This is a genomic window from Curtobacterium sp. MCBA15_007, from assembly GCF_001864905.1.
In the GTDB taxonomy this organism is placed as follows: Bacteria; Actinomycetota; Actinomycetes; order Actinomycetales; family Microbacteriaceae; genus Curtobacterium; species Curtobacterium poinsettiae.
The window spans coordinates 10,412-57,520 of sequence record NZ_MJGM01000019.1 but is presented as its reverse complement, the minus strand read 5'-3'; the positions used below and the strand labels follow the sequence as shown (position 1 = coordinate 57,520).

Genomic DNA, 47,109 nt, shown 5'->3' with positions numbered 1-47,109 from the left:
TCCGGCCACGCACCCGCCGACGAAGTCCGCACCGTGCAACCCCGGCTCCGCGAATCCCGCACGGTGCCGGCCGCGCCACACCGTGCGGAGCTGGTGGCTCCGTGCGGCACCACAACCCCGCACCGAGCCTCCGGCCACGCACCCACCGACGAAGTCCGCACCGTGCGACCCCGGCTCCGCGAATCCCGCACGGTGCGAGCCGAGCGCGTCAGCGCCGCGCGGGCCGCGCGGGTGGGGGCGGCGGGACGGGCTTCGCGGCGACGACGTCGACGAGCCGGACCTCGACCGGGCCCCGGCGGGTCGAGATCGTCACGGCGTCGGACGTCCGGGTCACCAGGTCCCCGAGCGCGTCCTGCGCGCCGTCCCCGTGGTGTGCGCGGACCACCAGGCGGTCCCCGATGGCGGCGTCGCGGAGCACTCCGAGCGCACGGTCCCGCGCGATGGCCGCCTGTTCGTCCGCCTGCACCGCCCCAGGGTACGGGCCGCCTAGAGTGTCGGCATGGAGAAGGCCCGGGTCGACAGCTGGATCTGGGCCGTCCGGATCACGAAGACCCGGTCGGCCGCGACCGCCGCGTGCAAGGCCGGTCACGTCCGGGTGAACGGGGAACGCGCGAAGCCGGCGCAGCCGATCGGTCCCGGCGACGAGGTGCGGGTGCGGCAGAACGGCTTCGACCGGATCGTCATGGTGACGGGCATCATCCTGAAGCGCACGAGCGCCCCCGAGGCCGCGAAGCACTTCGAGGACAAGACCCCGCCGCGGCTGTCGAAGGAAGAGGCCGGGTTCGTCCCGATGCGGGAGCGCGGTGCCGGACGGCCGAGCAAGCGGGAGCGCCGCGACCTCGAGAAGCTCCGCGGCTACTGACGCTTCCCGGACCCGGGCACGTAGACATCGACCACGATCTCGAACGTGTCGGACTCGACCTCGATCCGTTCTCCGGTCCACGGAGCCTCGAGGTGCCCGTCGTCGTCCGGGTCCGATCCGCCCAGCGCACGACCGGACGGGACGCGGTGGACGGGGATGCGGGTGCCGTCCTCGGCGATGACGAACAGGTCGGCCACCCGGCCCCGGAACTCCGTGATGCCGAACGGGTCGTCGTGGTGCCGGGACTCGGCGAACCGCGGCGTCCTGCCGTACGCGGAGAAGGCCGCCGTGGTCTCCCGTTCGTACGCGGGCCCGCAGCAGTCGTGCTCCCACCCGCCGACCACGACGACGACCTCTTCGCGCATGCCGTGATCGTACGACGCGTCGGACGGTGACGGTCGGAACCCGGGGTCCGGGCCAGCGGTCGGGGGTCAGACGAAGCGGACGGTCTGCTGCAGACGGTCGCGGATCTCGAACACGTCGACCGAACCGGCCGGCGACCAGACGCCGTTCAGCACCTGGGGCAGCGCGCTCCGGCGGACGACGAGCGCCGTGGGCTTCTTCGGGGAGCCGACGAGCTGCACGTCCTCGGTGACGGCGGTGTCCGGCACGACGAGCAGCCGGCCGGAGAACCGCACCCGGGTCTGCTTCTGCACGGCACGGGCGGCGCGGACGAGTTCCTTGACGGGTCGCTCCCCCGGTGCGAGCGTCTCGCCGACGATCTCGCCGTGCTCGACGTGGACCGGCGCACCCCAGTCGATGGACTCGACGGCCCAGAGTCCGCTCGGGGTCAGGACGGCGTGGTCGAGCTTGCCCTCGGCCCCGGCGTCGAGGTCGTGCCACACCGTGACGCCGATCCCCATGTCGGAGACGATCAAGGCGGTCGCCTCTTCGGCCAGGGCCTCGGCGAGCAGCCGCCGGATGTGGCGGGGCGCGGAGCGGATGAGGGTGGGGTCGTAGGGGTCCTCGATGGGGTCGCCGAGGCCGACCCACTCGCGCTCGGCCTGCAGGAAGACCTCGCGTGACCGACCGCCGGGGTGTCCGTGGGACCGGGCCCGGGGGCGTGTGTCGCGACGCGCTGCCGGGGGCGCGTAGGCGTCGCGACCGGTGTCACCCCTGCCGGCGGTCGCCCCGGACGGACCGGACGCGCCGTACGCGCGGGACCCGATGTCGTACGCGCGCCGGGCTGCCGGCGTGCCGATGCGCTCCCATGCGAGCTGGACCTGGCGGAAGCGCTGGGCGTCGCCGCCGAGGTCGGGGTGCGTCTCGCGGGCAGCCCGTCGGTAGGCGCGGCGGAGCGCTTCGTCGTCAGCCGTCGCGGGGACGCCGAGGACTTCGTAGGGGGTGGCGTCGGCCGGGCTGTCCGTCATGGCCCTGCGACATTACCGGAGGCAGTGTCGGAGTCCGCCGCATGGTTGCTGGGTACGGTCTGCGCCCGTGCCGCTGGTCCTGCACCAACTCGATAGCTGCGGATCGGCCGTGCCGGTGGTCACGCGACGGCGGCGGTGATGGCTGCTGCGTGCTGCTCCAGGTAGGCGACGTCGGCGCGGTACAGGTCGGCGTGGCCGTGCTGCAGGTCGCTGACGAACTTCGGGTTGCCGGCCGCGGCTTCGTGCTCGATCGTCGTGACGAGGGCGACCAGGGAAGCGATCATCGTCTCGGCGAGGACTCCGCGGGAGCGGTCGTCGAGGGCGTAGGCGCGGCAGAACTCCGCGGCCCGAGCGAGCCGCTCGGCGAGGTCGGGGGTGGTCGAGCCCTCGACCGCACCGGTGGTGAACGGTGCGAACCGGTAGACGGCACTCGCGACGTCCCAGACGCGGGGGCCGGGGTGCGCGGTGTCGAAGTCGATCAGGCCGACGGCGGCGATGCCGTCGTAGACGCAGTTGTACGGGGCGAAGTCGCCGTGCACGATCGTCTCGACCGGGGCCCGGTCGGCTTGGGACCAGAGGTCGTCCTCGGCGCTGCGCGGGAAGCTGGCGGCGGCGTCGTGGAACTGGCGGAGCAGGCGGGCGCTGGTCACGAGGGCGGCCTCGCTGGCGATGTCTTCCGTCCAGGGGTACTCCCCCGCGACGCCGGGGACGAACGAGACCGTCTCGAGGGTGTCACCGAGGGCGATCGGTTCCGGCGCGGCGACGAACCCCTGCTCGTGCAGGTGGGCGAGCAGCCGGTGCACCGTGGGTGTCCACAGCCCTGCGGGGCGGTGGACTCGGTCGTCGGCCCTGGTGATGCGCTCCAAGGGGAACCTCCTGCTGTTGCGTCTCCGTTGACGGAGGGCCAGCGTACCGGCAAGCGAGCGACGGGCGCTCCGTCGACATCCGGAACACGGCGCGTCGGTCCCCGCGGCCGAGCTGGCCTCAGAGCTGGTCGCGCAACCAGGACGGCCCGTGGACGGTCGCGCCGAGGGCCTCGACGCGGTCACGGAGCTCGCGGTCGGCCGTCACGACGACGACCGGCCCGTCACCGGCCCGGACCGCTGCCCGGGCGGACTCGACGATTGCGTCGTCGCCGGAGGCAGGGGCACGGACGACGTCGACAGCACCGGTGGCGGCGCCGGTGCTGGTGGCCGTGCCAAGGCCGGTGGCAGTGCCGGTGCCAGTGCCAGTGCCGTGGTCTGGGTCCGCGGGCTCCGCGGAGCCAGCGGCACGGGCCTCGCCCTCGAGCACCACGGTCCACCGGGGCCACCACCGTGCGAACGGCAGGTCGAGCAAGGTCGCGGACACCCCGCCCGCGGCGAGCGCCGACACCTGTGCCAGCAGCCGTGACGCGGCACCGGCTCGGTCCTTCCACCACCCGTCGGGCACGCTGCCGACGACGTTCGCCGCGTCGACGACGACGTGCGGGGTGGTCGCGACCGTGGCGCGGAGCGCCGGCCACGACCTGCCGAACCCGGGGTGCAGGGGCAGGTCGTCGACCTGGTCGATCGGGATCCACGACAGCGCGAGGCTCTCGCGGTCGGCGATGACGGGTTCGAAGGGTCGGGAGGCGCGCCCCACGACGGTCGTGTAGGTCCAGAACCCCAGGTCGAGCAGCGCCGTGTGGCGCAGGGCGATCGCGTCGTCGGGGACGCCGGCTTCTTCGGCGGACTCGCGGAGGGCGGCGGTCACGGCTGCTTCGCCCTGGTGCCGTGCGCCGCCGGGGATGCCCCAGGTGCCGCCGTGGTGGCTCCACTCGACGCGGTGCTGCAGGAGCACGCGGCCGGCGCCGTCGTCGACGAGCAGGCCGGCGGCGCCGAAGCGTCCCCACGCCTTGGTGCCGTCGGGGCCGACCGCCCAGGCGTCACCGGGGTCGCGGGGGCCGGGTGGGGGCCCGGGAGGCGTTGCGTCTGGCACGGGTCCAACCCTGGCACACGGTGCCCGGAGCGGGCCTCGAAGTGGTCACCGGGCGTCGTGTACGGTGTCGCTCGAGACACGGGGTGCCGCATCCAGCGGCTGAGATCACACCCGTCGAACCTGCTCGAGCTCGTACTCGCGAAGGGATCGTCCATGGAAACCGCTGCGCCCTCCCCTGCCTGGGCCCACCGAACCGCCGAACTGCTCGAGGCCGTGCGTGCCCGGGCCCCGCTGGTGCAGTGCATCACGAACACCGTCGTGCAGAACGTCACGGCGAACGTGCTGCTCGCACTCGGGGCCTCGCCCGCGATGGTCGACGTGGCGACCGAGGCGGGGCCGTTCGCCCGGGTCGCGGACGCCCTGCTGGTGAACACCGGCACTCCGCACGCCGAACCGCGGGTCGCCGCGCTCGAGGCCGTGCACGCCGCCCGGGACGCGGGCACTCCGTGGGTCCTCGACCCGGTGGCGGTCGGCTCGCTGCCGGTGCGCACCGCCCTGGCGCGGGACCTGCTCGCGTTGCACCCGACGGTGCTGCGGGGCAACGCCTCCGAGGTGCTCGCCCTGCTCGGCGACTCGGCCGGTGGCCGCGGGGTCGACAGCACCGTGGGCACGGAGGACGCCCGGGTCGCGTCCGTCACTGCTTCGGACGGGAGGCTCGTGGCCGCGGTGGCCGTGTCGGGGGCGGTCGACCTGCTGGTCGCGCCGGGCATCGGTGTGGTCCGGGTGGCGAACGGGACCGACCTGCTCACGCGGATCACCGGTGGCGGGTGTGCGCTCGGCGCGGTCGTCGCCGCGTTCACGTCGGTCGCGCCGGAGGACGCGGGTGCCGCTGCCGTCGCTGCCACCGCCGTGCACACGATCGCCGCGGAGCTCGCGGCACGGGACGCCGGTGGGCCGGGGACCTTCCAGCCGCTGTTCCTCGACCGGTTGGCGTCGCTGACCCCGGAGGATGTCGTCCGCGAGGCCCGGATCACGGTCGAGACGGCTCCTGCGGTCGACACCCGGGCGGTGTCGGCATGAGCGGGCTGCAGTCCGCCGGGTTCGGCGTCTACCTGGTGACCGACGGCGCCCTGGCCGACCGGCACGGCATCGGGGTGCTCGGGGTCGTCCGCGCCGCCGTGCACGCCGGGGTCCGGATCGTGCAGGTGCGGGACAAGGACGCCTCGGCGCGTGACCTGTTGGCGCTCACCGCCGCGGTCGCAGACGCCGTCGGGGACCGTGCGACCGTGGTCGTCGACGACCGGCTCGACGTGGCCCTCGCCGCTCGGCACGCCGGACACCGGGTCGCGGGCGTGCACCTCGGCCAGTCCGACGTCCCCGTGGCCGTCGCCCGCGCCCTGCTCGGAGCGGACGCCCACGTGGGCCTCACGGCGAACACGCTCGCGCACCTGGCCGTCGTCGAGCGGCTCCCCCGCGGCACCGTCGACCTGCTCGGTGTCGGGGTCGTGCACCCCACGGCGACGAAGGCCGACCACCCGCCGGCCCTCGGCCACGACGGGTTCGCCCGGCTGGCCGCCGCGACCGACGTGCCGTGCGTGGCGATCGGTGGGGTGACCCTCGACGACGTCGTGCCGCTCCGGGCAGCCGGTGCCGCGGGCGTCGCGATCGTGTCGGGCATCTGCGCCGCGGCCGACCCGGGGTCCGCGGCGGCGGCGTACGTGGCCGCCTGGGGCCCTGGAACCGGCCACGGGGCGGAGGCGGGGCGGCTCGCAGAAGGTGTACCGGTCCTCCCGGTCTTCACGCGGCGCGGGGCGGACGCATGAGCGTCCCGCGGGTGCTGAGCATCGCCGGGACCGACCCGACGGGCGGGGCCGGGATGCAGGCGGACCTCAAGGCGATCGCCGCACACGACGGGTACGGCATGGGCGTCGTGACGGCGCTCGTCGCGCAGAACACGCACGGGGTGCGGTCGGTGCACGTGCCGGACGTCGGGTTCCTGCGGGAGCAGCTCGACGCGGTGTCGGACGACGTGGTGGTCGACGCGGTGAAGATCGGGATGCTCGGCACCGTCGACGTCGTGCGGGTCGTGACGGACTGGCTGCGGGAGCACCGGCCGCCGGTGGTCGTCGTCGACCCGGTGATGGTGGCGACGAGCGGGGACCGGCTGCTCGACGAGGACGCGGCCGCAGCCATGGGGGCGCTGTTCGCGCTCGCCGACCTGGTGACCCCGAACCGGGCCGAGCTGGCGGTGCTGGCGGAGCTGGCCGGGTCCGGTGCGGCTGGTCCTGGTGCGGCTTCCTCGGCGGCTTCGTCGGCGTCGTCGCTGGATGCCGCGCGTGCCGTGGCGGCGCGGTGGGACGTCCTCGTGCTGGCGAAGGGAGGCCACGACGAGGGACCGACGTCGGACGACGTGCTCGTGGCGCCGGACGGCACCGTGCGGGTGTTCACGGGTCCCCGGGTCGCGACGACGAACACGCACGGCACCGGGTGCTCGCTGTCCAGTGCGATCGCGACGCTCGCCGCGCGGCACGGCGACTGGGAACTCGCGCTCGGGGTGGCGAAGGAGTGGCTGACGGCGGCGCTCCGCGGAGCCGACGCCCTGTCGGTGGGCAGCGGCAACGGTCCGATCGACCACGGCGCGCTGACTCGAGCCGCCCTGCCGGCGCTGTCGTACACGGACGTGTGGTGGGCGGACGCGGCGACGGTGCTGCAGGAGACGATCGACTGCGCGTTCCTGGTGGGGCTCCGGGACGGGACGCTCGAGCCGGAGGTGTTCGCCGGGTACCTGGCGCAGGACGTCCACTACCTGCGGGCGTACGAACGGCACCTGGCGGCGCTCGGGGTCGGTGCTACCGCTGCCGGTGCTGCTGCGTTCTGGGCGGCGGCGGCGCAGGGGTGTGCCGACGAGGCGCGCGACCTGCACCACCGTCGGCTGGCCGGCTCGCACGCCGACGATCCCGTGCACCCCACGTGCGCCGGGTACCTCGCGCACCTGCAGGAGGCCGCCGACGCCGGCTCTCAGGCGGTGCTGGCCGCCGCGGTGCTGCCGTGCTTCCGGGTCTACGCCTGGGTCGGCTCGCAGCTCGGCGTCGCGCAGGACGGGCACGCCTTCGCCGACTGGATCACGGCGTACGGGGACCCGGGGTTCGCGGCGTCGAGCGCCGAGGCGACCCGGCTCGTCGAGGAACTCGCCCGTGCGGCGACGCCCGACGAGCGGGGGCGGATGGCGCGGGCGTTCCGGCGGTCGACAGCATGGGAGCTCGCCTTCTTCCGGATGCCGACGGCCGCACACGACGCCTGGGTCTCGCGCTGACGGACGGTCCTCGGGCGACTTCCCCGAGGACACGCCTCGGGGCCGGGTCTCGGGTGGGACTAGCGGGCGACCGGGGGCAGCCGCACCAGCTCGACGGACAGCACGGCACCGCTGACCGTGCCGCGCATCCACGTGTGGTCGGGCTGGCGACGGCGGTCGGTCGGCGAGCCCGGGTTCAGCAGGCGCATCCCCGACGGCGCCACGGTGTCCCACGGGATGTGCGAATGGCCGAAGACGAGCACGTCGGTGTCGGGGTACTCGGCGTCCATCCGGCGTTCCCGGCCGGTCGACGCGCCGGTCTCGTGCACCAGGGCGAACCGCAGGTCCTCGACCCCGAAGCGGGCGACGAGCGGCAGGCGGTCGTCGAACTCCGGGCCGTCGTTGTTGCCCCGCACACCCTCGAACCGTCGGGACCGCGCCTGCACGGCGTCGAGGGTGGCGAGGTCGATCCAGTCCCCCGCGTGCACCACCAGGTCGGCGGCGTCGATGTCGTCCCACAGCCCGGACGGCAGGTCCTTCGCGCGCTTCGGCAGGTGGGTGTCGGACAGCAGGACGAACGACGTCGTCACGGCTCGGTGGGTGCTGGCATCGGGAGCCCGGCCTCGTCCGCGGCACCGAGGCGCTCCAGCAGCCCGGCGAGGAGCGCGATGTCGTCGTCCGACCAGTCGGCGAGCCGTTCGTCGAGCGCGTCGCGGTGCAGCTGCACGGACCGCTCGAGCGCCGCGCGGCCGGCGTCGGTCACCTCGAGGGGCTTCGCGTTGCCGCTGCCACCGTCGGTCGTCCGCACCAGCCCGGTCGCCAGGAGCCCGGACAGCTGCCGCGAGATCGTCGAACGGTTCAGCCGCAGGTACCGGGCGATGTCGATGGCCATGCAACCCGGGTGCTGCACCACGAAGTCGACGAGGGACTGGTCGACGACGCTCAGCACCTGGTCCGAGCCCCGGGCACGGATGCTCGCCCGACGGGTGATGCGGGCCAGCTCGGTGTACGCCCTGCTGATGTCGCTGTTCCGGACCTTGGAGCTCGGGTGGTCCATGGTGGCTCCAGCCTGTCGGTGCCGGCGCCGGCCGGCGGTCTTCTCGTCCGGTCACCATACCGGCGGGTCGGCCTGGAGTGCGGTCAGTGACCGGCGGCCGCGGCCTGCAGCGCCGGGATGTCCAGCTTGACCATCTGCATCATGGCCTCGAAGACCCGAGCGTTGGCGTCGGGGTCACCCGATCCGCTCATCAGCTCCCCCAGCATCGACGGGGTCACCTGCCACGCCAGACCCCAGCGGTCGGTGAGCCATCCGCACGCCATCGGGCTCCCGCCGTCGGCGAGCAGGGCGTCCCACAGGCGGTCGAGCTCGTCCTGGGTGTCCACGTCGACCTGGAACGAGACCGCGTCGGTGTGCGGGTGGCCGGGACCGCCGTTCATCGCGCGGTACGGGGTCCCGAGCAGGGTGAACTCGACGACGAGGGCGCGGCCGTCCGGCATCCGGCTGACGCTGTCGACGCGGCTGTCGGGGAACAGTCCGACGTAGTACTCGGCGGCTTGTTCGGCCTGGTCGTCGTACCACAGGAACGGTGTGATGGCGGGCACGGGGAGCCCCTTCGTTCGGTGCTCAGTCCGCGGCGCTGCGACTGAGCAGGTCGGCCTTCTCAGGGTGGTCGTCGAACCACTTGCCGACGAACCAGCACATCGGGACGATGCGCTTCGTGGTCGTCGACTCGACGTCGGCGACCGCGTACTCGACGAGCTGCGCCGCGTAGCCGTGGCCGCGGTGCTTCGGGACCGTGTACGTGTGCGGGAACGCCACGGCGTCACCGTTCACCCGGTAGTCGAGCACGCTCACGAGCTCGCCGCCGACGTACATCGCGTACCGGTCCTGATCGGTCTCGTCGCGGAACTCGTGGTCCATGCCCGCCATCATGCTCCGAGCGGGCGCGTCGTGCCGTCAGGGGAATGGGCGGCGTCCGGCAGACGTTGCCCGGACACATGACAACCATCGGAATCATCGGCGCCGGCAACATCGGATCCCAGCTCGCACGACTCGCGGTACGGAACGGCCACCAGGTCGTCATCGCGAACTCCCGCGGCCCGGAGACCCTGACCGACCTGGTCACGGAACTCGGCGACTCGGCACGTGCGGCGACCCGCGACGAAGCAGCTGCAGCGGGCGAGATCGTCGTCGTGACGGTCCCCCTCGCCGCGATCGAGACGATCCCCGTCGAACCCCTGGACGGCAAGGTCGTCATCGACACGAACAACTACTACTGGGAGCGCGACGGCCACATCGCCGCACTCGACGACCAGTCCACCACCACCGCGGAGATGCTGCAGGACCACCTGCCCGGTGCCCTGGTCGTCAAGGCGTTCAACCACATCGCCGCCGACGACCTGACCGGCCACGCGACGCCCGCCGGCACGCCGGACCGCCGTGCCCTCGTCATCGCCGGCGACGACGACACCGCCAAGCAGACCGTCACCGAACTCATCGACGCGTTCGGCTTCGACGTCGTCGACGCCGGGCCCCTCGCCGAGGGCTGGCGCATCCAGCGGGACACCCCCGGCTACGGCCCGCGGCTGACCGTCGCCGAGATGCGCGACGCCCTGGCCGCCGCCACCCGCTAGTCCCGCTGGTCCACGGCTCGGCGCAGCAGCATCACCACCGCCGCCGCGCAGCCGCCGTTTCGCGCTGAGCGACACCTCACTGGCCCCACCGCCCGTGAGTGGTCGCTCAGCGCGAAACACCCAGCGCTAGGTACCCAGCGCGAAACACCCAGCGCGACCCGACCGCGCCCGCTCAGGCCCGGTCGAAGATCGTCGTCATGTCGGCGATGTCGTCCTCGGTCGGCGTCCAGGTGGTCCCCGCTTCGACGTTCTGCGTGATCTGCTCCGGCTTCGTCGCCCCCGCGATGACGCTCGACAGCCCCGGCTGCGCCAGGAGCCACGCGAACGTCGCCTGCAGCATCGTGACGCCACGGTCGTCGCAGAACCGCTGGTAGTCGTCGAGGACCTCCCACGGTGCGGCCTCGAGCAGCTGCGGCTTCGAGGTCGTCAGCCGTCCGTCGGCCGGGCCGCCCGCCTTCGTGTACTTGCCGGTGAGCAGCCCGTTGTACAGCGGGAAGAACGGCAGGAACCCGAGCGCGTACGCCCGCACGGCCGGTAGGACCTCGGCCTCGGCAGCCCGGGCGAGCGGGCTGTACTCGTTCTGCGCGGACACGAACGCCGTGGTGCCGGCGATCGACGCCGTGAGCTCCGCCTCGGCGATCTGCCACCCCGCGAAGTTCGAGTGGCCGACGTACCGGATCTTGCCCTCGCGGACCAGGTCGTCGAGGACCGACAGGGTCTCCTCGATCGGCGTCACGTCGTCGGGCCGGTGCATCTGGTACAGGTCGATCCGGTCCGTCCCGAGGCGCCGGAGCGACGACTCGACGGCGAGCCGCACGTACCGGCGGGATCCGCGGACGCCCCAGTCCGGACCGTTCGCGCCCTGCATGTCCATGCCGAACTTCGTGGCGAGGACGATCTCGTCGCGTCGACCGCGGATCGAGCGTCCGAGCATCTCCTCGGACATGCCCGGCACGCCGCCGTAGATGTCGGCGGTGTCGAAGAGCGTCACCCCGGCGTCGAGGGCCGCGGACACGACGGCGTCGGTGCCTTCCTGCGACTCGGACGCGGTGCCCCGCCGCCCGAAGTTGTTGCAGCCGAGGCCGACGGTGGAGACGACGAGCCCGGAGGGGCCCAGTGGACGGTGTTCGATTCCGGTCATGCCCCGAACGTACCGGCGACCCCGAACCGGGGCTGCGACCCCCGCAGCGGTTGCCGCTACGACTGAGCACGGATCAGTCGACGGAGAGGAGCGCCGCAGTGGCAGCGCATCGCATGCCCGAATCGGACCGTCCCCGTCGGCCCGTCCCGGCTTGGCAGACCGCGCCGCCCGTCGACGAGGTCGCCCCCCGAGTGGGTCGCCGCCGCCGGCCACGTGAACGCCTCCGGCCGGGAGGCCCGCCCCACCCCCGCCTCGTCGCGCGCCGCCCACGCGGCGCCGGTCCGACCGACCACGGTCGCCCGGGTCGGCCCGATCGGCTCCCGGACGCCCCGACGCTTCGCCCACCAGCAGGCCGCCGCACGGTCGGCCGACCCCGCCCCCGCACAGGTGCTCGGCCCCGCTCCCGCCCGGTCGTTCGACACCGTGCTGCACGCCGCGGCGTCCCCCGCCGACGCGACCACGGTCGTGACCGCGCCGACCCCGGTGCCGCGGTGTGGTGGCGGGGGCGATGCGGGCCTCCCGACCGAGCTGCTGGAACAGCCCGTGCCCGGAGCCGCCGCACCGGAGCCGCGCCGTGCACTCGGCGTGACCGCCGGGGCGGGGCTCGGTGCCGTCGCCGGCATCGCGACGATCGGTCTGGCCGCCTGGTGGTTCACCGCGCCGTCGACCGTGCACGGCGTCGGCGTGGTGCTCGGACTGCTCGCGCTGGTGGTCTCGATCGTGGCGCTGCGCGACCGGACAGCCACGTGGCAGCGGCCGGTCGCGCTGCTCGGCGCCGTGCTCGGTGGTGTCGGCACCGTCGTGCTGCTGTGGGCGGTCGCCGCGGCGCTGCTGCCGCTCGCGGGGGTGACGCTGCCGGACGTCACCGGAACCGGCGTGACCCCGATGCTCGCCCCGTGGCGCCGCGACCGCTCAGACGCCGGCGTCTCGGTGCGACGCCCCGGGGACGTCAAGACGCCCCCGAAAGCCGCGGCGTATCGATGACTCTGCGGCGTCGATGGAACACGCCGGCGTCTCGCAACACGCACCGGGGGCGACACACCGGCGTCTGAGCGCTGGCGGACGCAGGTCGCGACCGCTCAGACGGCGCGGACGACCCCGCGCGACAGGATCGCGTTCGTCAGGGCGTCGATCGGCTCCCGCTGCACCGTCGGGTTCGCGATGAGGACGTAGTCGACCGCGGGCAGGTCGGGCAGCCCGAGCCGCTGCGACACCTTCACCAGGTCCGCCGGGATGAGCGAGTGCGGGAACACCGCGACGCCGATGCCCGCGCGCACCGCGGCCAGCACGCCGTTCACGTCGCGCGTGTTGCAGGTGATCCGCCAGGTGCGGCCGGCGGCCTCGAGCGCGTCGATCGCCATCTGCCGGCTGATGCTCGGCGCCTGGTACGCGATGAGCGGCACGGGTTCGCCGGGTTCCAGGGCGATGCCGTCCTGCGCCATCCACACCATCTGGTCGGTGGCGACCCGGGTGCCCTCGGCCGACTCCCCCGCCGTCTGCTTGATGAACACCAGGTCGAGCTGACCGGCGTGCACCCGCCGGAGCAGCGGCGACGACTGGTTCACCGTGAGCTCGAGGTTCACCTGCGGGTGCAGCCGCCGGAAGTCCCGCAGGATCCGGGGCAGCTGGGTGATGGCGAGGTCGTCCGCAGCGCCGAACCGGAGCCGTCCGCGTGTGGCCGCGCCGGAGAAGTAGGCGTCGGCGGTGGCGTGTGCGGCGAGGATCGTCCGCGCGAACCCCGCCATCGCGTCCCCGTTGTCGGTGAGCGCGACGCCACGGGTGTCCCGGGCGACCAGGGTGCGTGCCACCGCGGTCTCCAGACGCCGGACGTGCTGCGACACCGTCGGCTGGCTGATGCCGAGCCGGGTGCCGGCCTGCGTGAAGCTGCCGGTCTCCGCCACGGCAAGGAACGTCTGCAACAGGACCGGATCGAGCACAGGGCACCTCGTTCGTTCGCGCGGGCGTTCGAGCTGTCGTTCGAGCAGCCACCCATGCGGGCGTTCGCGCGGTCATTCGACATCGCAATGGACTGATAGCCACCATAGGGGTATCGAATGGCTCGGCACCACGTAGTTTCGTTGGGGTACCAGATCCACACCGACGTCCGGAGAACCCCGCACCGTGAGCGCGTCACCGACGACCCTCCCCCCGCCCACCGAACCGCTCCCGATCCAGGCCACGCGACCGCCGTGGCGCCACACGCTCATCGCCCTGTCCGTGCCGAACTTCCGGCTGTTCACGGCGACGAACCTGGTCGCGATGACCGCCGGCTGGATGCAGCGCATCGCCCAGGACTGGCTCGTGCTGCAGCTGACCGGCTCGGTCGCGCAGGTCGGCATCACGGTCGCCTGCCAGTTCGCGCCGATGCTGCTGTTCGGCCTGCTCGGCGGCGTGCTGGTCGACCGGTTCTCGAAGCGCGCGCTCATGATGATCACGCAGGGCGTCTTCGCCGTGCTGTCCGCGCTGCTCGCCGTGCTGACGCTCGCCGGCGTCGTCGAGGCGTGGCACATCTGGGTGATCGCGTTCCTGGTGGGCATGGTCACCGTGATCGACAACCCGGCCCGGCAGGTGTTCGTCACCGAGATCGTCGGGCACAAGCACCTGCGGAACGCCATCAGCGTGAACTCGTCGGTGTTCCAGCTCGGCGGCATGATCGGTCCGGCACTGTCGGGGGCTCTGCTCGTCGCGGTCGGTGCCGGCTGGTCGTTCGGCGTGAACGCGATCGCCTGTGTCGCCGTCGTCGTGACGCTCGGGTTCCTGAAGGTCTCCGAACTGCACCGCACGCCCCCGGCACCGCGGGGCAAGGGGCAGCTCGTGGAGGGCCTCCGCTACGCCGTCAACAAGCCGACGATCATCGTGCCGGTGATCCTCGTGGCGTTCTTCTCGGTGTTCGCGTTGACGATGCCGGTGCTGCTGTCCGCCTTCGCGTCACAGGTGTACGACGTCGGCGCCGGTGGCTACGGGGTGTTCAACTCCGCCGTCGCGATCGGCGCCCTGGTCGGCGCGCTGCTGTCCACCCGTCGGGCCGTCGTGCGGCTCCGCACCATCGTCGGCGGGGTGTTCTGGACGGGCGTGCTGCTCGTGGTGTCGGGGTCGATCCCCGCGATCGCGCCGTTCACCGTCGCGCTCGTGGCCGTGGGGATGTCGCAGCTGCTGTTCCAGACCGCGTCGAACTCGCTCGTGCAGCTGTCGTCGAACGTGGCGATCCGCGGCCGGGTGATGTCGCTCTACGTCCTGGTGCTGCTCGGTGGACAGGCGATCGGCGGCCCGCTGATGGGCCAGGTCGTCGACCGCTTCGGTGCGCACGTGGGGATGATGGTCGCCGGTGGCGTGCCGGCTGCGGCCGCCGCGGTGATCGCGCTCGTGCTCGCCCGCCGAGGGGGCCTGCACCTGGCGGTGCGGATGCGACACCACCTGCCGGTGCCGGCGATCGTCGCGCACTGACGCGGGACTTCGCGGTGACCACCCGCCGGCCTGGAGGCCCGTGGCGGCCCCGCCCCGCGCCTCCCGTCCGCCCCTTGGTCGCGCCAGGCCGTACGCAAAACACCGGTGTCCACGCTCGACGCCGCGGAATCCCGCGGTGTGTTGCGCGAACACCGGTGTCCCTCGAGGGGCAGTGCCTCAGTAGGCGACGCCGAAGCGCGTCTGGTGGTGCGCCGGGGTGACGATCTCGTCGACGAACGCGATCGCGTAGTCGGCGCCGGAGATGTCCGAGTTGCCCTCGGCGTCGGCGAGCAGGACCTCGTCCGAGGCACGGTAGGTGCCGCGGCGCTCGCCCGGGTTGTAGCTGCCGAAGGCCGCGGCGGGGCTCACGTAGAACCAGTCGACCTGGGTGTCCGAGGCGCGGAGGGCGTCGAGGATCTGCGCGTGGCTCTTCGCCTCGCCCTTGAAGGCGTCCGGGAAGCCGTCGGTGTCGAAGAGGCGGGGGCCGTCCTCGGACACGCGCATCGAGCCGGCACCGCCGACGATGCCGAGCCGCGCGCCAGCCGCGGCGGCGGCGTCGACGAAGTGCTGGAACTTGTCCTTCAGCTCGCTGCCGTCGGCCTGCACGGCGTGGAGCGAGACGACGATGACGTCGGCACCCTTGGTGACCTCGGACACGAAGTCGGCGTCGAACGCGTCGCCCTGCGCCAGGGTGAGGCCCTCGGCCGGCTCGAGCTTGCTCGTGTCGCGGGCGACCGCGGTGACGGTGAGGCCGCGGGAGAGGGCCTCGTGGGTGATGGCGGAGCCGGCGTAGCCGGTGCCTCCGAAGACGACGATGTTGGTCATGGTGTTCCCTTCGTGGACGTGCTGGGCGTCGGTGACGGTGACAGTCACCGTACAAGAGTTACTCTCTTTGAGTAAGTAGGCACCTGGCGGTGCGTTTCGGAGGACACCATGTCAGCACTCGAGTACAGCCCCTACGCGGCGGACTGCCCCAGTCGGCAGCTGCTCGACCGCATCGGCGACCGCTGGAGCGTGCTGACGATCGGCGTCCTCGCCGACGGTCCCGCACGGTACTCGGCGGTGGCGGCCCGGGTGCAGGGGGTCTCGCAGAAGATGCTCACCCAGACCCTGCGGGCACTCGAACGCGACGGCATGGTCACGCGCACGGTGTTCCCCGAGATCCCGCCGCACGTGGAGTACGAGCTGACCGAACTCGGACGGTCCCTGCGCACGGTCCTCGTGCCGCTGGAGGACTGGGCGACCTCGCACATGCCCGACGTCGCGGTGGCGCGCGAGGGGTACGACGCGCGCTGAGCTCCGGCGCGCGCTGCGCTCCGGCGCACTCGGAATCCCCGACGGTGACGAGTGGTTGCCTGGGGACATGCGATCGATCGTCTACACGAAGCCCGGTGCCAGCAGCGTCCTCGAACTCGTCGAGCGGGAGATCCCGGAACCCGGCGCGGGCGAGGTCCGCGTCCGCGTCGTCGTCTCCGGCGTCAACCCGACCGACTGGAAGGCCCGCGCCGGCGGCACCTACGGCGACGGCCTGCCCTTCCCCGAGATCACGCCGAACCAGGACGGCGCCGGTGTGGTCGACGCCGTGGGCCCCGGTGTGGAGGGACTGGCCGTCGGTGACCGCGTCTGGCTGTTCATGGCGGCGGCGTCACGGCCGACCGGCACCGCGCAGGAGTACACCGTCGTCCCCGAGTCCCGCGTGGTCCCGCTGCCCGACGGCATCTCGTTCGACGTCGGCGCCGCGCTCGGGGTCCCCGCGATGACGGCGCACCGAGCCCTCACCACCCACGAGGACGGCCCCGCCCGACTCGGCCCCGATGCCCTGGACGGCTTCACCGTGCTCGTCGCCGGCGGTGCCGGCGCCGTGGGGCACGCCGCGATCCAGCTCGCCCGCTGGGCCGGAGCGACCGTCATCACGACGATCAGCTCGGACGCGAAGGCAGCGCTGGCGACGGCGGCCGGCGCGCACCACATCGTCAACTACCGCGAGGAGGACGCCGCCGAGCGCATCCGGTCGATCGCGCCCGACGGCGTCGACATCGTCGTCGAGGTCTCGATCCCGCAGAACGCCACACTCGTCGCCGACGTGCTGGCGAACCACGGCGTCGTGTCGATCTACGCGAACAACGGCGGGGACGAGGCGAGCCTGCCGATCCGGCCGAACATGACCGTGAACGCCCGCTACCAGTTCCTGCTGCTCTACACGATCGGTGACGAGGCGCTGTCCGCTGCGGCCGAGGACGTCACCGAGGCGCTGCACGACGGCGTACTGCCGGTCGGCGAGGACGCCGGACTGCCGCTCACCCGGTTCGCGCTCGAGGAGACCGCCCGGGCGCACGACGCGGTCGAGCAGGACACGGTCGGCAAGGTGCTCATCGACGTGACCGAGGCGCCGTAGCCGCGACACCGGATCCCACTCCGGGTCCGGCTCCGGCTCGGCGGACGACGAACGGCTCCCACGCATGCGTGGGAGCCGTTCGTGGTGGACGGTGCGGGAGGGGTCAGCGACCCAGACGCGCAGCGATGGCAGCGGTGACCCGGATCCGGGCTGCTGCGCGCTCGCGCTCGATGTTGGCGGCGATGACGTCGAGGTCTTCGTAGTCGGCGTCGGTGGTGGTGTCGTTCCAGTTCGGTGAGGAGATCCGGGCACGCCCGAACGACGGCGGAGCAGGGTTCACGGTCGTCATGGGGGCATCGTACGTCGAGCGTCCGACAGAGCGTGTGAGCATCACGGGCCTTTCCTTGGATTGCGGTCGCGCTCGGGGAACGAGTAGGTCAGCGAGAACGCGACGGCCATGAACGACGCCATCATCGCGATGTTCTTGGCGTCGAGTTCGGTGAAGGCGTCGGGGACCGGGGAGTCGACGGTGAGCATGCCGAACGAGTACTGGTCGGACCGGATCACCACCGACACGTACGAGGAGTACCGCGGTTCGAAGCCCGGCACGTCCTGGTCGACGTCGACGTCGGCGGAGCGGTCGCCGACGATCCGGGGTGATCCCCCGACCAACACCCACTCGAGGTTGCGGTCGCCGTAGGGCGTGCCCGCGCGGAAGACACCGACGGTGTCGCCGGCGCCGGCGTGACCGATCGGCTCGAGCGCCCGCAGATCGGTGGACAGCTGGTAGACGTTGGCGCGGACGTCGGGCACCTTCGGCAGCAGGTAGAACGCCAGGGCCACGGCGACGCGGTCGGCGACGACGGAGAGTTCGCCGTGGCGCTCGGACCGGCGCAGTTCGGTGAACCGGACGAGCCGGGTGGCGATCTGACCGAACGCGTACCGGACGGCCGTCGACTGCTCGAGCTCCGCCGCGGTGGCGTTGTCCTCGGCCACCGAGCGCGCGGCGTCGCTGCGCCGGGTCCGGACCACCTGCACCGTCACCGCGGCGACGAGCACGACGAGCCCGAACGCGACGAGCGAGAGTCGGACCGCCGGGGCGACGAACAGGTTGGGCAGCTGGAACGCGGCGGTGGGCGCAGCAGCCACCACGATCGGCCACACGACCGTGCCGACCCGTCCTGAACGCTGATGCCCCATGACCACGACGCTAGGTCACGCCACCGACTCGGTCGGAGTTGTCCACAGGTCGGTTCTCCACAGGATCCGACGGCCTCCACCAGCCCGTCGCACGCAGCTGGTAAGCAGGACCCATGACCGACGTCAGCACGCCCGTTCCCGGATCCAGAGCCCTCGTCCTCGGTGGCGGAGGTGTCGCCGGCATCGCCTGGGAAGTCGGCGTCCTCGTCGCCCTGCAGGAAGCCGGCGTCGACCTCGACGCCGCCGACCTGGTCGTCGGCACGAGCGCCGGCAGCGTCGTCGGCGCCTTCGTCCGGAACGGTGCCGTCCAGCAGGCCCACGACCAGCAGCACAGCCCGGCCCCGACGACCTACGAAGAGCCGGCACCGATCGACGTCGAAGCCGTGCAGCAGCACATCGGCGCAGCACTACAGGGCGCGACCGACGAACAGGACGCCCGCGCTCGACTCGGCCAGGCCGCCCAGCAGGTCGTCGGCGGGCAGAGCGACGACGAGCGCATCGTGACCTTCGGCGAGACGCTCCCGTCCACCGAGTGGCCGGAGAAGCCCCTCGCCGTCACCGCGGTCGACGCCACCGACGGCACCTTCCGCCTGCTGACCGCAGCGGACGGCGTCCCGCTCCCCCGCGCGGTCGCCGCCAGCTGCTCGGTGCCCTTCGTGTGGACCCCCGTCAGCATCGACGGCCGCCCCTACGTCGACGGCGGTGTCCGCTCCGGCACCAACGCCGATGCCGCCGCCGGGTACGAGCGGGTCCTCGTCATCGCCTGCGGACCCGAAGGGCCGTCTCCGTGCGGACCCTGGCTCGACGTCGCGGTCGAGGCCCTGCGCGCCGGTGGCTCGTCGGTCGAGGTCGTCGTGGCCGACAGCGCGTCCCAGCAGGCCTTCGGCACGAACTCGCTCTCGCTCGCCACCCAGGCGCCGTCGGCCGAGGCCGGCCACGCCCAGGGCACCGCGGTCGCCGAGCAGATCGCCGCCTTCTGGGCCGAGGACCTGGCGAGCGTGCACGCATGAGCGCCCCGTTCTCCGACCTCGACCAGTACATCGCGCTCCCCCGCGTCGACGGCATCGACGTCAGTCCGGACGGCACTCGCGTCGCCCTGACGGTCAGTGCACTCGATCCGGACGGCACCGGTTCCCGCCGGTCCATCTGGCAGGTGCCCACGTCGTCGACCGACGACAGCCGGTCCGCTGCGCGCCCGGTCCGCCTCACCCGTTCCGCCAAGGGCGAGGGCGGCATCGCCTTCACCCGCACCGGCGACCTGCTCTTCGTCTCCGCCCGGCCAGACGCGGACGCCAGCGACCTCGAGGCGGCACAGCTCTGGGTGCTGCCCGCCGCGGGTGGCGAGGCCCGCCCGCTCACCCGTCTCGCCGGGGGTGTCGGTGGCGTCCTGGCCACCGCGTCGTCGTCGGACGTCGTCGCGCTGACCGCCGACCTGCTGCCGGGGGCCGGTTCCGACCCGTCGACGGTGCTCGAGGCCGACGCCGGGCTCCGGAATACCCGCAAGGACAAGCACGTCCGCGCGATCCTGCACGAGACCTACCCGGTGCGGTACTGGGACCACGACCTTGGTCCGGCCCAGACCCATGTCCTGACGCTCGACACGGCCGGCGGCGCGGACGAAGTCGCTCAGCCCGTGGACCGCACGCCGTCCCCCGGCCGCTCCCTCGACCACGTCAGCGGAGCGCTCACCCCCGACGGATCGGTCCTGCTTGCAGCCGTGGGTGTCCGGGAGGCCCGTGGACACCGCTCGACGCTCGTCACCATCGACCTGTCCAGCGGCCACCGCACGGTGCTGTTCGACGACGTCGACGTCGACCACGAGATGCCGGCGCTCAGCCACGACGGTCGGGCGATCGCCTGGGTCCGCACCGTCCGCTCCACCCCCGCCGGTGCGAACCAGCAGGAGGTCTGGACGGCCGGCATCGACGGCTCCGACGCCCGCCGCATCGCGGCCGACTGGGACCGTTGGCCGAGCGAGCTCGTGTTCGAGCACGGCGACGGGGCGCTCCTGGCGGTGGCCGACCAGGACGGCCGCGCGCCGGTCTTCCGCATCCCGCTCGACGGCGGCGCCGTCGAGCAGCTGACGCACGACGACTGGGCGTACTCGAGCCTGCGCGTGGCGGAGGCGACGGGCGTGGTCGTGGCGCTCCGGGCCTCCTGGGCGGCGCCGCTGCACCCCGTGCGGATCGCGACGGACGGTACGGTGACCGCGCTGGCGACGCCGGCGCCCCTGCCGGACGTGCCCGCCCACCTGGAAGAGGTCGAGACGACCGCTGCCGACGGTGCCCGTGTGCGCGGCTGGCTGGTCGTGCCCGAAGGCGACGGGCCGCACCCGCTCGTCCTGTGGATCCACGGTGGGCCGCTCAACTCCTGGAACCAGTGGTCGTGGCGGTGGAACCCGATGCTGCTCGCGGCACGCGGGTACGCCGTGCTGCTGCCGGACCCCGCGCTGTCCACCGGTTACGGGCTCGACTTCGTGAACCGCGGCTGGAACGCCTGGGGGCAGGCTCCGTACACCGACCTGATGGCGATCACCGACGTGGTCGAGGCCCGAGCCGACATCGACGCCTCCCGCACCGCGGCGATGGGCGGGTCGTTCGGCGGGTACATGGCGAACTGGGTCGCCGGGCACACCGACCGGTTCCGGGCGATCGTCACCCACGCCAGCCTGTGGGCGCTCGACCAGTTCAACGGCACGACGGACTCGTCGCAGTACTGGTCGTCGATCTTCGACGCCGACGGGATCGCGGCGAACGACCCGCACCGGTTCGTGGGCGACATCACGTCACCGATGCTCGTCATCCACGGCGACAAGGACTACCGGGTGCCGATCGGCGAGGGGCTGCGGCTGTGGTCCGAGCTCGCGGAGCACCACGCGGCGCCGGACGGCTCGATGCCGCACCGGTTCCTGTACTTCCCGGACGAGAACCACTGGGTGCTCTCCCCGCAGCACGCCGTGGTCTGGTACGAGACGGTGTTCGCGTTCCTCGGGCAGCACGTGCTCGACCAGGAGTGGGAGCGACCCGAGCTGCTCGGCTGAGCGACACGTCCGGACCGAAGGAGCAGCCGCCGACGATCCCTGCCCGCGCCGCGACCACGGCTCAGAGGGCTTCGAGCACGTCGAGCGCCCGCTCGACCCCGTGCTCTGCCCGCATCCGTCGACCCACGTCGGCGGCACGGTCGCGGCGGGTCAGGGCATCGCGCATCGCGGGTTCGAGCGTGCCCGCCGACACGCGACGCAGCGGAACCGGAGCGGCGGCCACGCCCTGTCGGTGCAGCTGCGCGGCCCAGAACGGCTGGTCCGCGGTGACGGGCACGACGACCGCGGGCACGCCGGCGCGGGCAACGGCGTGCGCGGTACCGGCCCCGCCGTGGTGCAGGGCGAGCGTCGCGCCCGGCAGCACCGCGTCGAACGGCGTCGACCCCACCGCCAGCACGTCGGGGCCACGGAGCTCAGCCGGCAGCGCGAGGCCGCCCGCCCCGGTGACGAGCAGCACCCGGAGGCCGTGGGAACGGGCAGCCGTGACGATCGCGGACCCTCGAGCCGCTGCGTCCCGCGCCGTCCCCGTCGCCATGGACCCGAACGAGGCGACGATGAAGCGACCGGCCCGCAGGAAGTCGCCGACCTCCGGGTCGAGTGACGCCGACGGTGTCGCCTCGTACCAGGCCCCCGTCTGGTGCACCCGCTCGGGCCAGTCGTCGGGCCGCGGGAGCAACGCGGGACTCACAGCCATGAGCGTCGCACGCGACGGCGACCGCCGCGCGGGACGACGGCCGCCCGGCAACTCGGCGGCGGCGCGCACCACGTCGGCGTCGAAGAGACGGGCGACGGCGCGGGGGACGGCGTAGGTGGACCGGTTGCGCGGGCCGAGGTCTCGGGTCGCCGTCGGGCCTCCGGCGGCGGGGAAGCGCTCGCTCGGGGTCGCCACGGGTGCGAACTCCACCAGCACGCGGGGGACGCCGAGCGCGTCCGCCACCATCGGAGCGCTCAGGATCAGCGGGTGGTGCACCACCACGCCGGGGCCGAAGTCGACGCTCTCCCGCACCGCGGCCGCGAGCATCCGGCGCATCGCAGGACGCACCTCGGTGCGCAGGTGGTGCGCGAGCACTCGAGGGGTGCGCCGGACGGGGAACAGCACCCGGTGCGCGTCCAGGCCGAGGCGCACGGTGTCGACACCGTCAGGCGCGACCGCGTCGTCCGGCAGCGCCAGCCGCACCTGGTGTCCGCGGGACAGGGCACGTCGTGCCAGTGCTGCGAAGGGCTCGACGTCGCCGCGGGTGCCGGCGGTGAGCAGCATCATGCGCATCCGACCAGTGTGGCGGGGAAGCCGGCGCCCGGCGTCACCGTCGGCCGGGTACGCTCGGGCCCGTGACTGACGGACTCGAGCGGATCCCGCGAACCGCGCTGTCCGGGATCGGACCGGCCGTGCGCCGGCTCCTGCTCATCTCGCGACCGGTGCTGTGGATCAACACCATCGGCTCCGGGCTCGTTGCCGTGTGGCTCACCGGCGCGCTGTTCGACGTGCGGGCGTTGCCGCTCATCCTGTGGCTCACCCTGCCGTTCAACCTGCTCATCTACGGCGTCAACGACATCTACGACCAGGACACCGACGCGGCCAACCCCCGCAAGGGGTCGATCGAGGGTGCCAGGATCCGACAGTCCGAGGTGCGACTGATCGCCTGGGCCGTCGCGGTCGTGAACGTCCCGTTCCTCGTCTACTTCTCCATCGCACTGCCGCCGCTCGCGAACGCGGTGATCCTGCTCTACGCGGGTGTCTTCGTCTTCTACTCCGCACCGCCGCTGCGGTTCAAGGCGCGGCCGTTCCTCGACTCGCTGAGCAACGCCGCGTACGCGCTGCCGCTGGTCATCGTCCCCGCGGCGCTCTCGGTCACCCCGGTGTGGCCGGCTGCCCTCGGCCTGATGGCGTGGAGCGTGGCCAAGCACGCCTTCGACGCGGTGCAGGACATCGAGGAGGACCGCCGTGCGGGCATCACCACCACCGCGGTCCGGCTCGGCGCGCGCGGGACGGCATGGTGGAGCGGGTCCTGGTGGATCGCCTCGACGGCACTCTTCGCCGTGGTGAGCGTGCCCGTGGCCGCAGTCAACCTGCTCATCGCCGGCATCCTGGTGGTGTCCCTGCTTCGTGATCCGACGCCGGAGACCGGTCACCGCCTGTACCGTCTGTCGGTCGCCTTCCCGTACATCGCGGGGTCGTTCGTCGGGGTGCTCCTCATGGTGTCGATCGTGTTGGGAGGCCGCTCGTGAGCCGCATCGTCGTGGTCGGGGGCGGGATCGGCGGCCTGACCGCCGCCGCGCTGCTCGCACGTGCTGGCCATCGGGTCACCCTGCTCGAATCCTCCGCAGAGCTCGGCGGCAAGAGCCGGCGCATCCACCTGGGTGCGGACCGGATCGACACCGGCCCGTCGTTGATGACGTTCCCCGCCGTGTGGGACGAGTTGCTGCGGCGACTCGGCGACGGCGCGGACGCGGGCGCACCCGAGCGCACTCGCGATGCCGGTCACCTCGACCTGGTGCGGATGCCCGAGGTCGGTCGCTACTACCACGACGGCGAGGAGACCTCGCTGCCGGTGGCGCCCGACCACCCGTGGTACCCAGCCTGGCGCCGGTTCTCGGACCTGCACGCACCCCTCGCCGACGACGTGACCGAGCTGCTGCTCGCCGACCCCCTCGACCGCGCGGCCCTCCCGGCGCTCCGTCGGCTCCTGGCCGTCTACGGTTCGCGACTCACGACGCGCGCCTACCTGGACGGCTTGCCGTGGCTGCCGGACGGGCTGCGCGAGATCATCGCGATCCACACCCTCAACGCAGGCGTGTCGCCGGCACGCACCCCGGCCCTCTACGCGAGCATGCCGGCGATCATGGCGGAGACCGGTGCCTGGGTGCCGCGCGGCGGGATCTACGAGATCGTGCTCGCGCTGGCCCGGCTGGCCGAGGCCGCCGGAGCCGAGGTGCGCACCGGCGAGGCCGTCACCCGCATCGAGCGCGGGTGGGTCACCACCGAGGTCGGGCGGTACCCGGCCGACCTCGTCGTCAGCGCCGTGGACGCCGACCGGCTCACCACGCTGACGGGCCCGTCGCGGATCCCACCGCTCCCCCGTCTGCGTCCGCGCACCCTCTCCTGCTCGGCCGTCGCGGTGTACGGCGTCCTCCGCCAGGAGTTGCCGGCGGACCTCGCGGCGCACAGCGTGGTGCTCCCGACGAAGCCGGCGGCACTGCACCGCAGCCTGGAGGCCGGCGACGAGCCGGCGGACACCATGGTGTTCGTCAACCAGTACCGCGCGGGCGAGGTGTACCCGAACGGGCGCAGCACCGCAGGGATCCTGCTCACCGCGCCCGCCGACGGCGGTCACTACACGGCGGAGCACCCCTTCGTGCGGCGCGAGGTCGACCGTGTCTCCCGCGCGATGGGACTCGACGGGCCCCTCACCGACCTGCTCGACGAGCAGGTCGTGCTCGATCCGCAGTACTACGGCGAGGGCGGCGAACCACACGGGGCGCTCTACGGAGCGGCACGTCCGCCGTGGCTGAGCGGGCCGTTCCACCGTCCCTCGTACAACGACCCCTGGCGGCCCTGGCTGTGGCGGGTCGGTGCGTCGGTCCACCCCGGCGGCGGCGTCCCGGCGGTGGTGGGTGGCGCGATGATCGCGGTGAACCGGCTGCTCAAGTCGACACCGGCCTGACACGAACGAGCGAACCGGCGAACCAGCGAACCGGCGAACCGGCGAACCGCTCCACACCAGCCGGGCAGTTACACGAACGCGGCCTGCCCGGTGATCGCCCGGCCGACGATCAGGGTGTTCACCTCGCGCGTGCCCTCGTACGAGTAGATCGCCTCGGCATCGGAGAAGAACCGAGCGACGCCCTTGTCGAGCACGATGCCGTTGCCGCCCTGCACCTCGCGGCACCAGGCGACGGTCTCGCGCATCTTCGAAGTGGCGAACGCCTTGGCCATCGCGGAGTGCTCGTCGCCACCGACCCCGGCGTCCTGCATGGCCGAGGCCTGCGTGCAGAGTGCGATCGAGGCTGTGATGTTCGACAGCGACTTGACGAGCAGGTCCTGCACGAGCTGGTGCGCGGCGATCGGCTTGCCGAACTGGACCCGCTCGCGGGCGTAGGCCAGGGCGGCCTCGTACGCGCCGATCGCGATGCCGACCGCCTGCCAGGCGACCTCGGTGCGGGTCAGCCGGAGCACCTCGGCGGTCGAGCGGAACGACGTGGCGTTCTGCAGCCGACGCGACTCGGGGACACGGACGTCCCGCATGACGATGTCGGCGTTCTGCACGCCGCGCAGCGCGATCTTGTCCTCGATCTTCGTCGCGGTGAAGCCCGCGGTGTCGGTGGTGACCAGGAAGCCCTTGACCTGGCCGTCGGCGACGTCCTTCGCCCAGATCACGACGACGTCGGCGAAGGTGGCGTTGCCGATCCAGCGCTTCTCGCCGTCGAGCACCCACTCGTCGCCCTCGCGCCGTGCGGTGGTGCGCAGGCCTTTGGCGGAGTCGCTGCCGGAGTACGGCTCGGTGAGTCCGAAGGCCCCGATGAGCTCGCCGGCGGCCATCCGTGGCAGCCACTCCCGCTGCTGCTCGTCGCTGCCGGCGACCGCGATGGAGTTCATCGCCAGGCCGGACTGCACACCGATGAAGGTGGCGACGCTGGCGTCGACCCGGCCGAGCTCGAGCGCTGTCCACCCGCGGTAGACGGCCGAGTTCTCGAACCGGCGCACCATCGGCACGCCCGGCCCGTACATGCCGAGCTCGGCGAGCGGCGCGATGACCTGCATCGGGAACTCGGCACGCGCCCAGTACTCGTCGGCGATCGGCCGGACCTCTTGCTCGAGGTACTGCCGGAGCTGCCCGAGCGACGCACGCTCCTGCTCGGTGAGCTGCTGCTGGAAGCCGTAGAAGTCCGATTCGAGCAGGGCCGTGGCGGGCATGGTCGTTGACATGGGAACCACGATGCATCATTCTCGAAAACGTTGCAAGAGAGGATCGCGTGTACACATCAGACTCTGCGCTGCGCGCCTTCCGGGAGGCCCGTCACACCTTCATCGCCGGGTCGCGGATCGACATGGGGGCGTTGGCTGCCGCACTCGGCGTCGATCGCACGTCACTGTTCCGCTGGGTCGGCAACCGTGACCGGTTGCTGTCCGAGATCTTGTGGTCCCTCGCCGTCCCGACGCTCGACGGGGCAACCCACGCCGCCGACGAGATCGGAGCGACCGGGGCAGCCCGGCTCGTCGTCGTGCTCGACCGGTTCACCGCGGACCTGATCGACGCCCCGTACTTCCGTGCGTTCCTGACCCGCGAACCGGCTCGGGCGATGCGTCTGCTGACCACCTCGGAGAGCGACGTGCAGAGCCGGTTCGTCGCCCGGGTCACCGCACTCATCGAGCAGCAGGAGTCGTCCGGTACGTTCGATCCGGCACCGTTGTCGGCTGAGGAGCTCGCACGGCTGCTCGTCCGGATCTCCGAGTCGTTCACCTACGCCGAGTTCATCTCCGGTGAGACCCCTGATCCCGACCGGGCACGTGCGGCGTTCGAGTACGTCCTGCGGCCCGACGCGGTGCACGCCACACCCGCACCACCGATCGGAGACCGATGACCATCGACGAGTACCCGTTCCGCCGCTCCTACCCCACCAGGTGGAACGACAACGACATGTTCGGGCACGTCAACAACACGATCTACTACTCGGCGATGGACAACGCGTCGACGTACTGGTTCCGCGAGTTCGCCGGGCTCGACCCGTTCTCGTCGGAGTGGATCGCCGTGCTGGTGTCGTCGAGCTGCCGGTTCGTCGAGTCCGCCGTCTGGCCGGACGTCATCGAGGTCGGGATGCGCTCGAAGCACCTCGGCACCACGAGCCTGTCGTGGGAGTTCGGCCTGTTCCGGCAGTCCGACGGGGCACTGCTCGCCACGGGCGAGTTCGTGCACGTCATCATCGACCGTGAAGGTGCCCGTCGTCCGATCCCGCTGCCCGCCGAACTCCGCGAGCTCGTCACGGGTTCGATGGTCGCGCAGCAGCCCGCCGTCGCCGACTGAGGACCTCAGCCCTTCAGCGCAGCCAGCTCGAGGTTGATGTCGTCGGGGTCCTGCACGGACAGGATCACCATGCCGGCGTCGCCGAGGTCGGTGACCTCGCCGTGCTCGACCCCTGCGGCGTCCAGGCGTGCAGCCGCCTGGTGCAGCTCGTCGACCGACCCCACGACGAAGCTCACGTGGTCGAGGCCGACGGTGTCAGGGTCGAACGTCTGCCCCGCCGGGGCGACCGGACGGAGCCCGAACACCTGGTCGCCGAGCCGGAACACGGAGCCGCCGTAGAAGCGCTCACGGTCCTCGCGCACGCCGGGCTCGTCGACCTGGTCGCTGAAGTCGATCGCCGGGTCGGTGCCGAGCAGCTGCTGGTAGAACGCCTTGCTGCGGTGGATGTCGGTCACGGTGACACGGACGTGGGCCAGGGCGGTCGGGCGTGCGAACGGCTCGGTCATGGTGGAGCTCCTCAGGGTTGCGCGCCGTGGTTGCGACGCGCACCCGAGGCAACCCTCGGTGCCTCCGAACCACCCGAGGCCGTGCGGCGACCGGACAGCCGCGCGCACGACGTTCCGCACGCCGCACAACCAGAGCGCCCCCGAACCACGCGATCGCGCGGTTCGGGGGCACTTCGGTCGTGCAAGCGGCGCTGGACCCGAACGCCAGCGCCGCGGTCCGGGGTCAGATCAGGTCGTCGGTCAGGTGGTTCGGCGTGCCGAAGCGGTGCGCCGTGATCGACACCGCCTGCTCGCGGACGAACGGCAGGATCTCGAGCCGCCCGGCCTCGGTCACCGGGCCGCCGTACACCGCGACGTCCGGACGACCACCGACGGCGGAGTACAGCGCCGAGGTGTCCCCACCGATGAGCCGCACGCGGGTCGAGGGACCAGAAGCGACCGAGCTCGCGAAGGCCCCGTGGGACACCGTCTGCGACAGCGAGCGCACGATCGGCAGCGACCGGATCGCCGAGGCGACGGACGACGGCAGCGTCGCGGCCGTGGAGACCTCGATCGTCGTGCCAGCCCGGAGTGCGGCTGCGACGACGCGGACGAGCTCGATCACCGAGGCGTCAGCGTCCGCGTCGGCGACCGCGGCCAGCCGCACCTGCACCGACGGGAACGGCAGGTACCGGGCGATGTTCCGCTCGGCGGAGAGCGCCGAGACGTCCGTCGCGGTGCCGAACAGCGTCGACCAGGCCTGCTCGTCGGACGCCAGCGCGCGGTCGAGCATCGGCGAAGCGACCTCGGCAGCCCGGGCGAACGCCGAGACCGGACCCGACACGGCGACACCGGACGCAGCAACCGCCGGCGCCGGCGTCCACGACCCGAGCCCGAGCAGGTAGTTCAGCCCACCCGCCTTCGTGCCGGCGCCGACCGCCGACTTCTTCCACCCGCCGAACGGCTGACGCCGGACGATGGCGCCCGTGATGCCGCGGTTGACGTAGAGGTTGCCCGCCTGGATCCGCGACAGCCACGTGCCGATCTCGGCCGGGTCGAGCGAGTGCAGTCCCGAGGTCAGGCCGTAGTCGACCTCGTTCACGATGTCGATCGCCTCGTCGAGGGAGTCGGCGGTCATCATGCCGAGGATCGGGCCGAAGTACTCGGTGCGGTGGAACTCCGAGCCACGGCGGACGCCCTGTCGGACGCCCGGGCTCCAGAGCTTGCCGGTCTCGTCGAGCTGCTTCGGCTCGACGGCCCAGGACTCCCCCGCCCCGAGCGTCGTCAGGCCGTCGAGCAGCTTGCCCGATGCCGGCTCGATGACCGGGCCCATCTGGGTCGCCGCGTCGGTCGGGTAGCCGACGGTGAGCGACGACACCGCGTCGAGCAGCTGGTTCCGGAAGCGCTTGGACTTGGCGACCGAGCCGACCATGACCACGAGCGACGCTGCCGAGCACTTCTGACCGGCGTGCCCGAACGCGGACGCGACGACGTCCTTCACGGCGAGGTCGAGGTCGGACGACGGCGTGACGATCACGGCGTTCTTGCCCGAGGTCTCGGCGAGCAGCGGCAGGTCCGGCCGGAACGAGCGGAAGAGCTCGGCCGTCTCGTACGCACCGGTGAGGATGACCTGGTCGACCATCGGCGACGCGATGAGCTGCTGCCCGAGGTCGTCCTCGGACACCTGCAGGAACGCGAGCACGTCGGCCGGTGCCCCGTGGGCGTCGAGCGCGGTCTCGATGATCGAGGCGAGCACGGCGCCGGAGCGTTCGGCGGGCGGCGCGGGCTTCAGGACGACGGCCGACCCGGCGGCCAGTGCGGCGAGGGTGGACCCGGCGGGGATCGCGACGGGGAAGTTCCACGGCGGCGCGACGAGGGTCAGCGCTGCGGGCGTGAAGGTCGCACCGTCGACGTCGTCGAGCGAGGACGCCAGGGTGCCGTAGAAGTGCGCGAAGTCGATCGCCTCGGACACCTCGGGGTCGGCCTGGTCGATGGTCTTGCCGGTCTCCGACGCCATGACCTCGATGAGGGCGGCACGGTTCGCCTCGAGTGCGTCGCCGACGGCGTGCAGCACGGCGCCACGCGCACCACCGGACCAGGTCCCCCAGACCGCACCGGCGGCCTTGGCGCGACCGAGCGCGGAGTCGAGCGCCGTGGCGGAGCCGACCCGGGCCTCCTGGACGGCACGGACGCCGAGCGTCGACGAGGCGACCCGTGCGGTGATGGCGTCGCCCCAGGCACGGACGGCGCCGACGGAGGGGTCGCTGTCCGGGGTGTTCTCGAAGTGGCCGGGGCCGGGGCGGCCGACGGCGGCGTACCGGTCGGCGACCCGGTGTGATGCCGGCGCTTCGAGCCCCTCGGGCGTCGCGAGCGGCACCAGGGAGGCGCGGAAGCGCTCCTCTTCGCGGGCGAACAGCGGCGGCGACGACACGAGCGAGAAGACGGCGGACATGAAGTTGTCCTGCGACGCGCCTTCTTCGAGACGACGGATCAGGTAGGCGATCGCCACGTCGAACTCGCCCGGGTGGACGACCGGCGTGTAGAGCAGGAGCGAACCGACCGTGTTCTTCACGGCCGACGCCTGCCCCTGCGCCATGCCGAGCAGCATCTCGAACTCGATGCCGTCCCGCACGCCACGCTCACCGGCGAGCAGCCAGGCGTGCGCGACGTCGAACAGGTTGTGCCCGGCGACACCGACGCGGACGTTGTCGACGCGCGATGGGGTGAGCGCCCAGTCGAGCACCCGCTTGTAGTTGGTATCCGAGTCCTGCTTCGTGTGCCAGGTGGCGAGCGGCCAACCGTGCACCGAGGCCTCGACCTGCTCCATCGGCAGGTTCGCGCCCTTCACCAGCCGGACCTTGATGCCGGCACCGCCGCGGGCACGGCGGGCGGCGGACCACTCCTGCAGCTCCTGCATCGCGGCGAGCGCGTCGGGCAAGTACGCCTGCAGCACGATGCCGGCTTCGAGGCCCAGGAACTCGGGCTCGTCGAGGAGCTTCGTGAAGACCGCGATGGTGAGGTCGAGGTCCTTGTACTCCTCCATGTCGAGGTTGATGAACTTGGCGGGGCTGGCGGCTGCGGCGCGCTGGAAGAGCGGTCGGAGCTGCTCGACGATGTCGTCGACGGCGTGGTCGAACGCCCACGGGGAGTGCGGGTGCACGGTGGACGACACCTTGATCGAGACGTAGTCGACGTCGTCGCGGGCCAGGAGCTTGTGGGTGCCCTCGAGCCGGCGGGCGGCTTCGCGTTCGCCGAGCACGGCCTCGCCGAGCAGGTTGACGTTGAGGCGGACGCCGTCGCGCTTGATGCCGGCGATGGCCGGGCCGAGCTTGGAGTCGGTGGCGTCGACGATCAGGTGGCCGACCATGTTCCGGAGGACGCGGCGGGCGATGGGGACGACGACGTTCGGCAGGACCGGGGCCATGCCGCCGCCGAGCCGGACGAGTCCGCGGAGCGCGGCGGGCAGGAACCCGGGGGCGTCCGGGGCGATCTGGCGGAGCTTGCGGGCGGCGACGGCGAGGTCTTCCGGTCGCACGACGCCGTCGACGAACCCGACGGCGAAGTCGAGGCCGGCGGGGTCGGCGAGCACGCCGGCGAGCTGCTTCGCGGAGCCGTCGACGGGGTACGACTCGGCCTCGGCGAGCCACTGTCGGACGAGCGCGACGGACTGGTCCGCCAGGGCGTCGTGGTCGATGGCGGAGTCCTCGTGCAGCGTCGTCATGGGTTCAGTGTGGAGGTCCGGGATGCGGTAGCGGAAGTGAGCGTTCCTGATGCATACCGTTCAGTTGCGCTACCGTTCCGGTCGCGGTCCGGCTAGCGTCGGACCATGCTCGACGTCCGCCGTCTCGTGCTCCTCCGTGAGCTGTCCATCCGTGGCACGATCGCGGCCGTCGCCGAGGCGGTGAACTTCACCCCGTCGGCGGTCTCGCAGCAGCTCAGCGCCCTGGAGCGGGAGGCCGGTGTGCAGCTGTTCCGCAAGGCCGGCCGACGGCTGCAGCTCACCCCGCAGGCCGAGGTGCTGGTCACCGCGGCGGGCCAGGTGCTCGACGTCCTCGAGCACGCGCAGTCCCAGGTGGAGGAGACCCTGTCGTCCGTGCAGGGCCGGGTGCGGGTTGCCGTGTTCCAGTCCGCGGCCCTGGCCCTGATGCCGAGCGCCCTGCACGAGATGGCGACGGAGCACCCCGACGTCCGGGTCGAGATGGTGCAGCGGGAGCCGGAGACCGCACTGAACGAGACGTGGGCTCGTGACTTCGACATGGTGATCGCCGAGCAGTACCCGGCACATGCCGCACCGCACCTGCCCGGGCTCGACCGATCGGACCTGACGACCGACGCGGTGCGGCTCGCCCTGCCCCCGCTCGACACCGCGCTGCGCCCGGTGTCGTCGCTCGAGGACGCGCGCACCATGCCCTGGGTGATGGAGCCCCGCGGCACCGCGTCGCGGCACTTCGCCGAGCAGGTCTGTCGGCGCTGGGGTTTCGAGCCAGACGTCCGGTACGAGACCGCCGACCTGCAGACGCAGATCCGCCTGGTCGAGTCCGGCAACGCGGTGAGCCTGATGCCGGACCTGATGTGGACCGGCCGGACGACGACCTGTCGACTGCTCGAGCTGCCGGAGGGTCCGCGACGGACGATCTTCACGGTGGTCCGCGCCGCTGGCGCGTCGTCGCCAGCGGTGCGTGCTCTCCGCGCCGCGCTCGGACGTGCCGCGTCCGTCGTCGGAGCGTGACACGGCGGTCTGGAGGCGCGGCTCGGGTCGGCACGACGGCTGCGGAGCTCCGTTGCCGTCGTGATCATTCTGTGATCGAGCGATCGTCAGGACTGGCCAGCGGGCGACATTCCCTGAGTAGAGGACGCTGATCCGGCGTCCCGTCCAGGCATCCGAGGGGGATCCCGTGAACCAGTCCTGCAAGTACACCTTCCGCCGCAGCGCGGCGATCGGAGCGGCGATCGCGATCGTCACCGCTTCGTCGGCGTTCGGCATCGGGGCGAGCGCCGCCTCCGCAGCGACCGACGAGACCGCTGCGCCGAGCACCACCGCGACGTCGGCTCCGCAGGGCACGACCGCCGCGGGCACCGCGCCGACGCCCCCCGCCGCCGCAGAACAGGCTGCCCCCGAGTCATCGACACCCGTGACCTGGGCGGAGCCGTCGAGCAAGGACGCGCCGATCGTCCTCACCGTGACCGCCGGCCAGCCGTTCTCGCACACCTTCACCGCCCAGGGCGGCGACGGCCCGTTGGAGTACCTGTTCAACCCGTTGAACTTCGACCCGACCAACGACGTCAACGGCTGGTCCTGGAACGAGCAGACCGGTGTCCTGAGCGCCACCCCGAAGAGCACGTTCGACGGACCCGCACTGTTCCAGGTCACCGCGACCGACCTGCACCAGACCGCCGTGCAGTACGTCCAGGTCGACATCGAGCCCGGCGCCCCGGTGGGTGTCACGTTCGGCGTCGACAGCTCGGACTCCGACGTCAGCTGGCAGGTCGACGCCGACGGGACGATCCGGGAGTACGCGCCGGGTGGCACCGGTGACACCGTGGTGTCGGAGGTCCCCGCCACGGTCGGCTCCTCGATGACCCTCGCGGGGCTGGCCGTCGACGCGCTGGGCAACCGCACCACCCCGGGCGACGAGTACCCGCGCTCGACCGTCACGAGCACCACCGCGTCCGACGGCGTGGTCTGGGACCCGAACTGGTCGGCGAACACGGTGACGTTCTCGGAGCCGGGCACCCGCACACTGACGGTGTCCGAGGGCGGCGTCTCGACCTCGTTCACGGTCCGCGTCTCCGAGGCCCCCGCTGCCGTCACCGGCATCACCATCGGGGTGCTCCCCGCGGACGGGACCTCCGGCGACCGGTGGGGCGTCGATGGCGACGTGATCACCTACTACCCGGCGGACGGCGACCCGCAGCAGGTCGACGCGATCCCGGCCCGACAGGGTGACCGGGTGCAGATCCGCGCCCTGGCCGTGGACGCCGACGGGCAGCCGGTCGGCGACCACACCGACCTCACATTCACGAGCGACGTGGCCAGTGACCGCACCGAGTACGACCCCGAGGCTGTTGCCACGTGGGTGACCTTCGAGCACGCGTCGCCGCACACGATCACCGTCGCGTCCGGAGACGTGACGAGCACCATCCGCTTCGAGGTGCAGCCGACGGCGACGACCACGGTCACGACCACCCACACGCCGACCGCGTCGGGCACCCTCGCGTACACCGGTGCCGACGAGTCCGGCCCGCTCGCGTGGGCCCTCGGTCTCCTGGCATCGGGCGCCGGCCTGCTCGTCTGGCGCCTGCGTCGCCGACTCGGCTGAGGCACGTCACGGCAACCGCCTGACGGACCGGAGGTGCGCGGCGAGACCGCCCCGCACCTCCGGCCCGTCGTCGCGCGTTTCTGTGAAAAACCCCAGATGAGAGCCGGTAGTACCGAGACGAAACCGTGATCTCCGGCAGGGGTCGGAACGGGTCTGTGAACCGTAACGTCAGCACAGAGGAGCGCGCGGGCACCGTGTGCTCACCACCAGACTCCCGAGGGGGAACCATGCACCAGTCCACCAAGCCGCCCGTCCGCCGCGCGGCGACGATCGGCATCGTCGTCGCGGCGACCGCCATCGGCTCGGTCATCGGCGTCAGCGCGCCCGCGACGGCGGCGACGCCGACGCGGACGACGACACCGACGAGCACCACGGCGACCGCGACACCGGGTGCCAGCCTGACGCACGCCGTCAGCCCCGCCGCGAAGGCCACGGACAGCGCCACCCCGGCGGCAGCACCGGGTGACGGCAGCGACCTCGCGTTCACCGAGCCGTCGACCCAGGCCGCCCCGATCGCCCTCACCGCGACGGTCGGCACGCCGTTCAGTCACACGTTCACCACCACGGGCGGCAACGGCACCGTCGGGTACGCCATCCAGGACGCCCCGTCGGCGGACTACACGGTGAACGTCGAGACCGGCGTGCTGAGCGGTACGCCGACGACCGCCGGCACGTTCGACTTCGAGGTCGTGGCGCTCAGCGGCTCGACACAGGTGACCGAGTACGTCCGCCTGACCGTCTCGCCGTCGCCGGTCGTCTTCACCGAGCCCTCGACGAAGGCGAAGCCGCTCGCCCTCACCGCCACCGCCGGCGCGACGTTCACGCACATGTTCCGTACCACGGGCGGCACGGGTTCGCTGGCGTACGCGATCCAGGACGCACCCTCGTCCGACCTGACCGTCAACGTCGAGACCGGGGTGCTCACCAGCACCGTGACCACCGCTGGCACGTACGACTTCGAGGTCGTCGCCCTCCGCGGCACCGCGACCGCCACGGAGTACGTGCGCCTGACCGTCCTGCCGGCCGCACCCGTCGGGGTCCGGGCGATCGTCGACACCGGCACACCCGGCGCAACGGTCTGGTCGGTCGCACCCGGTGGCGTCATCAGCGCGTTCTCCGGCGGGGGCGACCCCCTCGGCACCGTCACTTCGATCCCCGCCCAGCAGGGAGGCTCGCTGGTGGTGTCCGGCCTCGCCGTCGACCGGTTCGGCAACCCGACCGCGCCGGCTTCCGTGAGCACCGGGTTCGGCGCGACGGTGACGAGCTCGGTCGCGTCGGACAAGATCGCCACCGATCCCCGGGGCGACGCCTCGAAGGTGACGTTCCCGCACGCCTCGGACCACCGCCTCACCATCACCCAGGGCGGCGCCTCGACCACGTTCGTCGTCGCCGTCCGTCCCGTCGCCACGGCCGCGGTCGCGACCACCACGAGCGGCACCCCCGGCACCCTCGCCTACACCGGCGCCGACGAGACCACGCCGTTGGCGTGGGCGCTCGGCCTGCTCGCCGCCGGCGGCGGCGGCCTGCTGGTCCACCGTCTGCGGCGCCGTCGCGCCTGAGACGCGACCGACGAACGGACGGGAGGCCCGGTGCCAGCTGGCACCGGGCCTCCCGTCCGTCCTTCCGCACCTCCGCAGCCGCGCCGCGGCTGCGGAAGTCAGGCGGTTTCCCGCACACACCCCCAACCCGGGTCACATTCCGGTGAATCGTCACAGCCCCAGGACCTGATCCCGCTACGATCCGAGAACGCCGACATTCTCGGCAAATTCACATGATCCGGGCCAGTGGCCCGGACCGATTCCCTGGGGGAACCCGTGCACCGCAGCACCTCCACAGTCCGTCGCGCCTGCGCCGTCGGCACCACCGTCGCCCTGGTCGGCCTGACCACCGGCCTCGGCATCATGACCGCGACGGCCGCCAACGCCGAGACGCTCGACACCACGCAGCCGATCTCGGCCGTCGAGACCCCGGCCCCGGCCGAGGGCAGCGAGACGTCCACGCCGACGGATCCGCCCGCCGACACCACGCCCGAGACCCCGGCTCCCGCCGAGGAGACCCCGGCTGCACCGGCCCCGGAGGCCACCGACGAGCCCGTCGCTCCGGAGACCACCGCGCCGACGGCCACCGAGGCGCCGACGCCGACCGAGACCCCGAAGCCGGACGTCACCGCCGAGGCCGCCGACGCCACCGTCGCCATCGAGGGCGCTGCGAAGGTCGGCACCCGACTCGTCGCCGTCGTCACCGGCTTCGACGACGAAGCAGGCTACAAGTACTCGTGGACCGACCAGGACGGCAACGTCCTGTCGAAGGCCGCGAGCTACGTCGTCGACCCCACCGACGTCCGCAAGACCATCACGGTCGCCGTGACGGGCACGCTGCCCGGCGCGACCGAGACGTCGACCGTCACCTCGGCCGCGACCGCGGCCGTGACGCAGACCCCGGCGTTCCTCGGCGCGGACGGCCAGCCCACCAAGGCCGGCGCGACGCAGGACAACCCGCTCGCGCTGAGCACCGTCGCCGGTGACGCCTTCTCGCACACCTTCCGTGCGCAGGGCTTCCCGGAGCCGAAGTACAGCCTCACCTGGTTCTCCGAAGAGGACGCCGACTACGCCGAGGAGTTCCCCGAGGACGAGTCGTCCCCCGAGGAACAGCTCCCCTTCGACCTGACCTTCGACGCCTCGACCGGTGAACTCAGCGGGACCGCCACCTTCGCGATGGACTACGACTTCGCCGTCACCGCGACCAGCGGCACCGAGTCCGTCACGCAGTACGTGTCGATGACCGTCGAGGCCGCAGCCCCGATCGGCGTCATGGTCTACACGACCGACCGCGCTGGCCTCTTCGATGACAGCGACCAGGAACGGACGAGCTGGATCATCGAGCCCGACGGCAGCGTCTTCACGCTCGGTGAGGACGACTTCCAGATCGGCGGCCGTCCGACCATCGAGCAGGGTGGCACGCTCGTGGTCCAGGGCGGTCTCGTGGACCGCTTCGGCAACCCCGAGGGCGGCTTCGACAGCGAGACGCGCGAGCTGCCGACGGTGACGTCGGACATCGCCAGCGACGTCATCGCGCCCGACCCCGAGCTCGGTGACTTCGGCATCGTCGGCGTCACGTTCCCGCACGCGTCGATCCACAACCTGACCGTCGCCGCCGGCGACTTCAGCACGTCGTTCGCCGTCGACGTCCGGCCGACCGTCGCCGCCGGCATCGCCGACCCGACCCCCGTCGCACCCGCAGCGGCCCCGGTCGCCCCGGTCAACACCGGCGGCCAGCTCGCCTACACCGGCTCGGACACCACCGACGCACTGCCGTGGGCCCTCGGCCTGCTGGTCGCCGGTGCCGGGCTGATCGGCGCCCGCTTCGCGCGCCGTCGTCGCGCCCAGCGCTGACACCCGGAGACGTCTCCCGTCCGTCGCGTGCCCGCGCGGCGGACGGGAGGCCCGCCACGGCCCCGCCTGCTCCCGACCGGAGCAGCGGGGCCGTTCCCGCATCAGCACCCGGGTGGGTCCGCGCCGGTAGCGTTGGCGACATGCCCACGCTGCTGCACATCGACTCCTCGGCCGACCTCTCCCACTCGCGCTCGCGCGCGCTGACCGCAGCCTTCGCCGATGCCTGGCGCGCCCGCGGCCCGGAGTACACGGTCGTCCGGCGCGACCTGCACGTCGACCAGCTCCCCCACCTGGAGAGCTCCGCGCTGCACTGGGCCGCCGCCGACCGCACCGCCGACGAGACCGTCGCGCCCGAAGCCGACGCACTGCGGCAGGAGGTCATCGACGAGCTCCTGGCCGCCGACGTCGTCGTGGTCGGTGCGCCGCTGTACAACTACACGGTGCCCTCGACCCTGAAGGCCTGGATCGACCGCATCCACGTGCCCGGCATCCTGACCGGCGGCGTGCAGCCCCTGGCCGGGCGACCCGTCGTGACCGTGGTGAGCCGTGGCGCGACCTACGACGCCGGCACCCCGACCGAGGGCTGGGACCACGGCTCCCCCGTCCTGCACATCGTGCTCGGCACCGCGCTCGGCATGAAGCTGTACCCGATCACCGTCAGCGCCACCCTGGCCGACCGGCTGCCGGACCTCGCCGCCCTGGCCGAGCACGCCGCCGCCGAGTTCGCCGACGCGAAGACGACGATCGAACGCCTCGCGACGACGCTCGGCTGACCCGCGCGGCCGCGGACGGCTGAGGTCAGGCGGGCCGCACCTCGTCAGCCCGCCCGAGCAGGTCTGCGTGGAAGGCCGTCTGCGTCAGTGCGCTCGCGAGCAGGAACCCGGTCATCGACTCGATCCCCCCGCTGAACGGCACCCGGGCGGCGACCTCGAACAGCGTCGGACGGTCCAGTGCGTCGAGGGCCGCGGCGACACGGCGGGAGCGTTCCTCCCGGTGCCGGGCCAGGGTCCGCGCACGGGTGACGACGTCGCGGAACCGGTACTCGTGCCCCGGGCAGACCTCGAGCTCGGCGTACGGGTCGAGCCGGGCCAAGGACGCCAGGTAGTCCCCCAGTGGGTTCGTCCCGGCCCGTCCACCGAGCCCGATGCCGGAGTTGATCCGCGGCAGCACGTGGTCGCCGGAGAACAGCAGCCCGTCGGCCTCGTCGAGGAAGCACACGTGCCCGCCCGTGTGCCCCGGGGTCCAGAGCGTGCGGATCGTCCGACCGGGGATCGGCAGCAGGTCGCCGTCCTCCAGCGACACGTCGGCGTACGGCGCCTCGATCCGGCCCATCCCGATCCGACGGCCGCTGCCCCATGCCTCGACGACCCCGGCCCGCAGGTGTTCGGGCAGCCCCCACGTCGCGATGTCCGCGTCGTTCCGCTCGGCGTCGGCGCGCTCCCGTTCGAGCGCTCCGACCTCGAGGCCGTGCATCGCCACACGTGCACCCGTCGCCCGGCGGATCGCAGCTGCGGCGCCCAGGTGGTCGGCGTGCAGGTGCGTCACGGCGACGAGCGACACGTCGTCCAGGTCCCGTCCGATCGCGGCGAGGCCGTCCCGCAGCTCGTCGAGACGGCCGTCGGCCGACCACCCGGGGTCGATCACCGCGAGCGAGCCGTCCGCCCCCTCGACGACGTAGACCAGGGTGGCGTCGGGCACCCCGAACCGGAACGGCACCGCGAGGGTCCAGATGCCCGGCCGGACCTGCTCGACGGGCGGCAGGACTCCGTCGCGGAGCGCGGCGGCCTGCACGGGGCTGATCGGTTCCGGGGCAGGCGCTGCCGGCGGGGGCACGGTCGTCACGCTCGCCACCATACCGACGCGTGTCTGGCCGGCGATGGCCCTGCTCCCGACGCATGGTGAGCAGAAAGGGTCGGGTGCGGGCCGTGGACCCGACCATTCCTGCTCACCGAACGCACGCGCCGGGCGGAGCACGGGCCTCCAGGCAGACGGCGCAGGCTGCGCAGCACCGCGCCGACAGCGCCGACGACGCGCGCGAGTAGACAGGACGCATGGAGATCGCACCGATGCTCGCCAAGGCCGTCGCCACCGTGCCCGACCCGGACAGCACGAAGGGCGGGCTGCGGTACGAGCCGAAGTGGGACGGCTTCCGCGGCATCGTGACCATCGACGGCGACGACGTCGAAATCGGCAGCCGCGGCGCCAAGCCGCTCACCCGGTACTTCCCCGAACTCGTCGAGGCGTTCCGCGCGCAGTTCGGCGGACGCGACCACCCGGTCGTCCTCGACGGCGAGGTGATCCTGCGGTCCGGCGAGCCCGGTGCCGAGCGGCTCGACTGGGAGGCCCTGTCGCAGCGCATCCACCCGGCGGCCTCACGGATCGCCAAGCTCAGCGTCGAGACCCCGGCGCAGTTCGTGGTGTTCGACCTGCTGGCGGTCGACGGGCAGGAACTGCTCGACCTGCCGTTCGACGAGCGCCGCGAGCGCCTGGAACAGCTCGGCGACGCGATGACCACCCCGCTCTTCGTCACCCGCACCACGCTCGACGTCGAGCAGGCCCGCGAATGGCTCACCACCTTCGAGGGCGCCGGGCTCGACGGTGTCGTCGCGAAGCCCCGCGCGCGGCCGTACGAACCGAACAAGCGCACCATGCTCAAGATCAAGCACCACCGCACCGCCGACGTCGTCGCCATCGGCTACCGCGTGCACAAGAGCGGCTCCGGTGTCGGGTCGCTGCTGGTCGGCCTGTACGACGCAGACGGCGAGCTCCGTCAGGTGGGCGGCATCTCCGCCTTCACGGACAAGCGACGGGCCGCGTTGGTCGAAGAACTCGACCCCGTCGTGCTCCGCGATGCGGACGGGAGGCCCGTGACCGGTGACGGGGAACGGTCGCGGTTCTCGTCGGGTCGCGACACGTCGTTCGTCCGGCTGGCGCCGGAACTGGTGCTCGAGGTCCGGTACGACCAGATGGAGGGCGACCGGTTCCGGCACACCGTGCAGTTCGAGCGGTGGCGGCCCGACCGTGACGCGACGTCGTGCGGGTTCGAGCAGCTCGAGGTGCCGAGTGCGTACGACCTGCACGACGTGCTGTCCTGAGGCGTTCGCCACCGCCCCTGTGCGCTCCTCCGGGTCGTGGAACGCACTGCGGTGTCCGTTTGTCGCTGTTCGGTCACGTTTCCGGATGAGTAGTTAGTCGAACTAGCGAAGTCGTGTGAGGATGTTCCCAGCAGCACGAGGCGTCCATTCCGGAGCCCCGGATGCCTGGATCGAATGGGGATCGACATGAGCACCAGCACGCTTGTCCGCCACCCTCAGCGGAGCCCCTTCACCGAAGTCCGAGAAGCACGGCGTCAGCGCGTCCTGCAGCTCAGCGCGGTCATCAGTGCCATCGCCGGCGTCACCGCCACGGCGCTCGCACTCGTCACGATCGGACTCGGCGCGTGATCGTCGACGGCATCACCGACGCGCACCGCGGCACCTGGTCGAGACTGACCCGCCTGCACACCGCGAGCGTCGGGCTGCCGACGCACACCACCCGCGTCGAGGACCCGGACCGCCAGCGGGACGTCTCCTCCGCAGCCTGAGGTTCGGCTCGGCTGGGCCCGTCTGCTCGACCGCTGGGCCTCAGCTCGGCTTCTTCGCCCGTGAGGGCTGCACGCGCGGCGGTTCCCCCGGCATCTTCGGGAAGTCCGGCGGGAACGGCAGCTCCCCCTCGCCGTTCGCCAGGTCACGCTCCCACCACTCCAGCAGCGGTGCGATGCTGCCCGGCTGCTCCCCCATCGACTCCCACGGGTCGCCGGTGGTCTGCAGCCGCTCCGGAACCGTCCGGATCGTGAAGGTCGTCGGGTCAGCGGTCGGCAGTTCGTCCCAGGTGATCGGCGTCGACACCGAGGCGTGCGCCAGGGCCCGGGGGCTGTAGGCACCGGCCATCGTGCGGTCGCGGTTCGCCTGGTTGAAGTCGACGAAGATCCGCTGTCCCCGTTCCTCCTTCCACCACGCCGTCGTCACCTGGTCGGGCATCCGGCGTTCGAGTTCACGCGCTGCGGCGATCACCGCGTGCCGCACGTCGAGGAACTCGTGCTCGGGGTGGATCGGCGCGAACACGTGCAGGCCACGGTTGCCGCTCGTCTTGATCCACGTGGTCAACCCGACCTCGTTGAGGACCTTCCGGAGCTCCTCGGCCACGGGCACCGTGTCACCGAAGCCGGTGCCGGGCTGCGGGTCGAGGTCGATGCGGAGCTGGTCCGGGTGGTCGCTGTCCTCGGCGCGTGAGGCCCACGGGTGGAACACCACCGTGTTCATCTGGGCGGCCCACACGGCCACGGCCGGCTCGTCGATCACGAGCTGCAGGTGCGACCGGGCACTCGGGTAGGTCACCGTCACCGACCGGACGTAGTCGGGCGCTCCCTTCGGCGGGTTCTTGGAGAAGAACTGCTCGCCGTCGACACCACCGGGGAACCGCTGCAGCGAGATCGGCCGGTCGCCGTTCGCCCGGACGAAGGCATCGCCCACCGTCACGAGGTACACCGCCAGGTCGAGCTTCGTGATCCCCGCCTCGGGCCAGAGCACCCGCGAGGGGCTGCTGATCCGGACCTCGCGGTCGCCGTCAGGCCCGGGCACACGCACCATCGTCGCTTCGCTCGCCATGCAGCGGACCGTACACGCGTGCCCGCCGCGCGCCCGCAGCCCGGTGTGCGTGCGCCTTCGCGCTCCCGCTGGACACCGGTGTTCCCGGGTCGAACACGCGCACGCCGGTGTTCAGCGCACGAACACCGGTGTCGTGCGGGCACGGCAGGATGGGGCGGGTGAACGCGTACCTCGGCATCGACCTCGCGTGGGGACTCGGCTCGGATCGGAAGGCCGCGAACGAGACCGGGCTGGTCGCGATGGACTCGGACGGCACGATCACCGACGCCGGGTGGGCCCGCGGGGTCGACGCCGTCACCGACTGGATCGCCGCGCACCTCGGGCAACGGTCCCTCATCGCGGTGGACGCCTCGCTCGTCGTGACGAACCCGACGGGGATCCGCGAGTCCGAACGACAGGTCGGGCAGCGCTACGGCCGGTGGAAGGTCGCGGCCAACCCGACGAACCAGGCATCTGCGGCGAGCGCCGGCTCAGCGCTGCTCGACCGGCTGACCGCACTCGGCGTCGGGTACGTCTCCGACACGGACGCCATGCGGGCACGGACCGGTCCGGCGATGTTCGAGTGCTACCCGTACACGACGCTGGTGGGGGTGGAGGAGCTCGGCTACGACGTGGAACGGCCCCGGTACAAACGGCTCGACCTTCGGATCCCTGCCGCCGAGGCTCGTGCCCGTCGCGCCGAGGCCTTCGACGAACTGGTCCGGCGGCTGCGCGAGACCCCGCTCGACCCGCCGCTGCTGCTGGACTCGCACCCGCTGACGCAGCGGCTCGCCGATCCGTCGGTGCTGCACGGTCCGACGCATAAGCACCGCGAGGACCTGCTCGACGGGGCGCTGTGCGCGTGGACGGCGTCGTTCTGGGAGCGACACGGCGACGAGCGCGTGCAGATCCTGGGAGGTGATCCTCCCCACCGACACGGCCCGGACGCCGCTGGCGCGTCGCCCGGGAACCGGCGGCGTGGGCCCACCCTCCCCACCGACACGCCGGACGAGGCGGGCCGCCGGCCCGTCGTGGTGGCGCCCGCACGCCCGTCGCAGCGGGGGCCGCGCGGCTAGGGTTGAGCGGTGAGCTCGACGACCGAACCCCTGCACATCGGGCTGGTGTCGCTGCACACCTCCCCCGGAGACGAACCCGGTTCGGGCGAGGTCGGCGGCATGAACGTCGTCGTCCGGCACCAGGCCGAGGCGCTGGCCGACCTGGGCCACCACGTCGACATCATCACGCGCCGCTCCGCCCCGACGCAGCCAGACTCGGTCTCGCTGGTGCCGGGCGTGTGTCTGCGGTTCCTGTCCGCGGGGCCGGCCCAGCCGGTGCCGAAGGGCGAGCACGACGCGTTCATCGAGCCGTTCCGCCACGAGCTCGAGCAGCTCGGGCAGTTCGACGTCCTGCACTCGCACCACTGGTTCTCCGGAGCGGCCGCTCTGCCCGTCGCCCGTGAGCGCGGCATCCCCCACGTGCAGTCCTTCCACTCCATTGCTGCCGACCCGGCGACGCCGCTGTCCGAGGGCGAGCGCCCCGAGTCCGCCGGTCGCATCGCGGGCGAAGAACTGCTGGCCCGCGAGTCCGACGCCGTCGTCGTGGTGTCCGAGGCCGAAGCGTCGACCGTGCGCTCGCGGCTCGGTGGCGACGACGCCCGCATCTGGATCGTGCCGCCGGGGGTCGACGGTTCCGTCTTCCGTCCCGCTGCCGTCGGTGCGCGCCGCGCCGCCTCGCCCTACGTGGTCGCGGCGGCGCGCGTGCAGCCGCTCAAGGGCCTGGACCTGGCGATCGAGGCGATCGCCGACATCAGCCTGGAGGCCCGCCCCACCCTGGTCATCGCGGGCGACGTCTCGAGTGAGGCGGGCGACTACGTGGACGAACTGCGTCGGCTCGCCGACGCGCGTGGCATCGCCGACCACGTCACCTTCATCGGGCCGCAGTCCCGTGCCGACCTGGCGTTCCTGTTCCGTGGCGCGGCAGCCGTGCTCGTGCCGTCCCACTCCGAGACGTACGGGCTCGTCGCGCTCGAGGGGTCCGCTTCCGGGGTGCCGGTCGTGGCCGCCGCCGCCGGGGGTCTTCGTGAGGCCGTGGTCGACGGGGAGACGGGTGTCGTGCTCGAGTCCCGCGACCCGCAGGACTGGGCGAACGAGATCGAGCGGATCCTGACGGATGCGCCCTACGCCGCCGGGCTCGCTGCTGCGGGCCGGGAGCACGCGGAGCGGCTCAGCTGGGAGCGGTCGGCAGCGGGGCTCGAGGACGTCTACCGCCGGGTGCTCGGACGCTCGTGAGCAGGTCGGGGGCCCCGGACACGGGCGATCGGTTCGCGGCGTTCTGGGCCGCGATCGACGCCGTGCCCGTGGAGTCCGACGCCGAGGCGCTCTACGACGTCGGATCGGCCGAGGGGCGGCTGCGTCGGGCGAACCTGACGCGGTACCTGGAGCAGTCCGGGCCGGGTGCCGACACGCTGCTCGTGGCCGAGGCCCCGGGGTGGCGCGGCATGACGAACACGGGCGTGCCGTTCACGAGCATGCGTGAACTCGGGTCCGAGTACCTCGTGCCGCCGGACCCGACCGCCCCGTGGGAAGCGTCGTCCCGCGTCGTGCACGCCGCGCTGGAGGGCTGGCGCGGCGCGCTCCCCGTCGCGTGGGCGATCTTCCCGCACCATCCGTTCGTGGCACCGGACCGGCTGACGAACCGCACGCCCCGGCCCGCCGAGGTCCGTTCGGGAGCCCCCGTGGCCCTGGCACTGCTGCAGGCACTCGGCGGCGCGGACCGGGTCCGGGTGGTCGCCGTCGGTCGGAAGGCGCAGGGAGCGCTCGCGCTGGCCGGCATCGAGGCGGTCGCCGTACGGCACCCGGCCCAGGGTGGCGCGAAGCAGTTCACCGAGCAGGTGCGGGCGCTCGACCGCTAGTCGTCGGCCCGTCCCGGTGAGGTGACGGTCGGGTGCCGGTCGCGTCCCGCTCAGGCGGAGCGGACCTCGACGCCCTTCGTCGCCAGCCGCTCGGCGACGTGGGCGGGCAACGGTGCGGCGGCGTACACGGTGCGGAGCTCCGGCAGGTCGAGCAGGTCGTCCCAGTTCTGCGGGTCGAAGCGGTCGTCCGAGCCGTCCCAGCCGGGGTGGACGTCCTGCAGGACCTCGAGGTCGGAGTCCACCGTGATCTCCGTGACGAGCGACAGGCGCGACGGCAGCAGGTCGAGGTCGTCGTAGTACTCGCGCGCCCGGTCGTCCTGCCCGTCGACGTCGAGGTCCTCGTCGGTCTCGTCCTCGGCGTCCGGGTCGTAGGGGTCGAGGACGTCGAGGTCGTAGCAGAGGACATCGAGCACCAGGAGCTTCGCGTTGAAGTCCGCGAACTCGATGGGCTCCTCGGTGGTGTTCGACTGCTGGTCCATGGCCCGGAGCGTATCCGTCGCCGCGGGACCGTGTTGCGATCGCGAGAAACCTTCCTGTGGGACTGGACAGCAAGGTGTTCCGCGCGCAAGGGTGACGCATGGCCACCACCAAGACGGACCGCCCACAGCAGGAGCAGCACGAGCTCCGCCGGGTCATCGGTCCCAAGCTCCTGCTGCTGTTCATCGTCGGCGACATCCTCGGTACGGGTGTCTACGCGCTCACCGGCCAGGTCGCGGCCGAGGTCGGTGGGGCAGCGTGGCTCCCGTTCCTCATCGCGTTCGCGGTCGCCCTGCTGACGGCGTTCTCGTACCTTGAGCTCGTGACGAAGTACCCGCAGACGGCCGGCGCCGCGCTCTACGTGCACAAGGCGTTCGGCATCCACTTCGTCACGTTCATCGTGACGTTCATCGTGATGTGTTCCGGGATCACGTCGGCGTCGACGGCGTCGCGGGCGTTCGCGGCGAACCTCGGCGCGGGGTTCGGCATCGAACTGCCGAACGGCGTGGTGATGCTCATCGCGATGGGCTTCATGCTCGCGGTGATGTTCATCAACTTCCGCGGGGTGAGCGAGAGCGTCAAGACGAACGTCGTGCTGACGCTGGTCGAGCTGTCCGGTCTCGTCATGGTGATCCTGATCGGGTTCTGGGCGATCGCGGGCGGCAACGCGGACTTCTCGCGGGTCGTGATGTTCGAGACGCCGGAGGACAAGTCCCTGCTGCTGTCGATCAGCACCGCGACGTCGTTGGCGTTCTTCGCGATGGTCGGGTTCGAGGACTCGGTCAACATGGCCGAGGAGACGAAGGACCCCTCGCGCATCTTCCCGAAGATCATGCTCACCGGCCTCGGCATCACCGCCGTGATCTACGTGCTCGTGTCGATCTGCGCCGTCGCCGTGGTGCCCATCGGTGAGCTCGCCGGCAACGAGACGCCGCTGGTGACGGTGGTGCAGACCGCGGCGCCGGACTTCCCCATCGCCGACCTGCTGCCGTTCATCTCGATGTTCGCCGTCGCCAACACGGCCCTGATCAACATGATGATGGCGTCGCGGCTGCTCTACGGCATGAGCAAGCAGGGCGTGCTGCCCGGCTTCCTGTCCCGCATCTCCCCCGCCCGTCGCACCCCGTCGACCGCGATCGTCTTCACCACGCTCATCTCGCTCCTGCTGATCGGGTGGGTCTCGCTCGACCCCGACTCCCCCATCGTCGTGGTCCTCGGCGGCACGACCTCGCTGTTGCTGCTGACGGTGTTCGCCGTCGTCAACGTGACCGTGCTCGTGCTGCGCCGCGACAAGGTCGACCACAAGCACTTCCGTGCCGGTGTGGTCATCCCGATCATCGGCATCGTCACGTGCCTGTGGCTCGTCATGCCGTTCTCGTCCGGTCGTGACCCGCAGCAGTACCAGATCGCCGGCGCCCTGCTGGCCCTGGGCGTGCTGCTCTGGGTCCTGACGTGGTTCACCCACGGACGGAAGCAGGCCGAGAAGGCCCCGACCGGACTCGTCACGGAACCGACGAAGGTGCAGCGCCCGCCGCACGACCAGCGCGACGCCTGATGGACGCGACGAGCGTCATCTGGACCGTCGTCATCGCGGTGATCGCCGCGCTGTCGCTGTCCGCCGGAGGCTGGCGCCTGCGTCGGGCTCGGGGTCGAGGTCGAGGGGACGGCCGACGCGACCGCTGACCGCCGCGCACGGATGACCGTGACGGTTCTGGTTCACGA

The 47,109-nt window shown here is 72.3% G+C and carries 48 protein-coding genes and 1 riboswitch; of the genes, 27 read left to right on the top strand and 21 right to left on the bottom strand.

Annotated features, from left to right (window positions below):
• Window positions 1–208: 208 nt before the first annotated feature.
• On the bottom strand, window positions 209–466 hold the full coding sequence (locus BIU95_RS10020; protein WP_231564028.1) for a hypothetical protein: 258 nt from the start codon (window positions 464–466) through the stop codon (window positions 209–211).
• A 33-nt stretch (window positions 467–499) separates the two neighbouring features.
• Here BIU95_RS10020 and BIU95_RS10015 point away from each other — a divergent pair, with 33 nt between their 5' ends.
• Window positions 500–862 carry an RNA-binding S4 domain-containing protein gene (locus tag BIU95_RS10015; protein WP_017886594.1) on the top strand — a complete coding sequence of 121 codons (363 nt, stop codon included), beginning with the start codon at window positions 500–502 and terminating at the stop codon, window positions 860–862.
• Here the strand turns inward: BIU95_RS10015 and BIU95_RS10010 are convergent.
• The 4 genes from BIU95_RS10010 to BIU95_RS09995 form a co-directional block, all read right to left on the bottom strand.
• A complete protein-coding gene (locus BIU95_RS10010; RefSeq protein WP_071251600.1) occupies window positions 856–1,227 on the bottom strand; it encodes a hypothetical protein in 372 nt (123 codons plus the stop codon). The genes BIU95_RS10015 and BIU95_RS10010 overlap by 7 nt on opposite strands.
• A gap of 66 nt (window positions 1,228–1,293) precedes the next feature.
• A complete protein-coding gene (locus tag BIU95_RS10005; RefSeq protein ID WP_042537357.1) occupies window positions 1,294–2,232 on the bottom strand; it encodes a DnaJ domain-containing protein in 939 nt (312 codons plus the stop codon).
• Window positions 2,233–2,351: 119 nt separating this feature from the next.
• A complete protein-coding gene (locus BIU95_RS10000) occupies window positions 2,352–3,098 on the bottom strand; it encodes a phosphotransferase enzyme family protein (RefSeq protein WP_071251599.1) in 747 nt (248 codons plus the stop codon).
• Window positions 3,099–3,216: 118 nt separating this feature from the next.
• Entirely contained in the window at window positions 3,217–4,191 is a 975-nt protein-coding gene (locus BIU95_RS09995; RefSeq protein ID WP_071251598.1) for an NUDIX domain-containing protein, read from the bottom strand.
• A gap of 69 nt (window positions 4,192–4,260) precedes the next feature.
• Window positions 4,261–4,356: riboswitch (TPP riboswitch) on the top strand.
• Between BIU95_RS09995 and thiM the strand changes: the two genes are divergently transcribed.
• The 3 genes from thiM to thiD all read left to right on the top strand — a co-directional run bounded on the left by thiM (window position 4,345) and on the right by thiD (window position 7,444).
• Window positions 4,345–5,211, top strand: coding sequence for a hydroxyethylthiazole kinase (thiM, locus tag BIU95_RS09990; RefSeq protein ID WP_071251597.1), 867 nt, complete (start codon window positions 4,345–4,347; stop codon window positions 5,209–5,211). It overlaps the preceding riboswitch by 12 nt.
• Complete coding sequence (gene thiE, locus BIU95_RS09985; protein ID WP_071251596.1) at window positions 5,208–5,954, top strand: thiamine phosphate synthase; 747 nt, start codon at window positions 5,208–5,210, stop codon at window positions 5,952–5,954. Before thiM ends, thiE begins: the two co-directional genes overlap by 4 nt.
• Window positions 5,951–7,444, top strand: a complete 1,494-nt coding sequence (gene thiD / locus BIU95_RS09980; RefSeq protein WP_071251595.1) for a bifunctional hydroxymethylpyrimidine kinase/phosphomethylpyrimidine kinase — start codon at window positions 5,951–5,953, stop codon at window positions 7,442–7,444. The genes thiE and thiD overlap by 4 nt, the downstream gene beginning before the upstream one ends.
• A 59-nt stretch (window positions 7,445–7,503) precedes the next feature.
• Here thiD and BIU95_RS09975 read toward each other — a convergent pair whose 3' ends face one another.
• The 4 genes from BIU95_RS09975 to BIU95_RS09960 form a co-directional block, all read right to left on the bottom strand.
• Window positions 7,504–8,013 carry a metallophosphoesterase gene (locus tag BIU95_RS09975; RefSeq protein WP_071251594.1) on the bottom strand — a complete coding sequence of 170 codons (510 nt, stop codon included), beginning with the start codon at window positions 8,011–8,013 and terminating at the stop codon, window positions 7,504–7,506.
• Window positions 8,010–8,480: a MarR family winged helix-turn-helix transcriptional regulator gene (locus tag BIU95_RS18230; protein WP_017886585.1), complete on the bottom strand. Its 471-nt coding sequence runs from the start codon at window positions 8,478–8,480 to the stop codon at window positions 8,010–8,012. Before BIU95_RS18230 ends, BIU95_RS09975 begins: the two co-directional genes overlap by 4 nt.
• An 83-nt stretch (window positions 8,481–8,563) precedes the next feature.
• The gene (locus BIU95_RS09965; protein ID WP_042537368.1) at window positions 8,564–9,025 is read right to left on the bottom strand and encodes a VOC family protein; all 462 of its coding nucleotides are present in this window, start codon (window positions 9,023–9,025) and stop codon (window positions 8,564–8,566) included.
• A gap of 22 nt (window positions 9,026–9,047) precedes the next feature.
• Window positions 9,048–9,344 (bottom strand): GNAT family N-acetyltransferase, encoded by a 297-nt coding sequence (locus BIU95_RS09960; RefSeq protein ID WP_071251593.1) that lies wholly within the window; start codon window positions 9,342–9,344, stop codon window positions 9,048–9,050.
• A gap of 77 nt (window positions 9,345–9,421) precedes the next feature.
• Here BIU95_RS09960 and BIU95_RS09955 point away from each other — a divergent pair, with 77 nt between their 5' ends.
• Complete coding sequence (locus BIU95_RS09955) at window positions 9,422–10,057, top strand: NADPH-dependent F420 reductase (RefSeq protein ID WP_042537370.1); 636 nt, start codon at window positions 9,422–9,424, stop codon at window positions 10,055–10,057.
• A 172-nt stretch (window positions 10,058–10,229) separates the two neighbouring features.
• On the opposite strand, the gene BIU95_RS09950 is transcribed toward BIU95_RS09955, so the two are convergent.
• The gene (locus BIU95_RS09950; RefSeq protein WP_071251592.1) at window positions 10,230–11,198 is read right to left on the bottom strand and encodes an aldo/keto reductase; all 969 of its coding nucleotides are present in this window, start codon (window positions 11,196–11,198) and stop codon (window positions 10,230–10,232) included.
• 213 nt (window positions 11,199–11,411) lie between these two features.
• Here BIU95_RS09950 and BIU95_RS09945 point away from each other — a divergent pair, with 213 nt between their 5' ends.
• Window positions 11,412–12,182: a hypothetical protein gene (locus BIU95_RS09945; RefSeq protein ID WP_071251591.1), complete on the top strand. Its 771-nt coding sequence runs from the start codon at window positions 11,412–11,414 to the stop codon at window positions 12,180–12,182.
• Between the two features lie 95 nt (window positions 12,183–12,277).
• Here the strand turns inward: BIU95_RS09945 and BIU95_RS09940 are convergent, their stop codons facing one another.
• Window positions 12,278–13,135, bottom strand: a complete 858-nt coding sequence (locus BIU95_RS09940) for a LysR substrate-binding domain-containing protein (protein ID WP_017886578.1) — start codon at window positions 13,133–13,135, stop codon at window positions 12,278–12,280.
• Between the two features lie 184 nt (window positions 13,136–13,319).
• On the opposite strand from BIU95_RS09940, the gene BIU95_RS09935 reads away from it, so the two are divergent.
• On the top strand, window positions 13,320–14,642 hold the full coding sequence (locus BIU95_RS09935; RefSeq protein WP_017886577.1) for an MFS transporter: 1,323 nt from the start codon (window positions 13,320–13,322) through the stop codon (window positions 14,640–14,642).
• Window positions 14,643–14,819: 177 nt separating this feature from the next.
• Here the strand turns inward: BIU95_RS09935 and BIU95_RS09930 are convergent, their stop codons facing one another.
• Window positions 14,820–15,467, bottom strand: coding sequence for an NAD(P)-dependent oxidoreductase (locus BIU95_RS09930; protein ID WP_071251602.1), 648 nt, complete (start codon window positions 15,465–15,467; stop codon window positions 14,820–14,822).
• 108 nt (window positions 15,468–15,575) lie between these two features.
• On the opposite strand from BIU95_RS09930, the gene BIU95_RS09925 reads away from it, so the two are divergent.
• Together BIU95_RS09925 and BIU95_RS09920 are read left to right on the top strand one after the other, a co-directional pair.
• Window positions 15,576–15,938 carry a helix-turn-helix domain-containing protein gene (locus BIU95_RS09925; protein ID WP_071251590.1) on the top strand — a complete coding sequence of 121 codons (363 nt, stop codon included), beginning with the start codon at window positions 15,576–15,578 and terminating at the stop codon, window positions 15,936–15,938.
• A 67-nt stretch (window positions 15,939–16,005) separates the two neighbouring features.
• Window positions 16,006–17,037 carry an NADPH:quinone reductase gene (locus BIU95_RS09920; protein WP_071251589.1) on the top strand — a complete coding sequence of 344 codons (1,032 nt, stop codon included), beginning with the start codon at window positions 16,006–16,008 and terminating at the stop codon, window positions 17,035–17,037.
• A gap of 103 nt (window positions 17,038–17,140) precedes the next feature.
• Here the strand turns inward: BIU95_RS09920 and BIU95_RS09915 are convergent, their stop codons facing one another.
• Window positions 17,141–17,326, bottom strand: coding sequence for a hypothetical protein (locus tag BIU95_RS09915; RefSeq protein ID WP_017886573.1), 186 nt, complete (start codon window positions 17,324–17,326; stop codon window positions 17,141–17,143).
• A gap of 41 nt (window positions 17,327–17,367) precedes the next feature.
• Window positions 17,368–18,177, bottom strand: a complete 810-nt coding sequence (locus BIU95_RS09910) for a GAF domain-containing protein (RefSeq protein ID WP_139179736.1) — start codon at window positions 18,175–18,177, stop codon at window positions 17,368–17,370.
• A gap of 113 nt (window positions 18,178–18,290) precedes the next feature.
• Here BIU95_RS09910 and BIU95_RS09905 point away from each other — a divergent pair, with 113 nt between their 5' ends.
• Complete coding sequence (locus BIU95_RS09905; RefSeq protein ID WP_071251586.1) at window positions 18,291–19,187, top strand: patatin-like phospholipase family protein; 897 nt, start codon at window positions 18,291–18,293, stop codon at window positions 19,185–19,187.
• Window positions 19,184–21,217, top strand: a complete 2,034-nt coding sequence (locus tag BIU95_RS09900; protein WP_071251585.1) for an alpha/beta fold hydrolase — start codon at window positions 19,184–19,186, stop codon at window positions 21,215–21,217. The genes BIU95_RS09905 and BIU95_RS09900 overlap by 4 nt, the downstream gene beginning before the upstream one ends.
• A 61-nt stretch (window positions 21,218–21,278) precedes the next feature.
• Here the strand turns inward: BIU95_RS09900 and BIU95_RS09895 are convergent, their stop codons facing one another.
• A complete protein-coding gene (locus tag BIU95_RS09895) occupies window positions 21,279–22,484 on the bottom strand; it encodes a glycosyltransferase (RefSeq protein ID WP_071251584.1) in 1,206 nt (401 codons plus the stop codon).
• Between the two features lie 62 nt (window positions 22,485–22,546).
• Here BIU95_RS09895 and BIU95_RS09890 point away from each other — a divergent pair, with 62 nt between their 5' ends.
• Together BIU95_RS09890 and BIU95_RS09885 are read left to right on the top strand one after the other, a co-directional pair.
• The gene (locus tag BIU95_RS09890) at window positions 22,547–23,443 is read left to right on the top strand and encodes a UbiA family prenyltransferase (RefSeq protein WP_017886568.1); all 897 of its coding nucleotides are present in this window, start codon (window positions 22,547–22,549) and stop codon (window positions 23,441–23,443) included.
• Window positions 23,440–24,879 (top strand): NAD(P)/FAD-dependent oxidoreductase, encoded by a 1,440-nt coding sequence (locus BIU95_RS09885; protein ID WP_071251583.1) that lies wholly within the window; start codon window positions 23,440–23,442, stop codon window positions 24,877–24,879. The genes BIU95_RS09890 and BIU95_RS09885 overlap by 4 nt, the downstream gene beginning before the upstream one ends.
• Window positions 24,880–24,947: 68 nt before the next feature.
• On the opposite strand, the gene BIU95_RS09880 is transcribed toward BIU95_RS09885, so the two are convergent.
• Window positions 24,948–26,129 (bottom strand): acyl-CoA dehydrogenase family protein, encoded by a 1,182-nt coding sequence (locus tag BIU95_RS09880; protein ID WP_071251582.1) that lies wholly within the window; start codon window positions 26,127–26,129, stop codon window positions 24,948–24,950.
• A gap of 59 nt (window positions 26,130–26,188) precedes the next feature.
• On the opposite strand from BIU95_RS09880, the gene BIU95_RS09875 reads away from it, so the two are divergent.
• On the top strand, window positions 26,189–26,797 hold the full coding sequence (locus BIU95_RS09875; protein WP_017886565.1) for a QsdR family transcriptional regulator: 609 nt from the start codon (window positions 26,189–26,191) through the stop codon (window positions 26,795–26,797).
• Window positions 26,794–27,237 carry a thioesterase family protein gene (locus BIU95_RS09870; protein WP_017886564.1) on the top strand — a complete coding sequence of 148 codons (444 nt, stop codon included), beginning with the start codon at window positions 26,794–26,796 and terminating at the stop codon, window positions 27,235–27,237. The genes BIU95_RS09875 and BIU95_RS09870 overlap by 4 nt, the downstream gene beginning before the upstream one ends.
• 5 nt (window positions 27,238–27,242) lie before the next feature.
• Here the strand turns inward: BIU95_RS09870 and BIU95_RS09865 are convergent, their stop codons facing one another.
• Both BIU95_RS09865 and BIU95_RS09860 read right to left on the bottom strand, forming a co-directional pair.
• Window positions 27,243–27,683, bottom strand: coding sequence for a VOC family protein (locus tag BIU95_RS09865; protein ID WP_017886563.1), 441 nt, complete (start codon window positions 27,681–27,683; stop codon window positions 27,243–27,245).
• Window positions 27,684–27,906: 223 nt separating this feature from the next.
• The gene (locus tag BIU95_RS09860; protein ID WP_071251581.1) at window positions 27,907–31,383 is read right to left on the bottom strand and encodes a bifunctional proline dehydrogenase/L-glutamate gamma-semialdehyde dehydrogenase; all 3,477 of its coding nucleotides are present in this window, start codon (window positions 31,381–31,383) and stop codon (window positions 27,907–27,909) included.
• 105 nt (window positions 31,384–31,488) lie between these two features.
• Between BIU95_RS09860 and BIU95_RS09855 the strand changes: the two genes are divergently transcribed.
• The 5 genes from BIU95_RS09855 to BIU95_RS09835 all read left to right on the top strand — a co-directional run bounded on the left by BIU95_RS09855 (window position 31,489) and on the right by BIU95_RS09835 (window position 38,147).
• Complete coding sequence (locus tag BIU95_RS09855; RefSeq protein ID WP_071251580.1) at window positions 31,489–32,391, top strand: LysR substrate-binding domain-containing protein; 903 nt, start codon at window positions 31,489–31,491, stop codon at window positions 32,389–32,391.
• 166 nt (window positions 32,392–32,557) lie between these two features.
• A complete protein-coding gene (locus tag BIU95_RS09850; RefSeq protein ID WP_071251579.1) occupies window positions 32,558–33,982 on the top strand; it encodes a hypothetical protein in 1,425 nt (474 codons plus the stop codon).
• A 227-nt stretch (window positions 33,983–34,209) separates the two neighbouring features.
• Window positions 34,210–35,541: a hypothetical protein gene (locus tag BIU95_RS09845; RefSeq protein ID WP_071251578.1), complete on the top strand. Its 1,332-nt coding sequence runs from the start codon at window positions 34,210–34,212 to the stop codon at window positions 35,539–35,541.
• A 255-nt stretch (window positions 35,542–35,796) separates the two neighbouring features.
• Window positions 35,797–37,374, top strand: a complete 1,578-nt coding sequence (locus BIU95_RS09840) for a hypothetical protein (RefSeq protein WP_017886559.1) — start codon at window positions 35,797–35,799, stop codon at window positions 37,372–37,374.
• 140 nt (window positions 37,375–37,514) lie between these two features.
• Window positions 37,515–38,147: an FMN-dependent NADH-azoreductase gene (locus BIU95_RS09835; RefSeq protein ID WP_017886558.1), complete on the top strand. Its 633-nt coding sequence runs from the start codon at window positions 37,515–37,517 to the stop codon at window positions 38,145–38,147.
• Between the two features lie 25 nt (window positions 38,148–38,172).
• Here BIU95_RS09835 and BIU95_RS09830 read toward each other — a convergent pair whose 3' ends face one another.
• Complete coding sequence (locus tag BIU95_RS09830; protein ID WP_175470748.1) at window positions 38,173–39,216, bottom strand: MBL fold metallo-hydrolase; 1,044 nt, start codon at window positions 39,214–39,216, stop codon at window positions 38,173–38,175.
• A gap of 209 nt (window positions 39,217–39,425) precedes the next feature.
• On the opposite strand from BIU95_RS09830, the gene BIU95_RS09825 reads away from it, so the two are divergent.
• From BIU95_RS09825 to BIU95_RS18650, 3 genes are all read left to right on the top strand, one after another.
• Window positions 39,426–40,469 carry an ATP-dependent DNA ligase gene (locus BIU95_RS09825; protein ID WP_071251576.1) on the top strand — a complete coding sequence of 348 codons (1,044 nt, stop codon included), beginning with the start codon at window positions 39,426–39,428 and terminating at the stop codon, window positions 40,467–40,469.
• Between the two features lie 186 nt (window positions 40,470–40,655).
• A complete protein-coding gene (locus BIU95_RS18655) occupies window positions 40,656–40,817 on the top strand; it encodes a hypothetical protein (RefSeq protein ID WP_156155271.1) in 162 nt (53 codons plus the stop codon).
• Window positions 40,814–40,957 carry a hypothetical protein gene (locus tag BIU95_RS18650; protein WP_017886554.1) on the top strand — a complete coding sequence of 48 codons (144 nt, stop codon included), beginning with the start codon at window positions 40,814–40,816 and terminating at the stop codon, window positions 40,955–40,957. Before BIU95_RS18655 ends, BIU95_RS18650 begins: the two co-directional genes overlap by 4 nt.
• A gap of 40 nt (window positions 40,958–40,997) precedes the next feature.
• Here the strand turns inward: BIU95_RS18650 and ligD are convergent, their stop codons facing one another.
• A complete protein-coding gene (ligD, locus tag BIU95_RS09820) occupies window positions 40,998–42,020 on the bottom strand; it encodes a non-homologous end-joining DNA ligase (protein WP_071251575.1) in 1,023 nt (340 codons plus the stop codon).
• Window positions 42,021–42,178: 158 nt separating this feature from the next.
• Here ligD and BIU95_RS09815 point away from each other — a divergent pair, with 158 nt between their 5' ends.
• Genes BIU95_RS09815 through BIU95_RS09805 form a run of 3 tightly spaced genes read left to right on the top strand, consistent with a single transcriptional unit; the run spans window position 42,179 to window position 44,910 of the window.
• Window positions 42,179–43,075 carry a DUF429 domain-containing protein gene (locus BIU95_RS09815; protein WP_200942656.1) on the top strand — a complete coding sequence of 299 codons (897 nt, stop codon included), beginning with the start codon at window positions 42,179–42,181 and terminating at the stop codon, window positions 43,073–43,075.
• A gap of 9 nt (window positions 43,076–43,084) precedes the next feature.
• On the top strand, window positions 43,085–44,287 hold the full coding sequence (locus tag BIU95_RS09810; protein WP_017886551.1) for a glycosyltransferase: 1,203 nt from the start codon (window positions 43,085–43,087) through the stop codon (window positions 44,285–44,287).
• On the top strand, window positions 44,284–44,910 hold the full coding sequence (locus tag BIU95_RS09805; protein WP_071251574.1) for a uracil-DNA glycosylase: 627 nt from the start codon (window positions 44,284–44,286) through the stop codon (window positions 44,908–44,910). The genes BIU95_RS09810 and BIU95_RS09805 overlap by 4 nt, the downstream gene beginning before the upstream one ends.
• Before the next feature lie 50 nt (window positions 44,911–44,960).
• On the opposite strand, the gene BIU95_RS09800 is transcribed toward BIU95_RS09805, so the two are convergent.
• The gene (locus tag BIU95_RS09800) at window positions 44,961–45,389 is read right to left on the bottom strand and encodes a hypothetical protein (RefSeq protein ID WP_071251573.1); all 429 of its coding nucleotides are present in this window, start codon (window positions 45,387–45,389) and stop codon (window positions 44,961–44,963) included.
• Between the two features lie 98 nt (window positions 45,390–45,487).
• Here BIU95_RS09800 and BIU95_RS09795 point away from each other — a divergent pair, with 98 nt between their 5' ends.
• Window positions 45,488–46,942: an APC family permease gene (locus tag BIU95_RS09795; protein WP_017886548.1), complete on the top strand. Its 1,455-nt coding sequence runs from the start codon at window positions 45,488–45,490 to the stop codon at window positions 46,940–46,942.
• Window positions 46,943–47,109 lie beyond the last annotated feature (167 nt).

Coding starts and splice junctions, on each gene's coding strand:
- BIU95_RS10015 (WP_017886594.1), top strand. CDS start 500: ATGGAGAAGGCCCGGGTCGACAGCTGGATCTGGGCCGTCCGGATCACG.
- BIU95_RS10010 (WP_071251600.1), bottom strand. CDS start 1,227: ATGCGCGAAGAGGTCGTCGTCGTGGTCGGCGGGTGGGAGCACGACTGC.
- BIU95_RS10005 (WP_042537357.1), bottom strand. CDS start 2,232: ATGACGGACAGCCCGGCCGACGCCACCCCCTACGAAGTCCTCGGCGTC.
- thiM (WP_071251597.1), top strand. CDS start 4,345: ATGGAAACCGCTGCGCCCTCCCCTGCCTGGGCCCACCGAACCGCCGAA.
- thiE (WP_071251596.1), top strand. CDS start 5,208: ATGAGCGGGCTGCAGTCCGCCGGGTTCGGCGTCTACCTGGTGACCGAC.
- thiD (WP_071251595.1), top strand. CDS start 5,951: ATGAGCGTCCCGCGGGTGCTGAGCATCGCCGGGACCGACCCGACGGGC.
- BIU95_RS18230 (WP_017886585.1), bottom strand. CDS start 8,480: ATGGACCACCCGAGCTCCAAGGTCCGGAACAGCGACATCAGCAGGGCG.
- BIU95_RS09960 (WP_071251593.1), bottom strand. CDS start 9,344: ATGGACCACGAGTTCCGCGACGAGACCGATCAGGACCGGTACGCGATG.
- BIU95_RS09955 (WP_042537370.1), top strand. CDS start 9,422: ATGACAACCATCGGAATCATCGGCGCCGGCAACATCGGATCCCAGCTC.
- BIU95_RS09950 (WP_071251592.1), bottom strand. CDS start 11,198: ATGACCGGAATCGAACACCGTCCACTGGGCCCCTCCGGGCTCGTCGTC.
- BIU95_RS09930 (WP_071251602.1), bottom strand. CDS start 15,467: ATGACCAACATCGTCGTCTTCGGAGGCACCGGCTACGCCGGCTCCGCC.
- BIU95_RS09925 (WP_071251590.1), top strand. CDS start 15,576: ATGTCAGCACTCGAGTACAGCCCCTACGCGGCGGACTGCCCCAGTCGG.
- BIU95_RS09920 (WP_071251589.1), top strand. CDS start 16,006: ATGCGATCGATCGTCTACACGAAGCCCGGTGCCAGCAGCGTCCTCGAA.
- BIU95_RS09915 (WP_017886573.1), bottom strand. CDS start 17,326: ATGACGACCGTGAACCCTGCTCCGCCGTCGTTCGGGCGTGCCCGGATC.
- BIU95_RS09910 (WP_139179736.1), bottom strand. CDS start 18,177: ATGGGGCATCAGCGTTCAGGACGGGTCGGCACGGTCGTGTGGCCGATC.
- BIU95_RS09905 (WP_071251586.1), top strand. CDS start 18,291: ATGACCGACGTCAGCACGCCCGTTCCCGGATCCAGAGCCCTCGTCCTC.
- BIU95_RS09900 (WP_071251585.1), top strand. CDS start 19,184: ATGAGCGCCCCGTTCTCCGACCTCGACCAGTACATCGCGCTCCCCCGC.
- BIU95_RS09895 (WP_071251584.1), bottom strand. CDS start 22,484: ATGCGCATGATGCTGCTCACCGCCGGCACCCGCGGCGACGTCGAGCCC.
- BIU95_RS09880 (WP_071251582.1), bottom strand. CDS start 26,129: ATGCCCGCCACGGCCCTGCTCGAATCGGACTTCTACGGCTTCCAGCAG.
- BIU95_RS09870 (WP_017886564.1), top strand. CDS start 26,794: ATGACCATCGACGAGTACCCGTTCCGCCGCTCCTACCCCACCAGGTGG.
- BIU95_RS09865 (WP_017886563.1), bottom strand. CDS start 27,683: ATGACCGAGCCGTTCGCACGCCCGACCGCCCTGGCCCACGTCCGTGTC.
- BIU95_RS09860 (WP_071251581.1), bottom strand. CDS start 31,383: ATGACGACGCTGCACGAGGACTCCGCCATCGACCACGACGCCCTGGCG.
- BIU95_RS09855 (WP_071251580.1), top strand. CDS start 31,489: ATGCTCGACGTCCGCCGTCTCGTGCTCCTCCGTGAGCTGTCCATCCGT.
- BIU95_RS09845 (WP_071251578.1), top strand. CDS start 34,210: ATGCACCAGTCCACCAAGCCGCCCGTCCGCCGCGCGGCGACGATCGGC.
- BIU95_RS09835 (WP_017886558.1), top strand. CDS start 37,515: ATGCCCACGCTGCTGCACATCGACTCCTCGGCCGACCTCTCCCACTCG.
- BIU95_RS09825 (WP_071251576.1), top strand. CDS start 39,426: ATGGAGATCGCACCGATGCTCGCCAAGGCCGTCGCCACCGTGCCCGAC.
- BIU95_RS18655 (WP_156155271.1), top strand. CDS start 40,656: ATGAGCACCAGCACGCTTGTCCGCCACCCTCAGCGGAGCCCCTTCACC.
- ligD (WP_071251575.1), bottom strand. CDS start 42,020: ATGGCGAGCGAAGCGACGATGGTGCGTGTGCCCGGGCCTGACGGCGAC.
- BIU95_RS09800 (WP_071251573.1), bottom strand. CDS start 45,389: ATGGACCAGCAGTCGAACACCACCGAGGAGCCCATCGAGTTCGCGGAC.
- BIU95_RS09795 (WP_017886548.1), top strand. CDS start 45,488: ATGGCCACCACCAAGACGGACCGCCCACAGCAGGAGCAGCACGAGCTC.